This window comes from Pirellulales bacterium, from assembly GCA_019636335.1.
In the GTDB taxonomy this organism is placed as follows: domain Bacteria; phylum Planctomycetota; class Planctomycetia; order Pirellulales; family JAEUIK01; genus JAHBXR01.
In genome coordinates this window covers 56621-114291 of the sequence record JAHBXR010000018.1, presented here as the reverse complement: position 1 = coordinate 114291, position 57671 = coordinate 56621, and the positions used below count along the sequence as shown (strand labels likewise).

Genomic DNA, 57671 nt, shown 5'->3' with positions numbered 1-57671 from the left:
GAGGATCTGTTTCAGCTCGAGGAATCGCCGGCCACGCCCACCTGGGCCTGGCAGCCGACGGACGCCCCCTGCCGCTACTGGGAGGCCGAGATCGCCGGACGCCGCCTGCTCTATCCTGGCGATGCGGTCAGCGATTCGCTGCTGGCCCACGACGGTTATTTCGAGGGAAATCTCCCCGCGCCCGGCCCGCGAGAGCTGGCCGAGCGCACGCTGGTGCTGGCCTGCTGCGACCCGGCCGTGAGCCTGCTGGCGGCCGAGCTCGCCCAGAAACAGATTCGCCTGCTCGTCCTTTCCCGTTCTAGCCGCCTGGCACTGCAACTGCTGCAACAGGGGCTCGTTCACGTGGCTGGCGTCCATCTTTCTCGCTCGGGCGAAGAGGGGAATGCCGCCGCCGTGCAGGAAACGCTCGGCTCGGGCTACCGCCTGCTGCGCCTTGCCCGTTGGCAAGAGGGGCTCGCCGTGGCCCCCGGCCAGCGCGTGACGTCGATTCGCTCGGCGGTCGATTCACGACTGCGCTGGGTCGGCCGAGAAGCGGGCAGTGGAGCCCGCCAGTGCCTCGACGAGATCCTGGGAGATCGCAAGGCCCCGCGGCACGAAGCGCGCAGTCACCAGGGGGTGGCCGAGGTAATTCGCGCGGGGCTCGCCGATGCCGGAGTCTGCCTGCGCCTCACGAGCCAGCAAGCAGGGCTCGATTTTCTCGGCATTCGCGAAGAGGCCTACGATCTCTGCTATTCGTCTGGCGCGGAACAAGATCCACGCATCCGGGCCCTCGTCGAGGTCGTCGAGTCGGCACGTTTCCGCAAACTGCTCGGCGAATTGCCCGGCTACAGCACGCCCGATACAGGCACGCTGCGCACCGTACGCTAACGCCAGACACAGCCAGACTCTCTGTTGAATTCTGCCCCTGACCACTAATCACTGCCCCCTGACTACTGACCGCTAACTTTCTGCTGGAAAGCAGCAGCGTGCTGGAGTAGAAATGTGTCGTGGCGCACGCCCCCCCAAAGTAGTCGGCGGGGAGCGCGATGTGCTATCGAATTGATGACAACGATGCGAAATCGCGACAACAGCGAGTCGCTTGCTCGGCCGAGCGTCTCGCCCCAAGAAACGCAAATCACTGTTTTCTAGCGATTTAGCACGGTGTCGTCCGTTGCCGCGAATTCGCGGCGCGCGGTTTGCCAGTACGCAGGCGTCTCGTTGGGACCGGGTGTGGAAGTCGCACTCCGGGGAGATACCGGACGGAGAGCAGTGGCGCGATGCGAAAGCTAAGTCTCGGGGGCAGCCGTGAGCGTGATCGGCCCTCCGCGAGGCGCTGACCAAGGAGTACCACGATGCGTACCTCACGAATCCCCTTCGGCTTGGCAATCGTCGCCCTGCTGACGCTCCCCAGCCTGGACCAGGAGGTCTTCGGGCAGGGGCTTTTCAATCAGAATCGCCAGCAGCAGTCTCGTGGTGGGCAGCGCACTCGCGATTACTACAACGACGGGTACGAATCGGAAGACATCGGCAGCACGATCATCAAGACGCTGCCCGGCCTCCTCGACGGCTTGAGCAAGCTGCCGAAGCCATCGAACAATAACAATAACAACAATAACAATTTCGACGACGATTACCGACCGCCGCGCAATCGTCGCAACTACGACTACTACGAACCGTCGCGCCCCGTGCAGGTGCGTCCCGCGGCCCCTCCGCCACCGGCCACGCCGCAACCGAACAAGCTCCCCCCCAAGGTGGTCGAGCCTGAAAAGAATCAGAACATCGCCGAAGGACGCTCTCTGACGAAAAAGGAGCTCGAGGCGGCCAAGGATCAGATCGAAGAGGTAATGGACGAGCAGTTCGACCAGTTGGAAGACAAGCTCGCCTCCGAAGCGCAACTCTCGGATAAGCTGCAGAAAGCGGGAGTTACGCCGGCCGAAGCCGATCGCATCGCGCGCGAAATTACCGACGGCAGGCTGAGCAACGCCTCGGAAGCGACGCTGGCTGGGCTCACGCCACCGCTCGACGCCGGCGCCCGCGACGCGGCCGATGCCTGGAAAGAACTGAACGACGCCCGCGACGCGGCACGCGATGGCAAGCTGACCGCCACGCAGTTGGCCGATCTCGACGCGGCGTTCGACCGGCTCGGCTTCTCGAAGGCCGACAGCGACGCGATCAACAATACGATCGCCGATCTCGGCACCTCGTCGACCATTCAACAAATGCTCATCGCGGCGACACCCGACAATCCCACCTTGCCCACCGGCAACGACAACCTGATTGCCCTCTTGCCCACGCTCCCCCCGGGCACCATCATCTCGCTGGGAGGGGGCATGGTGCTCATCTCGGGCAGCACCGAGGAAGACGGCCCCACGATTACGACGGGCTGTATTGCCGAAATGTCAGGGCTACCGATCGAAGGCACCCCGGCCCCCGACTCCACCTCGAAGGTCGTCACCAGCGGCACGTTGCTGCTGAACAATGCCGACGTCGAAGTGAACTACGTGGTCAACGGCAGCTCGTACACGATGAAGCCGGGCTTCTCGCAGCCCCTCGCCGCGGGCACGACCTGGGTCGTCGAGTTCGACAAGGGAGATAGCAAAGGGCAGGCCAGGTACACCCTCTCGCCTGGCACCTACGCCTTTGAAGCGAGCGATAAGGCCTGGGAACTCTACCGCCAGTCGTACGACGTCACCATCGACAACTCGGCCAGCTCGATCGACTTCCACTACGTGCTCAACGAAGAGCCGCAAAAACTGGCCGCCGGCGAAAAACAGCAACACAAGGGAGACTATCCCCTCATGGTTCGCTTCGACGACGGCAACGGCGCCGTCAAGCAAAAGAAGCTGACCAAGGGTGAACTGCAGGTGGGAGTCGATATCGCCAGCAACACGCTCGACCTGCTCGACGCCACCACGCCCCGTACGGAAATCGCCTCGGTCGGAAAGGACGCCAAGCGTGGCCTGTTCGGCCCGACCAAGGGAGACGCCCCCACCGAACTCTTCGGCAAGCGTGCCTCACGCTTGAACCGCGACGATGCCCCCTGGCGAATCGCCGAGCGCCTGTCCGATGCCAAGCGCGCTGGCCAGGATCGTGCCGCCGCGCGACTCCGCGAAGACCGCGGCAACATCGAGCCGGGCATCAACGTGTTCGGCGTGGCAGGGCAGCCCGAACTATAGCCCCTCGTCAAAAAACGACCGACCCACACAAGCCCGGCTTCGCTCGGGCTTGTTTTTTGCGCGCAGGCTTGCCGTTTACCAGCCACGCCCGAGAAGGCTTAAGTATCGCCGCGGCCCAGGCCCCACTGTTGCCCCACCTGATCGAGCAGGGCGAGCTTGCCACCGTAGGCCTTACGTAGGTTCTCTTCCGTGAATACCTCGCGCGTGGGACCGGCGGCCACCACGCGCATGTTGAGCAGCACGACGTGATCGAAGTACTCTGTCACCGTCGGCAAATCGTGATGCACGACCAGCACCGTCTTGCCGGCCGCGCGCAGCTCGCCGAGAATCGCCACGATCGCCTGCTCCGTCGTGGCATCGACCGCGGCGAACGGCTCGTCCATGAAATAAAGATCCGCATCCTGCGCAAGCGCCCGCGCCAGAAACACGCGTTGCTGCTGCCCCCCCGAGAGTTGGCTGATCTGCCGCCGCGCGAAGTCGGCCATGCCCACTCGGGACAGGGCGTGCAAGGCACGTTCGCGATATTTCTTCGTCACGGGACGAAACCAGCCGATCTGACGGTAGAGCCCCATGGCCACCACATCCAGCGCGTGGACGGGAAAATCCCAGTCCACCGTTTCGCGCTGCGGAACGTAGCCCACGCGCTGGCGCACGTGGCGGTAGGCCTCGCCGAAAAAAAGCACTTCGCCCGACACGCGGGGAACCAGCTCGAGCACGGCCTTCAACAGCGTCGTCTTGCCCGAACCGTTGGGCCCCACCACCGCCACGAGGCTCCCCTCGGGAGACGTGTAGTCCACCTCCCACAAGACGGGCTTGCGGTGGTACGCCACCGTGAGATCTCGAATCGAAAGGGGCGCCGACATACGGCCCTCGGGCTGTCGAATCCGGCGTTCCACGTCCACGGTCTTCCACGAAGAAGCCGGCCGAGCGACGGGATTCGAACGGTCGGGCGCCATCATAGAGTCGTCGGCGAGCGATGGGTTAGTGAACAACGGGGAGAGCGAGCTTTCCGTGGAGGCCTCGCTCGGGGGCCTCGCCGCCCAGGGCGCGGGCAATCGTCGTGGCATTGTGGTCGATCATGCCGAGATAGGTCCCTTCGTACGAGCCGGCCGGCCCCATGGCATCGGAGTAGAGCTGACCGCCGATCTTGACGTCGTGCCCCTTGCTCCTGGCCCCTTCTCGCACCGCCTCGACGCTCTTTTGCGAGACGCTCGACTCGACGAAGATGGCCGGCACCTGATTGCCCACGAGAAAATCGACCAGCTCGTTGATGTCGTCGACGCCGGCCTCACTCTCGGTGCTGATCCCCTGCACGGAGCGCACCGGGATATCGTAGGCTCGCGAGAAGTAGCCGAAAGCGTCGTGCGCCGTGATCAGGTAGCGCTGCGCTGCCGGCACGCTGGCGATCACCTGGCGCGTGTAGTCGTCGAGCTGTTTCAACTCGGCCTGATAAGCGGCCGCTCGCTGGCGATACTCGTCGGCATGGGCCGGATCGTATTGGGCTAGCATCTCGGCGATGTACTCCACGGCCTTGCTCCAGGCCGCCACGTCCATCCAGACGTGCGGATCCCAGTGCCCGGCAAACTCCGGTGGCTCGCGCAGGTAGGTCTCGTCGATCCCCTCGGTAACGGCGAACACCGGCTTGCCCGAGCGTGCCACCTTGGCGAACGTGTCTCCCATCCGCCCTTCGAGCATCAGCCCGGAGTAGAAAACGACGTCGGCATCCATGAGCTTTTTCACGTCGCCGCGCGTCGGCTTGTAAAGGTGCGGATCGACCCCCTCGCCCATGATCCCCACGACCTGCGCACGATCTCCGGCCACGTTACGAACGATGTCGGTCACCATGCCACAGGTGGTGACGATCGAGTAAGCCCCCTCCTTGGCCACCCGAGTTTTAGAAGTGGAATCGGTCGAGGCTTCACAACCGGTGAAGAAAGAGAGGACCGCGACGCAGAGGAGCAATACGATTTGAAATGAGATTCGGCTACCCATAGAAGTCCGTTCGCAAGCGGGGAAACGCCAATTATTTTTGATATCCAAAAATTATTTTTTGAACCTCAGTGCGATTTGTCAACCCTAACCCGAGTTTCAGTACCCTCTAAGCCTTTTTCCATCATGGCTTACGTGTTGACAGCCTCTTTAAAAATAGTATCATAAACGATACTAAAAAGTTTTAAATCTGTATCTTTATTGATCTATTATTCTATGGATGGCACTGACTTCGAAGCACGCCGCCGGCAGCTCGGGCTGAGCTTCGCTACGCTTGCCCAACGGAGCGGCGTCTCCCAGCCGACCCTCAAGCGTATGCTCCACGGAGAGCTGACTCACCACAGTTTCGGCAACGTGATTGCCGTGGCTGATGCGCTGGGCATGGCGGCTCAGTTCTCGACGACAGCCGCATCCGAGATGCGCGAGCAGCAGGCCCTGTCGAAAGCCAGGCGACTGGTAGGACTGGCACAGGGTACGTCTGCGCTCGAGGCGCAGGCCGTGGATCAAGCGACCTTTGACGGCATGGTGCAACAGACGATGCACGAACTTCTAGCCGGCTCACCACGACGTCTCTGGGCGTGATCTCGATGTCCGACTTCGCGCCGATACCGGGCGAGACGCCGATCGACGTTAGCCACCTGCGCGACCGATCGATCCGCACGCGTGCGGAGCTCGCGCGGCGAGAATTCGCCAACATACGGCGGCCGATCGTGCGTTACCTTTCGAGCCGCCCGAATCGTCGGCTGGCTCCGTTCACCTTCGAGTGGATGCTCGGATTGCACGGCGAGATGTTCGGCGAAGTGTGGCAGTGGGCCGGACAGACACGCACAGAAAACCTGAATCTAGGCAGCGTCTGGCAGCAAGTCGGTCCAAGCCTGCTCGACCTGGCGAGCGATCTTGCCTACTGGCGGAAGCAACCGCCCTTCGAGGTCGTAGTGCAGTCCGCCACGCTGCACTATCGCGCCGTGGCCATTCATCCTTTCGCGAATGGCAACGGGCGCTGGGCGCGCCTGCTGGCCAATATCTGGCTAGCACAGCATCGGCACGCGATCGTCATCTGGCCCGAGACCGGCTTCTCGACCGGCACGAGCCCGATTCGCGACGAATACCTCGCTGCCTGCCGCGCTGCCGACGCTGGTGATCTCGCTCCCCTCATCGCGCTCCATCGAGCGCATCTCGAGCCCGAGTAAAGCGAGCGACGCTGGCCCGTCGCCGCGATTGAACAATCATGCCGCGCGTGGTCTACTCTCCCTTTTCGCGTTGGCGGTGTCCTATCTGATTGAGCGCCCACGCACTGCTCTGCCACCTGCACCCAGACTTCGTGCCACCACGAACTATTGCCGCCCATGCCAGCCGAACGCCCTGTTTTTCCCGAACCCAAAGGCAGTCCGAACTTTCCGGAAATGGAGTTGGGCCTGATTCGGCTCTGGAACGAGCGGAAAATCTACGACAAGTCGCTCGCCGCGCGCAAGAGCGAGAACGCTCCCCGCTTCGTTTTTTATGAGGGCCCTCCGACCGCCAACGGCCTGCCCCACCCGGGACATTGCCTGACGCGGGCCATCAAGGATCTCTTCCCGCGCTACCGCACCATGCGGGGCTACCTTTGCGAACGCAAAGCGGGCTGGGACACGCACGGCCTGCCGGTCGAGGTCGAAGTCAGCAAAGAGCTCGGCATCCACTCGAAAGAAGAGATCGAGGCCTACGGCATCGAGCCCTTCATCCATCGCTGCATCGAGAGCGTCTTTCGCTACACGCAGCAGTGGGAACGGCTCACCGAACGCATCGGCTTCTGGATCCGCCTCGACGAGGCCTACGTCACCTACCACCAGAGCTTCATCGAAAGCGTCTGGTGGGCGCTGGCCAACCTGTTCAACCGCGGACTGCTCTACCAGGGACACAAGATCGTCTGGTGGTGGGCCCAAGGGGGCACCGCCCTCTCGTCGGGCGAAGTCGGACAAGGCTACCGCGAAGTGGCCGATCCGAGCGTCTACGTGCGATTCCCGCTCGTCGACGCGCCGCGGGAACTCGCCGATACCGACCTGCTCGTCTGGACGACCACTCCCTGGACGCTCCCCAGCAATCAATTCGCCGCGGTCCATCCCGAACTGGACTACGCCGTGGTTCGTGTGGCCGAAGAGCAGCGGCGTTTGATCCTCGCCGCCGCGCTGGTCGAGACCATCGCCGCCAAGGTGGGGAAGGAATTCACCGTCGAACGCACGCTGCGCGGCGCCGATCTCATCGGCCTGCGTTACCAGCCCCCCTTCGATTACTACTACCAGACGCTTGGCGCGCGCCGCGGCGGACTGATGGCCGGGGGATCGCAGCAGGTGGCTTGGCGCGTCGTCGCGGCCGACTTCGTCACCGTCGACAGTGGCACGGGCGTGGTGCATCAAGCGCCCGCCTTCGGCGAGGTCGACTTCGAGCTGCTCACGAGCGAGCAAGCCCGGTTCGCTCCCGGCGAAGGCCCCGAACTGATCTGCGCCGTCGGTCCCGATGGTCGCTTCACGGACGAAGCGCCCGACTGGAAAGGCCGCTGGGTGAAAGAGGCCGACAAGGACATCTCGCGCGAGTTGCGACGCCGCGAGTTGCTGTTCCATCTGGAGCAATACCTCCACGACTATCCCTTTTGCTGGCGGAGCGATGAAGATCCGCTCATCCAATATCCGCGCAAAAGCTGGTTCATCCGCACGACCGAATTCAAGGACCGGATGCTGGCCAACAACAGCCGCATCAACTGGCTGCCCGAGCACATCCGCGACGGCCGCTTCGGCAATTTCCTCGAGACGAACGTCGATTGGGCCATCTCGCGCGAACGCTACTGGGGCACGCCGCTGCCGATCTGGGTCTGCGAAGCGACAGGGCACATGGAGGCCATCGCCAGCTACGACGAGCTGCTCGCCAAGCCAGGCATCGCCGGCACGGATGTCTGGGAAGCGGCGAAGAAGGCGAATCCGCAGCTCTCCGATCACCTGCGCGTTCACAAGCCCTACATCGACGCCGTAACGTACGATTCGCCGCGCGCGCCGGGCAAACGGATGCGCCGCGTGACCGAGGTCATCGACTGCTGGTTCGACAGCGGCGCGATGCCCTTCGCCCAGTGGGGTTATCCCCATCAAGGCGCGGAGAGATTCGCGGAACAGTTTCCCGCCGATTTCATCAGCGAGGCGATCGACCAGACACGTGGCTGGTTCTACAGCCAGTTGGCCATCAGCACGCTCTTATTCGGCGATGAAGCGAAGAAGAACGTGCCGGCTTGTAAGCCAGTCGATTATCCGCACCCCTTCCGCAATTGCATCGTTCTCGGGCTCATGCTGGGCGAAGACGGGCAGAAGATGTCCAAAAGCAAGCGGAACTATCGCGAGCCGAACGAGATCTTCGATCGCTACGGCGCCGACGCCTTGCGCTGGTACTTCTTCGCCAATCAGCCCCCCTGGACGTCGATCCGCTACAGCGAGCAGGCGATCAAGGAAAGCATCCCGGAATTTCTACTGCGACTGTGGAACGTCTACAGCTTCTTTGTCATCTACGCCAACATCGACGGCTTCGACCCCGCCGCGCGGCTGCGCGGCGAGGCGGGCCAGCTCGACGATGCCGTGCTCGCGCGGGCAGACGGATATCGCCCCATCGCCGAACGAGGCGAGCTCGATCGCTGGCTGCTGGGCGAGTTGCATCGCACGACGCAATTCGTTACCGAGCGGATGGACGCCTACGACAACTACGCCGCCTGCGGACAGATCACCGAGTTCGTCGATGCCCTGTCGAACTGGTACGTCCGCCGCAGCCGCGACCGCTTTTGGAGCAATGATGCCGGGCCCGACAAGACTGACGCCTACTGGACGCTGTACGAGTGTCTCGTCACGACGTCGAAGCTGATCGCGTCCTTCGTCCCGTTCCTGGCCGAGTCGCTATGGCAAAACCTGGTGGTGGCGCCGTTCCACCAGCGTGCGGTCGAAAGCGTACACCTCTGCAACTTTCCCGCGGCGCGCGAAGAGGCGATCGACGCCAAGCTCTCGGCCGAGATGCACCTGGTGCGCGAAATCGTTTCGCTCGGACGCAGTGCCCGCATGGGAGCGAAGCTCAAGGTGCGACAACCCCTCTCGAAAGTGGAGATCATCCTGGCCGAACCGTCGCATCAGGCCTGGCTCGAGCAGCACGCCCCACTGATTCGCGAGGAGTTGAACGTCCACCAAGTGGAATTCACCCGCGCGGCCGATGAGTATATCGAATACACGGTGCTGCCCGACCTGAAGAAGCTCGGCCCCAAGTTGGGCAAGCGATTGCCGGCGCTCAAGTCGACGCTCGCCCAGGCCGACGCGGCGGCGTTGCTGCGCGAGCTGGAATCGAGCGGTGTGGTGAAGCTTGCCCTGCCCGACGGCGAGCTTGCGCTCGATCGCGACGACCTGCAGATCCGCCTACAGGCCAAGCCCGGCTGGGCCGCGGCGCATGGCCCCGAGGCGGTCGTCGTGCTGGCTGCCGAGCTGACCGATGAACTATTGGCCGAAGGTCGTGCCCGCGAGCTCGTCCACCTGATCCAAGGCCGCCGCAAGGATCTCAGTTGTGCCTACACCGACCGCATCGCCGTGGGCGTCGTGACCGACAGCACCGAAGTTCACGCCGCAATGAGCGCGCATGGCGACTATATTCGAACCGAGACGCTAGCCCTCGAACTGACGCACGAGGCCCTACCGGGCGTCGATCCGGTCGAAGCAAAGCTCGACGGCGCGACGTTGCACCTGTATGTGAAGGTGGCCGCGAATGGCTAGCCATTGGATACATTTACCATCAAGCAAGTGGCACAGGCTGCTAGCCTGTGCAATCCCAGCACAGACTAGCAGCCTGTGCCACTTTGCACTGGACTGTGCCAGGAGCGCGCAGCCATGAGCGGCACGGCGAACACCTATTCACCACTGCGCTTGGCCGTCCTCATCTCGGGCGGCGGCACGACGCTGGCCAATCTGCTCGCCAAGATCGACGAATGCGCGCTCGACGCCGAGGTGCGCCTCGTCATCACCAGCAACCCCGCCGCGCGTGGGATCGACATCGCCCTGCGAGCCGGCATTCCGGTCGAGATCATCGAGCGCAGCGAATACCGCGATCTGGCCGACTTCAGTCGCGCGAACTTCGACCCAATCCGCAAGGCGGGCGTCGATCTGGTGGCGATGGGTGGCTACTTGAAGCTCGTGCCGATTCCCGACGATTTCGCCGGCCGCGTCATGAACATTCACCCTTCGCTCATCCCCGCGTTTTGCGGCAAGGGTTTTTACGGACATCACGTCCACGAAGCGGTGCTCGAGTACGGCGCCAAGGTGAGCGGCTGCACCGTTCACTTCGTCGACAACCAATACGACCACGGGCCGATCGTTCTACAGCGTACCGTGCCGGTCGAAGCGGGAGACACGCCCGACGACCTTGCTGCCCGCGTCTTCGCCGCCGAGTGCGAGGCGTATCCCGCGGCACTGCAGCTCTTTGCCGCTGGCCGTTTACGCATCGACGGCCGCGTCGTGCATGTCGCGCCCGAGTAGCGGAGCTTAAAGGGCTCAAACCTCGACATATCCCAGCGAGCGATAGAGCGCGACCGCTTCGGACCAGGCCTGGTGCGTCTCGAGACGCACTTCGCGATAGCCGGCGTCCCATGCGGCCTGTTCCAGCAGCGACATCAAATGCTGCGCGATTCCACGTCGTCGCCAGATCGGTCGCACGGCCAGCCAATGCACGACCGGCACTTCGCTCGCCTGGCCGGTGCGTAGGGCCATCGTCACCGTGCCGATTGCCTGACGGACGCCGGGCAATTGTTCCACCTCGGCGATCCACATTCGCTCGGGCCGCCACCACGGCTTCGCGAGAATCTCGACCTCAAAATCTCGCGACGTCCAGCGACGTACCCCTACTTGCTGCCGCGCAAAGGCCGCATGACGCACGTCGAGCCACGCCTCGACGTCGGCCGGCCCGGCGTAGTGGCGGATCGTCACTCCGGGGAGAGGCTGCAGCTCCGGCCGCCCTTCGAGCCGGTGAATAAGCTGCAGCACGTCCGACATTCCCGTCATCCTCATCCAAAATCCGTCGCCGCCTGCTAGAGGCCTCGGCGAACCAACACGAGCCCATCCATCAACCCACAACACAATACAAAACAACAACTTAGAACTCAATCGCTGGTTCGCCAGGTGAGGCGATTCGATCAATTATCGTCCAAATTAAAGCGCGAACTTGATTGAATTCATTCACTAAACTGATTGATTTCAAATCAAAACTCCTGGATAATCGATCGCAAGGAGCCAAGTTCGGTTCTCCAGGATACGAAGCATGGTCCTAGCCGAGGAACGTCGCCATCGTCTGCTCGAGCTGGTCCGCACGCGCGGCTTTGCCTCGCTGCCGGAGCTGGTCGAGGAGCTGGCCGTCTCCGAATCGACGATCCGCCGCGATCTCGACTACCTCGAAGAGGCCGGCGCCGCGCGGCGCACGCACGGCGGCGTCTTCTATGCCGGTCATGCCCCGAAGTTTCCTCACTTCGAGGAACGCCAGCCGGCGCAGTGGGACAAAAAACGGGCCATCGCCGAGCGGGCGGTAGCCCTCATCGAAAGTGGCGACACCGTGCTGCTCGACGGCGGATCGACCACCTACGAGGTGGCCCGACTGCTCGTCGGACGCTCGCTACAGGTGGTGACCAACTCGCTGCCCGTGGCGAACCTGTTTGCCGCCGATCCGAGCGCCGATCTCGTGTTGCTGGGGGGCTACGTCTATCCCCGCACGGGCGTGTCGCTGGGACCGTATGCCAACCAGATGCTCGCCGAGATCCGCGTGCGGCGCACCGTGCTCAGCGTGGGAGGCATCACCGAGCGGGGTTACTTCAACAGCAACCTGCTGCTGGTCGAGACCGAACGCGCCATGATGAACGCCGCGGATGAAGTCATCGTCGTGACCGACAGTTCGAAATTCGGGAAGCAAAGCCTGGCCCATCTCGCCGAGCTCGGCGCCGTCGATCGACTCGTCGTCGACACCGAGATCACCGAAGACTGGCGCAGCCGCCTCATCGCGGCCGGAGTGAAACTCTCCCTCGCCGGCCAGACAGACAACGGATAAACGGGAAATCCAACGGGTGCCATGCCCTCACGGCGCTAGCTGCGTCGGCATGTTCCATACACGCGAACAACACGCATGATTGCCAACACATCATCGCTCGATCGAGCCACCGTCGAACGGATCGTCCGCGAAATCGTCTCGCGCCAATTTGGCGGCCGCGCCAGCGGCATGCCAGAACTGGTCGTCAGCATCTCGGCGCGGCACGTGCATCTGACCGATGAGCACGTCGAGACCCTCTTCGGCCCCGGGCGCAAGCTCACGCCCGCTAAGCCCCTCTATCAAGATGGCTTCTACGCGGCGGAAGAGACGGTCATGATCGTCGGCCCGCGCAAGCGCATGCTCCCCTCGGTGCGCGTGCTCGGTCCCACGCGGCCGAAGAGCCAGGTCGAGCTCGCCTTCACCGATGCCATCTCGCTCGGCATCGATGTGCCGGTGCGTGCCAGTGGCAATATCGCGGACACGCCCGGTTGCGTCCTCGTCGGACCGCACGGCGTCGTCGAATTGAAAGCAGGCGTGATCCGCGCCGAGCGGCACGTCCACATGCACCACGATCACGCCGCCTTTTACGGCGTGAAGAATGGCGACCGCATCAACCTGCGGATCGAGTCGAGCTGCTCGACCGTGCTCGAGGACCTGCTCGTGCGGGCCGACGCGACGAGCAAGCTCGAAGTCCACATCGACACCGACGAAGGGAACGCGGTCGATCTCGACCACGCCACCCGCGTCGAGCTGGTGAAGAAACCGAAACCGTGCGCCTGTGCGCACTAGACCGTACGTTTTTGTTCCTTGATTCCTGGAGACGACTTACATGGCTAAGGCAATGGAAGCGCTCGGCATGATCGAGACCAAGGGTTTCGTGACCCTGATCGAGGCGAGCGACGCAATGATGAAGGCGGCCAACGTCCAGTTCCTGGGCTGGCAGAAGATCGGCAGCGGCCTGGTGACGGCGTTCGTCACGGGGGATGTGGCCGCCGTGAAGGCTGCTACCGACGCGGGCGCCGCCGCCGCGGGTCGTATCGGCGAAGTGGTCAGCGTGCAGGTCATTCCCCGTCCGCACGACGACCTGAAGACCGTCCTCCCCGAGATCGGCCACTAGTATTCGTATTAGGCGCGATGAATAGAGCGCCTCGCGAACAACCCACTGCCAAAACAACCCAGCAGTGTCACACAGACGCATCGAACAGATCACCAACGGAAAGGCATAGTGCTCAACATGCAAGACGCCATCGGATTGATTGAAACACGCGGCCTCGTGGCCTTGATCGAGGCGACCGACGCCATGGCCAAGGCGGCCAACGTGCAGATCGTAAAGCAAGTGCAGATCGGCGGCGCCTACGGCACGACCATCGTCCGCGGCGACGTCGGCAGCGTGCGTGCGGCGGTCGAGGCCGGCGCGAATGCGGCGACGCAAGTCGGCGAGCTCGTGGCCAGCCACATTATCCCCCGTCCGGCCGAAGGTCTCGTCACCGCCTTCCTGTCGTAAGCAGGCCATCACGGGGAGAACTCCAAGCGTGCGTGGCACTGCTGGCTCGCCCAGCAGTGTCGGAAAGGCTGAAGCAAATCGAAGAACCACTGCTGGGCAAGCCAGCAGTGCCACGCTTCGAGCAATGGATTCCCTTCATTGCTTCTGAGGAAATCTGTCCGAAGGATCGCAGGAGTCGCAACCACATGTACGTCCTGGTAGCCAATCTCGGCTCAACCAGCTTCAAGTACCGCTTGTTCGACATGCGCGACGAGCGGCAACTGGCGCGGGGGGGCGTCGAGCGCATCGGTGCGCCAGAAAGCCGCACGTTCGTCGAAATCGGCGGCGTGCGTCGCGAAGAGACCATGCACGTGCCCGACCATGCCGTCGCGGTGCGTCAGTGCCTCGCGCAGCTCACCGACCCGCAGCAAGGATGCCTCGCGCGGGCCGAGGATGTCGCCGCCATCGGCTTCAAGGCCGTACACGGCGGCGATATCAGTGGCGTGCAGTTGGTGGACGAGCGCGTGCTCGCGGCGCTCGATCGCATGGCCCGGGTCGCACCGGCACACAATCCCCCCTATGCCAAGGCCATGCGAGTCCTGCGCGAACGCCTGCCCGAGATGCCACTCATCGCGGCGTTCGAGACGGGCTTTCACCAAACGATGCCCGAGCACAACAAGTACTACGCGGTCCCTTACGAGTGGGCCACGAAGTATCACGTGCGTCGCTGGGGCTTCCATGGCGCCAGCCATCGCTACATCGCCACGCGCACGGCCGAGTTGTTGGGGCGCAACGATCTGCGAATCATCTCCTGCCATCTCGGTGGCTCGAGCTCGCTCTGTGCGATACGAAACGGGCAGAGCGTGGCCACCTCGATGGGCATGAGCCCGCAGTCGGGTGTGCCCCACAACAATCGTGTGGGAGACTTCGACGCGTTCTCCCTGCCGGTATTGATGGAAGCCACGGGCAAGTCGCTCGACGAACTGCTCGACGAGCTGGCCGAGCGGAGCGGCTTGCTCGGCCTCAGCGGCACGAGCGGCGACGTGCGCGATCTGGAAGAGGCCGCCGCGCAGGGCAATCAGCAGGCACAACTCGCACTGGATGTCTTCATCGGTGCGACGCGACGTGAATTGGGGGCCTTGCTCGTCGAACTCGGCGGAGCCGACGTGCTCGTCTTCACCGGGGGCATCGGCGAGAACGGCGCGCGTGTACGCGAAGCGGTCTGCCGCGACTTGCGTGAATTGGGCCTCGAACTCGACCTGGCGGCCAATCAAGCGGCGCGGGGAGAAGCGAAGATCAGCGCGGCCGAAAGCCGTACGGCGATCTGGACGATTCCCACGAACGAAGAGCTGATCGTCGCGCGGCAGACAAGGCAACTACTCAACGAAAGCTAACCAATGTTCCTGGCCAAAGTAACCGGCAGCGTCGTTTCGACGCAGAAGGTCGCCTCGATGGTGGGCTACAAGCTGCTCGTCGTCGAACCCTATCGCGTCGATGAGCAAGATCGCTCGCGTCTGAAGGGGACGGGCCGCACGTTTGTCGCCGTCGATACGCTCGGCGCCGGCATCGACGAGTTCGTGCTCATCGTACAAGGCTCGAGCGCCCGACTCACGCCCGAGACGAAGCAGCTACCGGTCGATTGCGCCGTGATCGGCATCGTCGACACGGTCCACGTCGATCAAGCAAGAGTCTTCCACCGCGAAGGGGATTCGCCGGGGCGGTAGTGACTGCACCAGCTCTCCCCCTGCCCTCTCTCGCCAGAGCGGCGGGGAGATAACGAACAAGACAACCTAATCCGCTAGAGATCAATTCGAGATGCAAGCTACTGAAGCCTTGATTCGCAATGTGGTCGAAGAGGTGCTCGCGCAGCTCAAAGGCGCGCCGGCCGCCGTTGCTGCCCCGCGCAGCAAGGGGCGTTTCGGCATCTTCGATTCGGTCGACGACGCCGTCGACGCCGCCACCGACGCCTTCGAGCAACTCTCGACCCGCACGGTCGCCGATCGCAAGCGGGTCATCGATCACATCCGCCGTATCTCGATCGAGCAGTCGGTCGAGCTCGGCACGATGGAAATGGAAGAGACGAAAATCGGCCGGCTCGTCCACAAGATCGAAAAGCTCAAAACGCTCGGCGAGCGCACGCCCGGCGTCGAGTTTCTCCGCAGCGAGGTCTTCAGCGGCGATCGCGGCCTGGCCGTCATCGAACATGCCCCGTTCGGCGTCATCGGCTGCATCACGCCCGTCACCCACTCGCTTCCCACGATCACCGGCAACGCGGTGAGCATGATCGCCGGCGGTAATACGCTGGTGGTGAATCCCCACCCGAGCGGTCGCCGCGTGGCCGCTGAAGGCGTGCGCCGCTTCAACGAGGCCATCTATCGCGATCTCGGCATCGACAACCTGATCTGCGTCATCGCCGAGCCGACGCTCGAATCGGCCGACGCCATCTTCCGCCATCGCGGCGTGAAGCTGATCTGCGTGACGGGCGGTCCGGCCGTGGCCCGCGCCGCCATGAACAGCGGCAAGCGCGCCATCGTGGCCGGCCCCGGCAATCCGCCCGTGGTGGTGGACGAAACGGCCGACCTCGACCGTGCGGCCCGGGCGATCATCCAGGGCGCCTCGTACGACAACAACCTGCTCTGCATCGCGGAGAAAGAGGTCTTCGTCGTCGATGCGGTCTTCGATCGCATGCTCGCGGCGATGGAAAAAGCGGGCGCCGTCAAGCTCTGTGCCCGTGAAGTCGACGCGCTGACGAAGGTCGCCATCACCCAGGTGGGCGAAGGCAATCATCGCCACGACGTGCCCGCCAAGGAGTTCCTCGGCCAGGACGCGGCCGTCCTCGCACGAGGCATCGGCAAGAGCGTATCGGCGGAAACCGAGGTGCTCTTCGGCGAGACCGACGAGTCGAACCCCTTCGTGCCGGTCGAACAGATGATGCCTTTCCTCCCCTTCGTGCGCTGCCGCGACGTCGACGAGGCGATCGCCAAGGCCAAGCACTTCGAACATGGCTTCCGCCACACGGCCATCATTCACTCGAACGACGTCCGCAACATGACCAAGATGGGGCGCGCGCTCGACACCACGCTCTTCGTCAAGAACGGGCCATGCATGTCGTCGCTCGGCTTGGGGGGCGAAGGCTACATCAGCTTCTCGATCGCCACGCCGACGGGCGAAGGCGTGACCACACCACTGACTTTTACCCGCGAGCGGCGCTGCTCGCTGATCGACGACCTGTGCATCCTGGGCAAGTAAAACACGGTCAACGCAAAGCCAAAGTAGGTCAGGTACGCCGTACCTGACAATGTTCGATGTTGCTAACTCGATAGGTTGTCAGGTACGGCGTACCTGACCTACAAGAATCCCAACCCGAAGCGTAAGCGAGGGAGAGCGAAGGATTCGACCCAAAGTCGCCAAGCAACACAGACGGCAAGAGAACAAGCCATGAACCTCGGGCGAGTCGTCGGAACGGCAACCTCCACGGTGAAGCACGCGTCGATGAACGGCGCGAAGCTGCTCATCGTGCAGCGTTACCAGACCGACGGCGTCACGCCCGACGAAGATCCGGTGCTCGTGATCGACACGCTCGGCGCCGGCCGCGGCGCGATGGTCATGCTCACCAGCGACGGTCCCGAAGCGGCCAAGATCCTAGGGGACGACCGAACGCCGGTCCGCTGGAGCGTGCAGGGAATCGTCGATCCATGAGCCACGTGCAAGGACTGCCAAACGAAAGCGAAATCGAACGAATCGTGCGCGACGTGCTCGCCCGCCTACAGGGGAATGGTGCCGCGGAGAAACAGGCCCCGGCGGTGAAAGCAGAGGAACCAAACGACAACGGCGAGCGACTTGTGCTGCACGAACGTGTGGTGAGCGTAGCCACGATCGTCGATCGTCTGACGAACAAACGCGCGGTGGTCGTGCCGGCCACGGCGATCGTCACGCCCGCCACACGCGATCTGTTGTGGGATCGCGGCATTTCGCTCGTACGGCAGGCGCCGCGAAAGCCCCCGGCGCAGCTAGGCTTGCGTAGGGTCGTCGGCGTGGCAGAAACGAACGATGAGCCAACCGGTCTGCTGGCAGGGCTGAAGGAAGAAGTACAGCAAGTGTCTCGAGTCGGTCTGGTAGGTGTGGTGGACGAAATCGTCGATCAAGTCGCGCGTGGCGGCGCGATCGGCGTGCTCTTCACCGATGCCGCCGATGCGGCCCTCTGCCTGGCGAACCGAACCTCGGGCGTGCGGGCCGTGCTGGCACGGTCGGCGAACCTGGCGCGACAAGCTCGAGCCTCGCTCGCCGCGAACTTGTTCGTCATCGAGCCAAAAGGAAAAAGCCTGTTCGAGCTGAGACAGATCGTCGTCGCCACGACGGCGCCAGCAGGTCACTCGCTCGGAGAAGGAGTCAAGCAACGCTTGGTCTGAAATGCGAATTGGCGAAGTCATCGGCACCGTCACGCTCAATCGTGCCCACCCGCTCCTCGTGGGTGGAAGCTTGCGTCTGGCAGTGCCCCTCACGCTCGACAATCTCCGGGGCGAGCCCGGCCAGCGGGCCGAGCCGATCGTCGTGTACGACGACCTCGGCGCCGGCAACGGCAGCTTGATCGCCATCAGCGAAGGACGCGAGGCTGCCCAACCCTTCGACCCCGCAGGCAAACCGATCGACGCTTACAACGCGGCCATCCTCGACACCATCGATCTCGAGCCGCCGACCAGGAAAGGAAATCGAAAGTCACGCGCATGAACGTTTATCAAATCAAGAAAGACATCTGCGAGATCGGCCGCCGGCTGTATCAGAAGGGCTTTGCCGCCGCCAACGACGGCAACATCAGCTATCGCATCGGCGAGAACGAAGTCGTCTGCTCGCCGACGATGATCTGCAAGGGGTTCATGACCCCCGAGGATCTCTGCACGGTCGATCTCGATGGCAAGCAACTCTCGGGCCGCCGCAAGCGCACGAGCGAGATCCTGCTCCACCTGGCGATCATGCGCGAACGGCCCGACGTGAAGAGCGTCGTCCACTGCCATCCGCCCCATGCCACGGCCTTCGCCATTGCCCGCGAGCCGATCCCGCAGTGCGTGCTGCCCGAGGTCGAGGTGTTCCTCGGCGACATCCCCATCGCGAAGTACGAAACCCCCGGCACGCAGAAGTTCGCCGACACGGTCTTGCCCTTCGCCAAGAAGACGAACGTGATGATCCTGGCCAACCACGGCACGATCAGCTACGGCACGTCGGTCGAGCAGGCCTACTGGTGGACCGAGATCCTCGACGCCTACTGCCGCATGCTGCTCTTGGCGAAACAATTGGGCCGCGTGAACTACTTCACCGAAGGCGAAACTCGCGAACTGCTGGATCTGAAGTCGCGTCTCGGTTTCGCCGACGCCCGCTTCAACGAAGATATGCAGAACTGCGACATCTGTGCGAACGACGTCTTCCGCGAGAGCTGGAAGGAAGCCGGCATCGAGCAGCGTGCCTTCGACGCTCCCCCAGTGATGCGGAAGGCGACCGCCGCGGCGACCAGTGCCGCCGTAGCATCGCTACCCGCCGGCATCGATCAAGAAGCGCTCGTGCAGGCAATCACCACCCGCGTGCTCGAAGCGCTCGCGCAAAAGTAGGTCAGGTACCCCCGTACCTGACAGAGATCAGAAAAGACTCACGCCAAGTCGCGTAGTCGCAAAGAGAAAGATTCCCGCATGAAAGTCAGTATCATCGGCGGCGGCGGTCTCGTCGGCTCTTCGACCGCCTTCGCCCTGCAAATGGGCGCCGTCGTACGACATTTGGCGCTGCTCGACGTGAATGCGGAGTTGGCCGCGGGACAGGCCCTCGACCTGTTGCACGGCGCGACGCTCGTCGCTGATCAAACCATCACGGCCGACGGCTACGACGAGATCCCCGACAGCGACGTGATCTGCATCACCGCCGGCCTGCGGCGCAAGCCCGACGAAAGCCGCTTGGATCTCATCAATCGCAACGTCGATCTCTTCCTCGGCATCCTGGGCGAGATCCAAAAGGTCGGTCATAGGCAAGATGCCATCGTCGTCGTTGTTTCGAACCCCGTCGACGTGCTGACCTACCTGGCCGCCGATCGATTGAACCTGCCTTCGTCGCAAGTGATCGGCCTGGGCACGCAGCTCGACACGATCCGCTTTCGCAGCCTGATTGCCGAAAAGCTGACGCTGCCGCCGACGCAGGTCTCGGCCCTGATCCTGGGTGAGCACGGCGACAGCATGGTGCCGATCTGGTCGAGCGCCACGGCCGCCAGTCTACCCCTCGACAAGTACCCCGGCTGGACGCCCCACCTGGCCACCGAACTCTTCACGCGCACCAAGGGCTCCGGCGCCGAGGTCATCAAGCGCAAGGGGGGCGCGGGCTTCGCCGTCGGCATCGCCATTCGCGAGGTCATCGAATCGATCGCCCTCGATCGCCGCCGCGTGCTGCCCGTCTCGAGCGTGCAGCGCGGCGCGTACGGCATTCGCAACGTCGCCCTCTCGGTGCCGACGATCGTGGGACGCCAGGGGGTACTCGGTACGGTCGAGCCGGAGCTGTGGCCCAAGGAACTCCAGGCCCTGCGCACCAGCGCGGGCGTACTCCGTCAAACGACCGACACCGTCCTCTCGCGCGTGGGTGCGACCCATAAGTAGCAGGAAGTGATAGAGATGCCGGTAGAAAAAGCCGGACAGTGTGCCATGCCTTCACAGCGCTAGCTGGGTAGGCATGCGGGGAGCTTCGAGACTGACGGAAAACGATGACACGGACGAAACGAATATCATGCCGGTAGAAAAATCGCTCGATCGCAAGCTTGCCGCCATTCACGCCGATCCTTCCGGCTGCCGCGAGTTCATTCTGGCCGATGCCAAGGATGCCGACATGGCCTTCGGTATCGGCGCGCCGGGGCATTCGCCCGAAATGCATGCCGGCGAGGTACGACTCCGCACGTTGGCCGAGTATCGCGAGCAGATTCGTCAGATCGTGCGACAAGGTTATGTCGACATCATGCTCATGTCGGCCAGCACGAACGACGTCCTCTCGATCGGCGAGCGCCTGTTCGACGACAGCGCGGTCACACCAGCCGCCCGGGCCAACGACACGAGCGACATCTTCGTCTTGCGCGGTGCGAAGTACCTCGAGCAACCCTCGCAGCCCTTCCGCACCGCTACCATCGACCACATCCAGTGCGGCAAGGTCGATTGCGCCCCGCACGAACGCCAGCGTGGAGCGAACCTGGGCCTCTACAGCATGACGTTCAACAACCGGTTGGACGAAGATCTCCGCTCGCTCGAAGAATACCGCCGCTTCCGAATCGAGGCAGAACAAAAAGGCTTTCGGCATTTCCTCGAAGTCTTTGATCCGAACTCTCCCGAAGGGCTATCTGCCGAGCAGATCCCCTCTTTCGTCAACGACTGTATCGCCCGAGCGCTGGCCGGCGTCTCGCAGACGGGGCGTCCGCAGTTCTTGAAGATCGTCTACCACGGTCCGAAAGCACTCGAAGAGCTTTGTGCCTACGATCCGCATCTGGTCGTGGGCATCCTCGGCGGTGGATCGGGCACGACCTACGACGCCTTCAAGCTGCTGGCCGAAGCACGCCGCTATGGCGCCCGCGTGGCCCTCTTCGGACGCAAGATCAACAACGCCGAGTGCCAGCTCGCCTTCGTGCAGTTCCTGCGTCTGCTCGCCGACGGCGAGATCGAACCGGAAGAAGCGGTTCGCGCCTACCACGGCGTGCTTGAAAAGCTGAGCATCAAGCCGCAGCGCTCGCTCGCAGACGACCTCACGCTGCAAACCAATGTCATGAGCTACGGCGGCTCGTCGTCGGTCTCGCTGCCGACGGGAATTCCGACCTCGAAGCAGCCGGCAAAGACGGTTGCCTCGCGCCCGACCACTGCTGGCGTGGCCCCTTCGACGCCGGACAAGCCAAACTTCGCCCAGATGACGCAGGCCGAGAAGCTGGCCTACAACAAAGCCCGCCGCGATCGCATCTTTGGGTAGTGTCGAAGATCGAACCGGTCCTCGCTGACGCGTCGGATTGTGATGTTGCTAGCGGGTAGCACCGATCATCTTGCGCTAGAAGCGTTCCTTTCGAAACAAGCACAAGTCGCAAGATGGTCGGTGTCGCGCAGCGACAAGAGGACCTGGGACCGCGTGGTCTCGCGCAACGGTGGTTCACCTTCGTTTGCATGACCACGACGACACGACGTGCCGCTCACTCACCGCAGATCTCGGCCAGCTCGCGCAGATAGTCGATCGCCTCGTCGAGTTCCGGCACTTCGACCTTCCGCCGGCGTCCTTCGCGGTCACAGCGCGCCAGCAGCATCAGCTCTTCAAACGATTCGTCCGCCTCGAGTCGCCGACGCGAACGAGCACCGAGCTTCCCTTCACGCAGGGCGGTTGCGTCCGCGTGATGCTCGATGAGCCAGGCCGTGCGTGGCGTGATCGCATCCCCCAGGGCGGCGAGCGCCGCGCGGATGTGATCGTGGCGATCGATTCCCTTGCCCACGTCGTGCAACAACGCCGCGAGCAGGAATTCTTCGTCATAGGGCAAGTGACCACGTGCCAGGTCGAAAACCTGCAAGCTATGGCAAAGGGCGTCCCCTTCCGGATGTCGCTTCGGGCTTTGCTTCACGTGCTCGAGTGGTGCGAGCAGCATGCGATAGACCTCGAAGCGATCCTCAGGCACCGGCTCGAGCAGCTCCGCCCCCAACGTGATGTCGGCATATCGCTCGACAAGCAGATGCTCGAACTCCACCAGATCGGCCCAACCGTGCAACGTCAGGCCATCGCCACTGGCAAAGACCGACGTCTCGTCGCCGTGTACCAGCACCTCGAAGCCGGCCGGCGCGTCGAGCGATAAACGCATCGCATCTCGTTCCGGCTCATCGACGGCGCGAAAGCGCACACCGTCGTCCGCAAGCATCGCCAGCACTTCGCGGGCAGACTCGGCAAAGACATGAATCCAGCCGACGACTACCCCCGTCATAGAAAAATCGATTTCGAGAGCGGACAAGAGCCGTCCCACCAGCACGGGCCGAAAGGCCTTCAACCGGCGCATCAACCTCAAGGCGTCGAGACTCAACAAACGCCGATCGTCGTCCGCGCCATCGGCATGCTGCCGCTCGGCCATCAGCTCGAGCTCGTCCCGGATCTCGCGATCGGTGGGCAGATCGTCGGGATGTTGCCAGCCGCGCGTAATGCTCTGCGCGGCCCGCGTCTTGGCACGGGTCAACTCCGACTCGTGCCGGCGGAGCATGAGCCGGGCAGCTTCGTAGGCAACCTGCCTGCGGATGCGTTCGTGCGACATGGGCCTCGTGCGCCGAGAGAAAGCCATCAATGCGGCGCGGTGGCGTGGGGCGGCGAGATTATAGGCCGGTCGTCTCGCTCCCTTCAATCCTAATCCGTTCACCTGCCAGGTACAGGGCCACGCACGAAATGCCTGTTTTCAGCCCCCCACGGCGCGCACCACCGAAAGCTACACTTGCGACGAGGAAAACTTCGCGAAACTTCACGGTTTCTTCCCATGGACTACCGCCCCCCGTTGTCGCGCCCTGCGCGTCGTACGCTGCTGGCGAAGCTCTTCGCCAGCGTCCCCTTCTGGCTCGGGGCGAATCTGTTCGTCGGCTGCATCTGGCTCAATAGCGGTTACCACGGCCACATCTGGCACGATGACATTCGCCCGCGACTCGTCGAGGGGAAACTCGGCGCCGAGGTGAATCGCTGGCTCCTGCCACTGCGAACCTTCTACCATCAGGGCTACGACGAGGTGCTGTACTACGAGTACGCCAACCTCGTACTGGGGCAGCCGGTCGACTATGAATACCTGCAAGTGAAGCATGGCGAGGTGCCTGGCTTCGAATCGATGTTCGCCCCGCGCGACGAGGCCGCTTACCGCCTCCCCTACCGAGACATGCAGGTCGAATATCCGCCGGTGGCGCTGGCGGTCATGCTCCTGCCCCGTCCTTGGGTCGATTCACTCGCCGAGTATGGCGTGCTGTTCGCCATCGAGATGTCTCTCTGTCTCGTCGGCGCACTCTACCTGGCGGCGTGGCTCGCCGCTCGCCACGAAACCGACCCTGAGTCGAAGCGCCGCCGAATGGTCCTCGCGCTGCTGTATGGCGTGTGTTTTCAACTTGCGTTCGGCATTCTGCTACTGACGCAGTTCGACGCGCTAGTGTCACTGCTCGTCATGGCGGCTATCGCAGCGCAATTGACCGGGCGGCCACGCACGGCGGCGGTTGCTCTCGCCGCGGCCACGAGCGCCAAGATCTTTCCGATCCTGCTGCTGCCACTGTTCCTGCTCTCATACCTGTTGCCGGCACGCGCCACCGGGCAATCGGCAGACAAGTCGGCCGCGAATCGTCAACTCGCAGGCTCACTTCTCGCGTTCTGCGTGACACTGGCGGTAATCAATGTTCCCTTCTTATGGCTGGGGGGACAGACGTTCCTCGACACGTTCCGCTTTCACGCGGAGCGAGGATTGCAAGCCGATTCGACCTGGGGCATCGCCCTCACGCTGCTCGAGAAGCTGGGATTCGCCCACTATGACGCTGGCATGCGTTTCGGCGCCCGTGAAATCACCGGGCCGTTCGTCGCTGGCGCGCTACTGCTCTCCACGTTTGCCTCGGTTGTTCTGCCACTGATCGTGATCGCCACCTACGCCTCGCGCGTGAAGGATGCGGTGCGTCACGGCATGCCCGAGTACGCCGCCGCTCTCTTGCCCACCTACGTGCTCGCGTTGACGGCGGGCTTCATGCTGACGGGCAAAGTTCTGAGTCCGCAGTTCTTCATCTGGTTGTTTCCCCTGGTGCTGCTGGTGCCGGGCGAAGCGGGCCTGCGCGTGCGGCACACTTTCCTGGTCGCGGCCTTGTTGGTGCAGGCAGGTCACCCCTGGTTGATCGGCCTGACGGGCATCAACTACCCTCCTACGTGGCTCGGCTGGACGATCCAGGCCGCGCGCGTCGTCTGCCTGGCACGCATCTTCTGGCTCTCGCTGAGCGTCTCGGTCGAACACTTCAACCCCCCTCCGCGACGTGTTGCCTCTTCGTCGATCACGTTCCAAGAAGAGGCGTGCGATCTCGCGCACTGATGCGAGCCTGCGACGAAAGAATCTCCGCTTGCGACACGCGGCGCGACAGTCGATACTTGCCCCTGTCCGATCGCTTCGTGCGCTCTACCTCTTATCGTTTTATCGCTCTTCAAGTCGTCGCACGACGGAGTCGTTTCCATGTCCACGCGTTTCTCGCGCCGCGATTTTCTACGCCTATCGGCCATGGCAGGCTGCCTCGTCACGACGGGCGAAGGCCTGCCCTACTGCTTCGGCGAGCCGCTACCCGCCGAACCCGCGTGGCCCGAGAGTCCTTTCCTGCAGGGCAACTTCGCGCCGGTGCAAGAAGAGATCACGGCCCTGGATCTGCCCGTCATCGGCAAGCTGCCGAAGGATCTCTTGGGCATGTACGTCCGCACCGGTCCGAATCCGCAATTCGCGCCGCCGGGCAACTACCACTGGTTCGACGGCGACGGCATGCTGCACGGCGTGCGCCTCGCCGACGACAAGGCCAGCTACCGCAATCGTTGGGTGCGTACGGCGGGCTTCGAAGCAGAACGCGCCGCCGGCCGCGCGCTGTGGGGCGGACTGGCCGATCCCCCCGATATCAAGAAGCTCGCCTCCGGGCAGCCCCTCTTCAAGAATGCCGCGAACACGGCGCTCGTCTGGCACGACGGCCGACTCCTCGCCCTGTGGGAAGGGGGCGAACCGTACGCCGTCCGCGTCCCCGATCTCGACACCATCGGCGCGTACAAGTACAGCGGCAAGTTGAAGCATCCCTTCACCGCGCACCCGAAGGTGGACGCCGCGACGGGCGAGATGATGTTCTTCGGCTACTCCGCCCTCGCGCCGCTGCTGCAATACAACGTGGTGAACGCGGCGGGCGAGCTGTCGAACACGGTCGGCGTGCGGTTGACCAAGCCGGTGATGATGCACGACTTCGCCGTCACCGAGAACTATTCGATCTTCATGGACCTGCCCGTGACGTTCGATCTGCGGCGCCAGGCGCGGGGCGAACCGCTGCTGGCGTACGAGCCCGAGCGAGGAAGCCGTTTCGGCGTGCTCCCCCGTCATGGCCGCGCCAAGGAAATCCGCTGGTTCGATTCGCCCGGCTGTTTCGTCTTCCACACGCTCAACGCCTACGAAGAAGGGGACGACGTCGTCCTGCTGGCCTGCCGGCTGAGCGATTATCCCGACGTCGTGAAGATGCCCCCTCCGAAAACGATCGAGGGGGATCCGCTCAACATCCCCACGGCGCTCTACCGCTGGCGCTTCAATCTGAAGTCGGGCGAGACACGCGAAGAAGCGCTCGACGACCTGGCCGTCGATTTCCCACGTCTCAACGACAAGCTGCTGGGGCGGCCGGCACAATTCGGCTATGCCATGGATCTACCCACCGGCGGACTCGTGAAGTACGACCACACCAGCGGCGCCTCGGTGCGTCATCCGCACGGACCGGGTCGCAAGGGAGGTGAACCGGTCTTCGTGGCACGTCCCGAGGCAAACGGCGAGGACGACGGCTGGCTCGTCACCTTCGTCTACGACGAGGCAGAACAAAAGAGCGAGCTGGTGGTCGTCGACGCCCAAGACTTCACCGCCGAGCCGCTGGCCCGCGTCAAGCTGCCGACGCGCGTCCCCTACGGCTTCCACGGCACGTGGGTCGGCGCCGACAAGTTCGACCAGCAACGCGGTACGGTGTAGCCAATCAGGCGGACACGCGAAAACATCCCCTCGGTCCCTACGCGGGAGAGACGCCGGGGCTAACGGGTAGTACGGTAAAGTCGATGCCCAAGCGCTCGAACACCTTCCAAAACGACCGCTCGAACTCCGGTCGCGGCATATAGTGCTTAATGATCGGGATAGGACGAGGACGTCGTCGGGGCATTGGCATGTCGATGGCGATGAAAGGCGACTGCGTGGCACCCAATCGGTCCGCCACGTCACGTTCGCGATGGCGATCGACGATCACCAAGACGAAATGATCGAGGATGTCACGGAATTGCGGATCGTTGAAGTTCTCGCTGGCCAGGCGTTTGCTCCAACCGCAGGGCGACTCGGTGACAAACAGCAGGGCAGGTTTGTTCAACCCTCGCGCTTTCGCCATCCCGGCGTGGTAGCCGACGACGAAGTTGAGCCCCTGCGTGTGCTCGCCCCAGTCCGTCAGCGTGCGCGCAGGCGACTTCGTCTCGAGTTCTGCGGCGCCAGGCTCCTGTCTCGAGCAGCCGATGCCAGCAGAGAGCAGACCAAGCAGCAGCAACGACGACGGACGCCACGATACGACCACATGTGGCGACACTGTTAGCTCCTTCTAATTATTGCAGCGCGGCGTCCGTACTCGCGTTAAACACAGTTCAGCCGTCGAGCCGGTCGAGCGCGTGCTGGACCACTGCCTTGAACTCCGGCGCCGGCATATAGCCTTCGGCCACCGCCAGCTTCTTGCCCTCTGGCGATTCGAAGATGATGCGCGGCACGCCCGTCTCCTCGGCTCCCAGCGCCTTCACCGCGGCATGCTCCGTATCGTAGTTGACGATGACGAGCACGAACTTGTCGAGCATCTCGCGGATCTCGGGATCGCTGAAGCTTTCGTTCGCCAGTTGCTTGCAGGGCCCGCACCACGTCGCCGTCACAAAGAACATGACCGGCTTGTGTTCGGCCTTCGCCTTTTCCAGGCCATGCTCGTAGCCGAACGAGAACGTCAATCCTTGGGTGTGATGATTCCAGGCGGCGGGGTCTGCCACGGCGGCCCCTACCTCGACCTCGGCCTCTCGCGCGCACTCGCCGCACCCGACGATGCCCAGGCTGCACAGGGCCAACAGACTCAGGGGCGCGAAACGACCGATTCGGGTCCGAAGCATGTTCATGGGTCCTTGCTCAGAGGAAAACATGGAAAAGTTGGTTGGACCGGGAATCGCGGTCCCCCACCTGCCCCAAGGATGGCTTACCGCCGCCGCGCAAGCGCCGGCGAGCGAAGCCCTCGGCGGTGATTCTCCATCGATCCTCGAACTACGGTCAAGCGAGGCCACACAACCGCTTCGACCCCGCCAGGTCGGCAGCGCCGAGTTTGACTCCCCCGGCCGGCGAACTAGGTTTTCGATGGAGCGCTCGACGAGCCGCCCCGATCTGGTCCCAGTCACCGAGAGCCGCGAGGTACGAACCGATGCCAGGACTATTCGTCGCCGTCCAGATCGCCTGGGAACCGATCGCGCTGGGACTACTGGCCTTCGCCGGGGCGCTCGGGCTGCTCGCCGTCGTCAGTCCGCGGCTGTTCCAGAAGCTGGCCGGACAAACCGACCGCTGGGTCGACTCGAGTCGCGCGTTGGAATGTCTCGATCGCCGCGTCGACATCGACGCCTACATCCTCCCCCGCAGCCGGCTGCTCGGGGTGGCGGTCCTCGCTTCGGTGGCTGTCTTGTCCTACTTGGTGGTGACCCTCTAGTCCATCACCACCTGAAGCCTGGCTGCTTGACGCGACCCGCAAGATTCATCCCCGGCAAGAATTTCTTCCCCGGGTCATATCTCAAGTGCCCAACTTGACGCGCGAGCCCCCTTGCCGGACAGGACACTTTGGCCAATGGGAAAAACGCCTCTGCCCACTTCTTAGGCACAGCCACCCATGCCCGTTTTTGGGCAGCCATGCCTGCACTTCATGCAGCCTGCATGCAGTGACGTAAGTGCTAGCTAGACAATCAGATCCAGCGCGCTCTTGACTTGAAGGCACAATCGGAGCGAAAGTCTGGCCGCCGTGGCCGGACAGCCACTCTACTTTTTTCTGACCAGTAGTGAGAAAGGATTCGATCATGTCCGACCTGATGTCCGACAAGCGACAGGAAGTCTTCAACGTAGCTCAGGAACTCTTCTATCAGGCGCCCGATTGGGTGACCTTCTTCCGCGAGGTGTTGGGACTCCAGGGCGTCGTCCGCCAGGCCTTCCCGGGGGCCGAGGAAATGGCCGCGTTCGAACAGACCGACGAGTACGCGCAGATCCAGGCCATGCTGGCCCGGCTCCGCGATCGCAGCAGCGTGAAGGCCGGCGCCAACGAGCCGACCAAGGTCATCACGGTCCGCCTGCCGAAGAGCCTGCACGATTCGCTTCGCGCCGAGGCGCACGAGCGTCGCACGAGCATGAACCGCCTGTGCATCGCCAAGCTGCTGCAAGTGATCGACGCCGAGTTGATCATGATCGAGGCCTGAGTCGCCGCGCGAGACGGACTCCACCCGCGAGGAGTCTCGCCGCGTTCGATTCGGTCGCAGCCACAAGCGAGGTGCGTCCCCGGGTGCGGGGTCGGCCAGGGAGAGAAACAAGAGGGATTCGGAGTGGACCTGTAAGCCGGGTTCTGGTCTTGCCTCGGCAGAGCCGAGCAAGCGGTGGCCATTTCTCTAGGACGCCGATTGCTCGACGCCTCCAGCGGCCTACCCGGGAGTCCACGGACCGGACAACCCCGTGGGGTCACCCCGAACACGGAAGTTCGGGGTGACCCACTGCTCCCTGTTTGGCCTTGCTCCGGGTGGGGTTTGCCTAGCCAGACCGGTCACCCGGCCTGCTGGTGAGCTCTTACCTCACCGTTTCACCCTTACCGCGCGCGGATCGCTCCGCGCGAGGCGGTCTGCTTTCTGCTGCACTTTCCCTGGCCTCGCGGCCGGTGGGCGTTACCCACCACCCTGTCCTGCGGAGCCCGGACTTTGCCTCTCGTCGACACGCCGATGCGCGAAGCGCATCGCCGCGCCGGCCAGCGGCCACCCGGTCCACTCCGAATCCCTATTCAACAATATAGACGCTAGCCGCCGAGGGCGAGAGGCTGGAGGCGAGAGTTCAACCACGGCCCTCCACAGGCCGGAGGCCTGTGCCACTTTCCTTCCTCTACCCCAGTCCCACCTCGACCACGCTTCGGCTGCCTCGCGTCTCGGCCTGGCCTATCCGGGCGCGTTACAATGGCGCCGCCGGATCGGCCTTTAGCAGTCCGTTGAAAAACTCAACGGACTGCGACATCGCAGGGATGCGATGACAAAATAGCGACGTAAGTCGTTATTTTGCGAGCCGTGCGGAGCTTTGCTCCGCACTTGGCGAGGTTGAAAAATGCCACGAGGGCATCTTTCAACGGGCTGTTAGGGGAAACACTGTTCGGGAGCGCGCCGTGAACTTCTTTCAAGACCCGCCCCAGTTGGGCAATCAGTTCGAAGAGGACCGCCTGCTGCGCGCGATCTTGCAACGCAGCGTTCCGGCGGCCGATCGCTCGGAGATCGAAGCAGACTTGCGGCGTTTCGGCGCCCGCGTGCTGAAAGACATCGCCGAGCTCGCCGACGACGCGAACACGCATCCGCCGCAACTGGTCCCCTACGATCCCTGGGGACATCGTATCGACCGGATCGACGTCTCGCATGGCTGGAAACAACTAGAACGCATCTCGGCCGAAGAAGGTTTGGTCGCGATCGGCTACGAGCGGCGTCACGGCGCCGCGTCGCGACTGCACCAGTTCGCCAAGCTCTACTTGTTCAGCCCCTCGTCGGCGGTCTACACCTGCCCCTTGGCCATGACCGACGGCGCCGCGCGGCTGATCGAGGTCCACGGCGACGCCGAACTGAAGTCCGGCCCCTATTCGCGACTCACCAGCCGCGATCCAGAGAAATTCTGGACCTCGGGTCAGTGGATGACCGAACGCACCGGCGGCTCCGACGTCTCGCAGAGCGAAACGCTCGCCCGGCACGCAGGCCACCACTACACGCTGCACGGCGTGAAATGGTTTACCTCGGCCACGACGTCGCAGATGGCGATGACGCTGGCCCGCGTTGTTTCCCCCGATGGCAGCCAGGTGGATGGTAGCCGCGGGCTGTCCCTCTTCTATCTCGAGACGCGCGACGCGGCCGGCCGGCTCAACAAGATTGCCCTGCACCGCTTGAAGGACAAGCTCGGCACCAAGGCGGTGCCCACCGCCGAGCTGACCCTCGACGGCACTCCGGCGCGGCTCGTCGGCGCGCAAGGACGCGGCGTGCCCAACATCGCCGTGTTGATGAACGTGACGCGCGTCTACAACGCCGTCAGCTCAGTCTCGACCATGCGGCGCGGGATTGCCCTGGCGCGAGACTATGCCCAACGCCGCATCGCGTTCGGCAAGCCACTCGCCAAACAACCCCTCCACCTCGAGACCCTGGCGGGGCTCGAAGTCGAGTTCGCCGCGGGATTGCACCTGGTCTTCAAAGCGGTCGAGCTGCTGGGACGCGAAGAGTGTGGCGAAGCCACGGCGCACGAAACCGCCGTGCTGCGGCTGCTCACGCCGTTGGCCAAGCTCTACACGGCCAAGCAAAGCGTCGCCGTCACCAGCGAGATTCTCGAACTCTTCGGCGGCGCGGGCTATATCGAAGACACCGGCCTGCCGCGACTCTTGCGCGATACGCAGGTCACGCCGATCTGGGAAGGAACGACGAACGTCTTGAGCCTCGACGTGCTGCGGGCCATCGAGCGCGACGACGCCCTGGGGCCCTTCCTCGAAGACATCGTGCGCCGCGTTGAACGCAGCGCCGCGCCAGAGCTGAACGAGGAAGTCGCCACCGTGCGCCGCGCGCTCGACGACATTCGCGGCCATCTGCCGCGGGCACTGTCCGAGGGGCTCGACTGCGTGCAGGCGAGTGCCCGCGGCTTTGCCTATAGCCTGGCGCGGACCTATATGGCGTCGCTCTTGATTGAACATGCGGCCTGGTCGCTGGCCGAGAAGAACGAACGCCGCGACCTGCTGGCCGCACGCTGGTGGTGCCGCCAGTCGCTGGCGCCGATCCTCGACGCCGACGATGCCCACCGCGCCGCGGCCCGGGCCTTGGCGCTCGACGAACCGCTTGAAACGTCTGCCACTGAATCTGTTTCCGCTCGTCCGAAAGGTGCGCTCGCTCGATGATGCCGGTTTCGAAACGTCATGGTGTCGCTCAATACACGCTGGAACATTACGAACAGGATTTCGCCGATCGGCACCTGCTGCACGGCGTCATCGCCAAGTGGGCCCGCGAAACGCCCGACAAAATCGCCCTCGTCGAGCACGACACCGGCCGCGAGTGCAGCTACGCGCAGTTTCATCAGCTCACCGGGGCGCTCGCGCTCAAGCTGCTCGAGCTCGGCTTTCGCAAGGGGGACTTTCTCGCCACCTCGCTGCCGTTGTTGGCCGAGCATATTTTTCTCGAGTATGCCTGCTTCCGCATCGGGGTGATCCACGCGCCACTCGACCTGCGCCTGAAGGCGCCCGAGGTCGCGCGTTCGCTCGATTTGATCAAGCCGCGCGGCTTCGTCTTTCTCGGCAAGACGCCCGTCGCCGACTTCTCGCAGCTCGGGCGCGCCATTCAAGAGGCGTGCCCCTACATCGAGCACTTCATCCAGTTCGTCCCATCCGGCAAGCAAATCGAAGGAGCCATCTCGGCGCTGCAGCTTGGCGCCGATGCGCTGGAGCTCGCACGCCAGGTAACGGCCAACCCCAGCCATTCGCCCCTCTGGCAACTCTACCAGGAAGTGAACGGATCGATTCAAGAGACCGACGGCGCGCAGGTGATCTACACCACCGGCTCGACCGGCATGCCTAAGCCGGCCCTCCTCTCGCACCGCAACATCACTTGCCAGAACATGTGTCTCGCGGGCGGGTTCGACATGACCGACAACCCGCGCATGCTGGTCAACCTGCCCCCTTCGCACGTGGGCTGCCAGGCCGAGCAGTTGATGACGACGTTGTTCTCCGGCGGAACGGCGGTGATCCTGCACATGTTCGACGCCGAAAAATCGCTCCGCGCCATCGAGAAGCATCGTGTCGATTGCTTCGGCCAGATCCCCGCCATGTTCGCCATGCAGTGGCGTTTGCCGAACTATCGCGAGTTCGATCTCTCGTCGTTGCGTTTCGCCCTGTTCGGTGGACAGCAGGTGACGCGGCAATTTCTCGAGCAGTTGCAACAGATGGCCCCTCGTTGTGGCGGCGGGCTCGGCTTGACCGAGATGGCCGGCTTCGTCACCTATACGCCGCTCGACGGTTCGATCGACGATCTCCTCGCCGGCGTCGGCTACGACATGCCGGTGACGCCCCTCTCAATCCGCGCCCCCATGAATCCCGATGGCAGCGCGGGACCGGAACTGCCCGACGGCGAAGTGGGAGAAATCTGCTTCACGGGCCCGCAGGTCTTCATCTCGTACGTGAACGACGACGAGGCCTACCGCCGCACCGTCAGCACCGACGGCGTCTGCTACACGGGCGACCTGGGGGCCAAGACCGAACGTGGACTGATTTTCTCCGGCCGCTCGAAGCTGGTCATCAAGCCCAAGGGCTACCAGGTACACCCGGCGCAGGTCGAGAACCACTTCGCCATGCTCACGTCGCACGTTTCGGCCTGCGGAGCGGTGGGCGTGCCGCACGAGATCTACAGCGAGGCGATCGTGCTCTTCGTCGAGATGAAGCCCGGCGCAAGCCTCTCTCAAGACCTGCTCGATCAGCACGCCAAGGAAATCGCCGGCTACATGCGCCCTTCGCACTACGTTATGCTGGGCCCCGGCGAGTTGCCCCTGAATCGTTCGGCCAAGACAGACTACGTCGGCCTGAAAGAACGAGCCCTGGCCGAAGTCGAACAACTTCGCGCCGCCGGCCAGTGGGATAAGTAGGTCAGGTACTCCGTACCTGACAAAGGATTTAACGCCAAGACGCCAAGAAGCAAAGGCGCAAGGAATAAAGTGGCACAGGTTGCCAGCCTGTGCTGGAAATCAATCAAGCTTTAAGCACAGACTAGACAGCTTGTGCCACTTCTCATTGGGAGCAGCCGATGAATTCGCTCTCGCATCGTGACGCGTTGAATCGCCGTCGTTTCTTACAAGGCGCCCTCGCCGCCGGCGCGGCGGGCGCCATCGCTCCCTCATTCATGCGTCCCGCATTCGCTGCAGCGTCAGCCCGCCCCAAGGTGGGCGTCGTGCTCACCGAGTTCAGCTACCGCAGCCACGCGCATGTGATCCTCGAGAATTGCGTGCAGCCTTATCTGTTCAACGGCCAGCCAACCGATCCGGGCGTCGAGATCGTCAGCATGTACGTCGATCAATTCCCCGACGGTGAAATGTCCCGCGACGTGTCGAAGCAATACAACATCCCGATCTTCGAAACGATCGGCGAAGCGATCACCCTGGGGAGCGACAAGCTGGCGGTCGACGCCGTGCTGTCGATCGGCGAGCACGGCAGCTATCCGCACAACGAAAAAGGCCAGCACATGTATCCGCGCAAGCGGTTCTTCGACGAGATCGTGGCCGTGTTTCGCAACAGCGACCGCGCCGTGCCGGTCTTCAGCGACAAGCATCTCAGTTATCGCTTCGATTGGGCGCGCGAGATGTACGACACCTCGCGCGAGCTGGGCTTTCCGCTCATGGCTGGCAGCTCCGTCCCCCTGGCCGAACGAAAGCCGCCGCTCGAGATGCCTGCCGACGCCCAGTACGAAGCGGCAGTCTCGATTCACGGCGGCGGCGTCGAATCGTACGACTTCCATGCGCTCGAGGTCTTGCAGTCGATGATCGAGTCGCGCCGCGGCGGCGAGTCGGGCGTGAAGCAGGTGCAGTTCCTCACCGGCGACGCCCTCTGGAAGGCGGCCGACGCAGGACTCTGGTCGCGCGACCTGGCCGATCGCGCCATGGCCGCCGAACTGGGGCCCGACCTGCCGCCGGTCAAGGAACTGTGCGATTCGCAAAAGCTCGGCAGCGGCGCGCCCCACGGCGTGCTCGTCACCTATCGCGACGGGCTTCGCGCCATCGCCCTCAAGGTGGGCGACAGCAGCACGCGCTGGAATTTCGCCGCCAAGCTGAAGGGAAAAGCAAAACCGGTCGCCACGGCGTTCTATGTCGGCCCGTGGCAGAACCGCAACCTGTTCAAGGCCCTTTCCCACGCCATTCAAACCTTCTTTCGCGAAGGCCAAACGCCCTACCCTGTCGAGCGTACGCTGCTGGTCACCGGCATTCTCGACGCCGAGATGGACTCGCGCTACCAGGGGGGCGTGCCGATCGACACGCCGCAGCTCGACATCGCCTACCAGCCGCGCGACTACCGCGCCATGCGCGAGATGGGAGCCAGTTGGAAGCTCATCACCGAAGACATGCCGGAACCGCGCGGCATGGCGCCACCAGCGAAGGCCTGATAAAAGGCTCGAACGGAGACGAGAAGATTAAAATTCTTCGTGCCGTTGTGGTTCATCAATCCGTAACCATCCGAATATGAACCACGACGGCGACCACACCACGCCTGCCCGCCCACTTATGGTGGTGCAGGCACGACACCCTGTATCTCGGCGAGCACGTCTGCATCCGTTTCGATTGCCTGACGTGCTATCAGCGCCGCGATTGCTTCCTCGCCTGTGTATTGCCTTAATGCCCAGGCACTGGCCGCGCGCACGAGCGGCTCTTCATCATTCAACCCGCGCACGAGAACTGGGATCGCGCCGTCATTCTTGGAATTCCCCAGCACGATCGCGGCGTTGCGCAGCAGTCCGCGTCGCTTCGCACGCCACAACGGCGAGTGGCGAAAACGCTCTCGAAATGTCCCCTCGTCCAGTTCAAACAGCTTCGCCGCATCAACCGGATTCAGATACGGTAGTGGTGCAAACTCTACTTCTTCCGCCAGCGGCGCCTCGCGATTCCAGGGGCAAACCTCCTGGCAGATGTCGCAGCCGAAGAGCCAATCGCCGATTCCCTCGCGCAGTTCCACCGGAATAGGCGAACGCAGCTCGATCGTCAGATAACTGATGCAGCGCCGCGCATCGAGCTGGTACGCATCGACGAACGCATCGGTCGGACAGGCATCGAGGCACGCCCGGCACGTACCGCAATGATCCTTCTCGTGGGCGTCGTCATAAGTCAACTCGAGATCGGTCAGCAAGGCCGCCAGAAAGAACCAACTTCCCAACCGCTTGTTGAGCAAGAGCGTGTTCTTGCCGATCCAGCCGAGCCCCGCCAACTGGGCGAACTCGCGCTCCATGAGGGGCGCCGAATCGACCACGCCCCGCACCCGCGCCCCCGGCCGCCGCGCCACCAGCCAGGCGGCCAGTCGCTTCAAGCGCTCGTGAATCACATCGTGATAGTCACGCCCTCGAGCGTAACGGGCCACGCGTCCCGCGCCGCGTTCGATGGCGGCCGGCTCGGGCGGGCGATAGTTCATCGCCAACACGACGATGCTCCGCGCGCCGTCGAGGACGTGCCGCGGATGTTCGTAGGCCGCACGGCGCTCGGCAATGTAGTGCATCTCGCCGGCGAAGCCCGCCGTCAGCCATTCGCCCAACCGCGAAATGCCCACGGGCGTGACCGCCGGGCAGGCGCCCGCCATCTGAAACCCCAGCCGCGCGGCTTCGGCTTTCAATTCCTCGGTAAGCGTCTCGGGGGCATCGTCCGGCATGAGACCTATTGTCCGCGCGAGGTCGAACGAGTTCAATCAGGCTAGAATCCGCGGCACTGCCGCCCACGCTCAAAGAGAGACTCGCGCATGAAAACGTCTGGTCGCGTTTGGGGAATGTTGTCCGTGCTGCTCGCGGTCGTGGTGGGTTGCGGTCCGCGCATCGCCCCCGCGGAGTTGGGCGAAATCTCGCAAACGCTCCCCGCCTTGCCTGGGACAAGCGAGCCCTATCCTCTGCCCGAGCTCGAGGATTCGGAAGATGCCGAAACGGCCCCCCGCGATTCCCCAGCGGAAAATGAGCCGAAAACCCCCGTTTCGTCGGCAGAATCCCCTAGGTCTTGTACCCGGCAGATGCGCAATTACGCTGGATCACTGGCCCGAGAACTTCGACCCCGCCGGGCCTGAAATCACGAGCCACCGACGGCCCTCCTGCACTTGTTAGAGGTCACTGCGATGAGATCGCTCCCCCTGCGTGTTCTATTCTGCCTGACGCTGGCCGTGGCGGCCCTGTCTTTCGTCCCGCGCGAATCGCAAGCCGGCTGGCCCTGTGGCGGCTTTGGCTTCTATCCCGGCCTGCAATACAGCATCTACGGCCAGGACTACATCCCGTACTTTTCTCGGCACCCGCCCGTCTACTACAGCTACCCCGTGGCGCGGACCTACGGCTGGAGCCCTTACGCCTATCCGCCCGGTGTGCTGACGCCAGAGTATTCCGCCCCCGAGCCCCTCACGGTCGTCAATCCGCACGTCCAACGAAACAAACCGTCGGTAGCCAAGACCGAAAACACGGCCCGCGTCGAACCGCTGCGGATCCGCAACCCGTACGTCGACCAGGCACTCGTGCAGTCGGAAGAGACCGAATCGAGCACGCCAGTCGCGGTCGAAGTCCGCAAGCCGAAGGTGATCTACCCCTCGGCCACGAACTGACGCTGCCGAGTTCGTCACAGAATAGAGTTCCGCGAATGCCCACTTGGTTCCGACCGAGTGGGCATTTTTTTTTTGCTATCGAACAAAAGAAGCTCACACGAAGAGTCTTTTAACGCAGAGACGCAAAGGCGCAAGGATCAGCGAGAGAGAGACTCTTTGCACCCTACGTCGTGTCGTCGTGCCGTTGTGGTAAACAAATCGACTGCTCCTGTGAGATCGGTCTCAAACTCTTACTCCGCTCCGCGCAGCCAATGATCCTAGGGCGCCCAACGGAAGCCCGGAAAACGTGGTAGCATCATTCCTGAACGAGGCTCTTTAGCCGCGCGGACAGCAATAATTCTCTGCGTCTTCGCGTCTTTGCGTTAAAAAAAGCAGGGACTAAGAACGCGGGATCTCCTCGAAGGGCTGGTTCAAGATCGGATAACGCTGCCAGTCGCCAAAGTCGAAGTGCCACCACTCGAATTCGTAGACGTTGAAGCCCTGTGCTTCGATCGCGCGGCGCAATAGCTCGCGCTGCCAGCGCTGCCGCGAGGTGCCGCCGGGATAGCTCGGGTACGAGCGCATCGAGAACTCGTCGTAACCCCCGACCATCTCCACCGGTTGACCATCGGCCAAAGTGTAAAGCGTCAGGTCGACCGCGCAACCACGGTTGTGGCGCGAGCCCTTCGCCGGATTGGCGACGAAATGCCGCATCGCTTCCGGCGTCGCATCCCAGAACATGCGCGTCACTGCCCAGGGGCGATACGCGTCGTGAATCAGCAGTCCATAACCGAGCGGCGCGAGCGATTGGTTCGCTCGCACAAGCGCCTCGGCCGCGGGACGCTGCATCATCGCCCGGGCCTGCTGGTAAAACACCGACCCCAGAAAATTGTTCGTCGTCGCGTAGCGGATGTCGTACTTGATCGTCGGATCCAGGCCGGCGAGCTCCACCAGGTCGGCGGCGAGAAAGTCTCCCTCTTCGCGTGGCGGTGATGCAGCCGCTGCTTGGGGGCGGAGCGATTCGACCGAAACCACCGGCTCGACCTTGAAGGTCTCGCCCGGCGGCGGCCCCGTCTCGCGCCGCTCGAACGCGACCCCCGCGGCCACGGCTCTCGTCGTGCGCCCCTCGTCATCGCGCGTGAAGACGATCCTTTCGCCGTGGTACAAACCCTCGTTCGGAAAGGCGAACGTGTTCTCGTCGAGCTCCTCGAGCTCGTAGCAGAAGATCCACTCGATCAGCGCGTGCAGCTTGCCGTTGCGCTCGAGAACGTAAAGCGTGTTGTGATCGGGGCCGTATTCGCCGATCAGCCCCTTCCAGCGCTCGGGCGGCGCCGATGGCGGAGCGTCGGTCTGCACGCGTGCAAGCGTTTCGTCGCCGATCTTCAGTCGATCTTCGCCCAACGGTTCGAGCACGGTCCCCTGCTCGTGGCGGTCGTCGACCACCAGCTTGCCGTCGCCGCGTTGTCGCAACTCGCCGCGTGAACTGCCGTGCCACAGGTAAAGCTTGCCGGCGAGCTCGAACAGCTCGACCGCTTGCTTCGATCCGCGGAAAGAGCCGGCCAGGCGTTTCGCGCGTTCCGGCGGGATCGGACCGGTTGCCTCCCACGTGGGAAGCGGCTTACCCTCGCGCACGGCCAGCATCAGCCGCAGGGCATGGTCGGCAATGCGATTCACGATGGCATTCGACACGTCCATCGAGGCCATCGCCGCGACACCAAGCTTCACGTCAGTGAGCGCGGTCAGCTCGGTCGAAAAACCGTACACGGCGCCGCCATGCCGCACGCGCTCGTGCCCCTCGAACCGCGCCAGCGCGAAGCCCAGTCCGAAATCGCCACGCCCCTCGGCGTCGGGGAACTGCGGCTGCCACATCTGTCGCAGCGTCTCGGCTTGCAGCACCTGGCGGTCCCCTCCCCTGCCGCCGGCGAAAAACAGCTCGAGAAACCTCGCCTGATCGATCGCCGTCGAATAGAGATTGCCTGCCGCCGTGGTCGCCAGTTCGAACGTCGGCGCAGGAAACACGCGCCCGTCGTAGGTCCACATCGCCGCTTCGGCGATGCGCGGGCGCAACGCCTCGCCGGGAGCAAATGTCGTATCGCGCGCCGCCAGCGGCGCCAGGATCTCCTCGCGCACGTACTCGTCGAGCGGGCGGCCACAGACGACCTCGACCACGCGACCCACGACCGTCACCCCCGCGTTCGAGTACTTGGTACGTTTCGTCGGTTCGTAGACGAGCTCGGTGTCGTTCAGACTGGCGATCGCCTCCTCGACCGAGGGTTCGCTGGCATCGAAGTAGCTGCCGACCGGTGGCTCGCGGACCAGCCCGCTGCGATGCGACATGAGTTGCCGCAACGTGATCGGCTGGTCGAAGGGATTCTGTGGATGAAAGTCGGGCAGGTACTTCGTGACGGGCGCGTCGAGGTCGAGCTTGCCCGCCTCGACCAGTTGCATCACGGCCATCGCGGTGAACACCTTTGAAACGGAGCCCACGCGGAAGAGCGTGTCGGCGCCGGCCGGACGCGATCGGGCGAGATCGGCATGGCCGAACCCTTCGGCCCAGACGGTGTGCTCGCCATCGACCAGCGCAATGGCAAAGCCGGGAATCTGATGCGCGGCAATCTCGCTCCGAATGACTTTACGAAGCGACTCGGCCACGGCGGCATAGCGCGAGTCGGGACCGATTTTCATCGCATCTGCCCTCGCCAGCGGGAGAACAAAGCATGACATCGCGAGCACAGAGAGGGTCGGAAACGCGCGCAGCACAGGCATGGCGTCTCGCTCGAAGGGGAGGCGCGCGACGCGGGAAACGCCGACAGGCCTACTGCCGCCGTTCGCCAGCGGCGCGGCGGTCGCGAAAACATCCTGCGTGCGAGGGGCCTACCGCAAGGACAGACGTTGGTCGCTGGCAACGCCTTACGTAACAAGCTCCCAGGCAAGGATTTGAACCTCGACTAACTGGTTCAGAGCCAGTCGTGCTACCATTACACTACCCGGGAAAGGGCACGCCCGCCGCTCGGGATAACCCCGTACCGGCGGGACGTTTACGTAAGTTAAGGCGGCCCCCGCCAGCCGTCAAGGTGAGGAGCCTCGCGTTCCCCCGTGCGATTCCGGGGCCCTGCGGACCGATTGCGACCGCGAACACTCCATAAGTACGACGCAGAACTCGCGTCACCGGTTCGCGGGCGCGAGCAGCTGGCCCCGGTTGTCCGCCCGAGCTTTTGGTTGTCTCAGCAGCTTTGACGAACTGCCTGGTGAGGCCGAGTTGCTCTCGCACCAGCGCAGGCCGACAGGCGGTGCCACCTTGAATACGATGCGCGTTGCTCCACGCGCATAAAAGAACCTCGAGGCGACGGCTCCCAGCGCCGAACAAGTTTCCCACGAGGAAACCTTACAGCCGTCGACCCCGAGGTCTCCGTCGATCGCAATGCAAGCATTGCCATCCACGCGATTCAATCTATCGAGCGAAAAAAATTCTTGCAAGAGATTCTGGCGCGTGAGGGCAAGCAGCGCGCACGTCAGCGCGTGGCCGTGGCCGTGTGACATTCCGCGAACGCGCGCACCAACCGTTGGAAGCATGCGGCCCGATCGGCGTAATCGCGAAACTGATCGAAGCTCGCGCAGGCCGGCGAAAGGACGATCGCCTCTCCCGGCTGTGCTCGCTCGACACACCAGGCAAATCCCTCGGCGAGCGTCTCGCGCGAAGTAAACTCGCCTTGGGGCCGCTCCTCCACGATCAGCGCATGAAGTTTGCTTCGCACGGCGCCATACAGCGCTGCGCCCCGCGCGCGCCGGGCGATTTCCTGTGCCAGGGGCGCCAGCTCGCACCCCTTGTCGTAACCGCCGGCAAGCAGCCAGACGGGCGCCTCGAACGCGCGCAGCGCCGCGATGGCCGACTCGGGCGTCGTCGCCTGGCTATCGTTGTAGAAGCGCAGCCCCGCGACTTCGGCCACCAACTCGAGCCGGTGCGGCAAGCCACGATATTCGCGCAAGCCGCGCTCGATCGCGTCGCGGCCACAACCGATCCCTAGCGCGGCGGTGGCCGCGAGCCGCGCGTTCTGCCGGTTGTGCCTGCCGGGCACCGCCAGGGTCGGCAACTCGGCCTCACCAACGAGATCGAGTTGCCGACCACGAACGTGCATATGCCAGGTGGCGACCTGCGGACAAGTGTCGTTGAGCACCGCCAGCGAGCCGCGCCCCTGACCGTGCAGCAAGCGCTGCTTCGCTCGGACGTAGTCCGCCAAGCTCTCATGCCAGTCGAGGTGGTTCGGCGTGCAGTTCGTAACGACTGCCACCTCCGGAAAACGCGCCTCGTCGGGCCAGCGTGCGAGCTGAAAGCTCGACAATTCGAGCACGACCCAGTCGTCCGTGGTGATGGCAGGCAATTCGCCCAACAGGCTGCCCCCGATGTTGCCCCCCAGCCACGTGCGGCGACTGTCGGCCTGCAAGATCGCCGCCGTCATCGCCGCGGTGGTCGACTTGCCATTCGAGCCGGTCACACCGACGATCTTGCCCGGGCAGGCGTCGGCAAACAGCACGATCTCGCTCGTCAACACGGCGCCTGAATCGGCCGCCAACAGCACGAGCGGATGATCGGGCCGCACGGCCGGGTTGACGACGACGATCTCGGCCGATCGAAAATCTCGCTCTCGATGCCCGCCGACAAAAACATCGGCGAGCGGCACTCCCGAGAGTGCCTCGAACGATTCTCGCAGCGCAGCGGCAGCGGCCCGATCGGTGACGGTGACGATCGCCCCCCGCTCGGCCAGGTAGCGCGCCACGGCCACACCACCGCCGTGGCGCCCCAGTCCCATCACCGTGACTCGTTTGCCGCGAACTTCCATCTCGTCTTGCGATTGGTCCATCGTCCGTGATCTACCGCCGTCGGGTCGATTTTACGATGAGCCGGGATTCCCGGGACAGCTCAATTCGATACCGACGAGAAACGCCGACCACCGCCATGCTGGACCGGCCCTTTCGCGACTGCTAGTTTGTCGCACTTCGCCGGGTTGCCAATGCTGGCGCCGGATTTTCGATTCGCCCAGCTCAGGGAGAGTGCTGCCGTGCCTACGATTCCCGCTCAGCAATTGATCGACTTCTCGCAGCGGCTCCTCGAGTCCGGCGGCGTGGGTCCGGACGAGGCTCTACTTGTGGCCGAGAGTCTCGTCGAGGCCAACCTCCGCGGACACGATTCGCATGGCGTGATGCGCGTGCCCTTCTATCTCGACGGCGTGCGCAAGGGAGAAGTCACGCCGGGGGCCGAATTGCGCGTCATTCATGAAACTCCCTCGATCCTGGCCGCCGACGGCAACTGGGGCTTTGGCCAGACGCAGGCGCGCCGGCTCACCGAGCGATTGATCACCAAGGCGAAAACGTGCGGCGTGGCTATCGGCACGTTGATCCAGTGTGCCCACGTGGGGCGACTCGGTGAATACTGCGAACAGGCCGCCGAGGCAGAGCTCGTCTCGCTGATGATGGTCAATACCCACGGCACCGCGCGGCGCGTGGCGCCGGTCGGCGGCACGGCGCCACGCTTGGGCACCAATCCACTCGCCATCGGTGTCCCGCACGCCGATGGTCCCCTGGTACTCGATATCGGCACCAGCGCTACGGCCGAAGGCAAGGTCCGCGTGCGGCGTATCGGCGGGCAACTTTGTCCCGATGGCTGGCTGCTCGACTCGACGGGTCGGCCGACGAACGATCCCCACTCGCTCTATGCCGATCCCCCCGGCACGATCCGACCGATGGGAGGCGACCAGGCCTACAAGGGCTTCGGCCTGGCGCTGATGATCGAGATCTTTGCCGGGGCACTCTCGGGCGGTGTCTGCGCGCGTGAGAAGCCGATCAATCAACTCGGCAACTGCGTCTATCTGCAGTTGATCGACCCGGCCCAGATCAGCGGCGTCGATCACTTTCGACGCGAGGTCGCCGAACTGACGACCTTCGTGCGCAGTTGCCCCACGGTCGATGGAGTGAACGAGATCCAACTCCCCGGCGATCCCGAGCGCCGCCTGCGTCAAGAACGCCTCGCCGCCGGCATCACGCTCGACGACGGCAACTGGGGGCAACTTGCCAAACTGGCCGAGCAACTGGGCGTCGTGGCGCCAAAGTAGATCAGGTACGCCGTACCTCACAAAGGGATCGAGTTCGCCACATCGAACAGTTGTCAGGTACGCGCCTACCCGACCTGCAACGCCAGGCACGGCCGAGCCTCACTTCGACGGCCGCTTTTCCCTTGCGTAGGGTGTGAGTCAGCGACCATCATACGGGCTGAATCGGCCCGCTCCGGGCTGCATGTTTCTCAGGAGTCTATTGATGCGCGCGCGTTCCCGTGTTGCCGCTGGATTGCTCTCTCTGTACGTCGCCGTTGGCGCCTCGCTGGCGTGGGGCGAGCCCTTGCCCGTGGTCCGACAGGTCGAGGCGCAGCCTTTTACCGCGCAGGCGAAACGCATCGTGCAGGCGCTCGAGATGCTCGGCGCGCCGCTGACCACCGAGCAACAGCAGGCCTTCGACGCCGCGCTCGCCGAGGCGGATGATGCCAGACGTGTCGTCGCGATTCAGGCCGTGCTCGACCCGCTCTGCCTGGTCGGCGTGAACATCAATCCCGAAAGCCGCGTGAAGGTCGCACAAGGCACAGCGGCGCCCAAGCTCGTGCAACAGGGTTGGACCGTCTTTCTCGTCAAGGTGCAGAACGAGGCGGGCGTGACCGCCGAGCTGGCCGTGAAGAGCCCGAACGCCGAACCGCTGCAAAAGCGGTCGAGCGGCAAGCCCGATCCAGAGGTCTCGATCAAACCGACCGACGTGGGGGACCGCTGGCTCGACGTCAGTCTCTTCACCGGTCAGCCACTGAATAAGCCTCTTTCAGGGTTGGGCGTCGAGTACCGCCTGCTCGAACTCTATAGCCGCGACGTGGGCAAGCGCGAGGCGAAGCTCATGTTCGACGTGGGACAAGGCACGCAGGATCTGGGGTTTCGCAACGAGGTGAACATTCTCTTCGACGGCGAGCCCGCGGTCGAAGTGGTCCTCGAGATCTACGACGACGACGGCCAGCCCACCACCGGGCAGTTCGTGATCCGCGATAAACGTGGACGAATCTATCCGGCCATGTCGCGGCGGCTGGCTCCCGATCTCTTCTTTCACGAGCAGGTCTATCGCCACCACGGCGAATCGATCATGTTGCCGCCGGGTGACTACGAGTTCACCTGCACGCGCGGACCAGAGTACCTCATCGAGAAACGCAACGTCGCCGTTCCGCACTCGGTCTCGCACAAGGAAATCGTCCACCTCAAGCGCTGGATCAAGCTGGCCGATCGCGGTTGGTACTCGGGCGATCATCACGTCCACGCGGCGGGCTGCGCCCATTACGAGTCGCCCGCCGAAGGCGTGCAGCCCGTCGACATGATGCGCCATATCCTGGGCGAGGATCTCAACGTCGGCTGTGTCCTGTCCTGGGGCCCCTGCTGGTATTTCCAGAAGCAATACTTCGACGGCAAGGTCAGCCAGCTCTCGACGCCACAAAATCTGATGCGCTACGACGTCGAGGTCTCCGGCTTTCCCAGCTCGCACGCGGGTCACCTCTGCCTGCTGCGGCTGACCGAAGACGATTATCCCGGTACGACCAGGATCGAAGAGTGGCCCAGTTGGGACCTGCCCGTGCTGCAGTGGGGCAAGCGACAGGGGGGCGTGGTCGGATTCTCGCACAGTGGCTGGGGACTCAAGGTCGACGGCGCGAAGCTCCCCACCTACGAGATGCCACCGTTCGACGGTATCGGCGCGAACGAATACGTCGTCGACGTCGTACATGACGCGTGCGACTTCATCTCGGCAGTCGATACGCCGGCGGTGTGGGAATTGAACATCTGGTACCACACGCTGAATTGCGGCTACACGTGCCGTATCAGCGGCGAGACCGATTTCCCCTGCATCTACGGAGAACGGGTCGGCCTGGGACGTGCCTACGTGAAGTTGGACGCCGCCGACGGTCCGCTCGACTACGACCAGTGGGTGCTCGGCATTCGCGACGGTCGCAGCTACTGCTGCGACGGGCTGAGCCACTTGATCGACTTCGAGGCCAACGGCTTGGGCGTGGGCGAACCTGGCGCCGATGGCCGGCCCAGCGTACTGGCCCTCAAGTCGGGCAAACCGCTTAAGTTGAAAGTGCAGGCCGCGGCCCTGCTGGCCGCAGAACCGGGAGAAAAAGAACGTGAGATCCGCGAGCGACCGCTCGACGAGAAGCCGTACTGGCACGTCGAACGGGCCCGAGTGGGGGACTCCCGCAAAGTGCCCGTCGAGTTGATCGTCAACGGCAAGTCGGTCGAACGCCAGGAGATCGAAGCGGACGGTTCCGTCTCTGAATTGACTTTCGACTACACCCCGCGATACTCAAGTTGGATCGCGCTACGGATCTTTCCCAGTTCGCACACGAATCCGATCTTCGTCGAGGTGGACGGCCAGCCCATTCGGGCCAGTCAGAAGAGCGCCCAGTGGTGTGCCGACGCAGTCGACGTGTGTTGGAAACAGAAAAGCCTGCAGATCCGGCCGTCGGAGCGGGACACCGCTCAGGCCGCGTACGAGGCGGCGCGCGTTGCATACCGAAAAATCCTTGCCGAGGCACAGGAAGACTGATCCACGGCCCGATGGAAAATGAGGATGTGGCGCATGCCCCGCGCCCTGGCGCGGGGTGCGTCGGCCTGCGCCTGGCACGAAGCTAACGGTCGTGGTGGTCGCGAAATCTTTGACGACGGGTGAAGTTCCGCATACCCGGCGGCGCCCGTCGCCCGAAAGGATGGAGTCGTCATGAGAGCTGCCACCTTTGCCCTGGTGTTAACCACCGCCCCTTTTGTGGTGTTGTTCACCTGGGGCGGGCCAACCCGTGCTCAAGATTCCCCCCCCGCGACGGCCACGCAACCGGCGGCCAAACCGACGACGATCGATCCCTTTCAGACGCAACAACAGGCGATCGATAACCTACAGCGTGGCCAGCGCCGCGCTGAGAGCAACGCCTTCGAGGCGCAACGCCGCGCCGCGAGCAACATGAGCGCCAGCCAGACACAGGCGATCGGCCAGTTGCAGCGTGGCGAACGCTCGGCGGAACTCGATGCCAGCGAGCCGATTCCGATGCCGCAGTACGGGGTGCGCTCGACCGGGGGCCAGCCGCGCCGCGCTCAGAAGCCCCCTTCGCGTGGCTCGCTGCCGCAGCCGAACCTCGATCGATTCAACCCTGCGCTCACGGCTCAAGATTATCTGGGCGGAGCGGGGGCCTTCAGTTACATGGGGCCCCGCTATCCGACCTTCGCCGGCGGCGGCCAGAACTGGATGCCGATTCCACCGACGAGCATCGGCTTCGTCCCCGACGGCATGGGGGGCGTCACGCCCGCTTTCGGCGGCATGATGATGCAGAACGGCATGATCCAGCAGGGCGTGGGCTTCGTGCCCGACGGTCTCGGTGGCTTGCAAGTCGCTCCCTACATCATTCCCCCCGTCACACCAGGACCGATAGGTCCGAACGGGATGCCGATGAGCAATTACCCGTTCAGCAACCTGCCCGGTGGCCCGGCCATGCTCGCCCCCCCGCCGACGGTGGCAAATAACGGCGTCATTCCCCCCGATCCCTACACGGAACAAGCCGCGCTGCAAGAAACCGGCCTGCTCCCGTCGGTCGACAAGCCGCAGGCCCTCGATCAGCCCGAGAACAACGCCGAATTGACCCGGGCAATCCGCGCCTTCCGCGATCGCCGCTATCGCGAAGCGCTGCGACAACTCGATACGGCCGCCGCCCAGGCGCCGCTCGACGGTTCGATCGAATTGCTGCGCGCTCAGACCCTGTTCGCGCAGGGTGAGTTCGACGAATCGGCCGCGGCGCTCGATCGTGCCCTCTCCACGCTCCCCTCGGCGAAATGGGGGAGCGTGCTGGCCGACGGCTCGAGCTATTACTTCGACGAAGAGCTCTACAGCCGGCAACTCGATACCCTGACCGGCTGGGTCGGCAAGAATCCGAAGGATCCCTCCGGACATTACCTGCTGGCCTACCATCTAGGGTACCAGGGTCGCGCGGCCGAGGCCGTGCGCGAATTGCAGGCGGCCATGTCGCTCGGCCGTCGCGATCCGCAGACGATTGGCCTCTACACGCTCTTCGATCAGGAAGCCAAACGCCAGGAAGCCGAAGCCGCCGCCGCGAAAGCAGCCGAGCAGCCTGACGCCACGAAAGAAAAAGAGCCCATGCGGATGCAGAGTGGCCATCAAGAGTTCTAAGACTCTCGCGATGCCCCAAGCGCGACTCGCCGTGCGACGAGCGCTACGCCTGCCGAGGCGCACAGCGATTACGGCGCCGCGCTCATGAACTCGCGGTACTGCTGATCGAGCTCCGAATAGCTCTTGCCGGTCAGTTCGGGCAGGCTGCCTGGGCGGTCCTGCCCCGCATAGAGGAGCGACAATAGCGCCACGAGCGCGTCGCGGTAGCGTCCCTCGTCGTAGTGCATCAGAAAATGCGACAGACCGGCCGCCTGGCTGTAGAGCAGGGGCAGGTTCGGATCTTGCTGGAAATCGCGCATGCCGGCGCCGCTGAGTTGCGCCAAGGGGACGTAGAACTTCGATTCGAGCAGGCGAAAGCGTGCATCGCCATAGCGCACGGCATCGGCGCCCCCCACCGTGTCGTAGCCCTCTTCGCGCGCCAGCGATTCCATATAACAGGCGATGCCTTCGATCAGCCAGAAGTTCGCCCGCGAGCCGACGTCGCGCGAGGTTGGTCGCGTCTCGCTGAAGAGCTGATGCGTCGCTTCGTGGTAGAGCGTGCCGCGATCGTCATCCTCGGTGGCATAGAAAAACGCCGTACGGCGATCTCCCCAGTAGAAGCCGGTCGTTTCGACGTCGGGCGGAAGAATGCTACTCAGCGCCGCGCGATAGTCGTCGCTATCGCGGAAGAAGACCACACGGTGCCGTGGCCCGCTGGAACGCTGCGTCGCGCGACCTTCGAACAAGCTGGCCAATTGGCCGGCGTTGGCGTTGTAGCTGGCGAAGAGCTGCCGCCAGACGAGGTGCAGCCGTTCTAACTCGACGCCCAACGCCACGCCCGCTTCGAGACTGTGATTCGTCGTAATGTCGTAGTGTTCGGTCTCGATCCGCCAGCCGTCGGCGATCTGGCTGCGCGCGCGGGCCTCGTCGGCGGCGCTCATCCAACGGCCGCCGGTGAAGCGTTGCCCTTGCTCGTAACGCTCGACGTAGCTCGCCGGTAGCCAGCCGAACTTCTCGTGCCACACCTGGCCGGCCCGTAACTTGCGAATCTCGAACGGCGTGTGCCACGCGCCGCGAAAACGCTGATAGCCCAGCAAGCGCCGGCTCGGCTCGTGATCGGGATTATCGTGCAGTGCCGACAACACCAGTTCGAAGGCGAGCGAGGGCCTCCCCTGTCGAATGGCCTTCTGCGCCAGATCGAACCGGGCGCTGGCCTGAGCGTGTCGCAGCTTCGTGAAACGCGCGCGCCACTCGGCCGAGTGGCGCAGGGCTTCGCCCTCGGCGGTGTCTTCGATTTTGGACCGCAGCACCGACAAGTAGACTTTGCGAGGATCGAGCTCGTGCCATTGCGCGCGGGTCTCGGCCGCTTCATCGGCCAACTTGCGCTCATCGCACCAGGCGGCCAGCGATTCGAGCTCCGCGGTGTATTTGGCCTCGAGCTCGTGCCGGGCCGCGGTGAGATCGTCGCTCGCGCGCGCCCAGGCCCCGCGAGCCGTTCCGCTCACGACGAGACCTGCGCACGCCGTCGCCAGCAGGGCGAACCACCAGCCCACGCCGCCGGACGCGGCGACAGCCCGTGGGCATATTCGCAAACTTGCAGGGGGTGGCGGACTCAGGGGGCAACTCTACTTGCGGAGTGACGACGGCGCACGAGCGAAACGGCACGCCCTTACGGCGCAAGTTCCACTCTAACGTAGGGCCGCCGGCACCGCGAACACACGGTGGGGGCGCGGCACTCCAGCGGTATCGATGGCGCCGTTTGTAACGCCTCGACACGATTATGCCGCGCCACGGCGTCATTCGGCCGCGGCTTGCATCTCGGCCCGCATCACGTCCATTGGAGCGATCACGTCATCGACCTTGTCTTCGAACAGATCGCCGATGAGCAGATCGGTCAGATGGCCCTTAAGGTCGGGGTGCCGCTTCACGAACCGCCCAAAGCTGAACCCGTCGTAGTACTCGCAAACCAACCGCCGCATGCGGTCCATGCCCTGGGTGAAATTGTCCTGCCATTTGCCGAGCTGCGCGGCCGAAAGATCCTGCTTCTGGAATCCTTCCACAACCGCATCCGCCGCCAGTTGCCCCGACTTGAGCGCCAGCAGCACGCCCGACGAATAAAGCGGATCGAGAAAGCCGAACGCATCTCCCACCAGCACCCAACCATCGCCCGCTACCCGCGAGGACCGATAGGTGTAGTCCTTCGTGGCGTAGAACTCGGCCACGCGGCGTCCCTGCGAGATGCGTTCCTTCACGGCAGGACAAAGATCGACCTCCTCCTGGTAGATCTTCTCGTGATCCGTTCCCCGTTCCTTGCTGAAGAGGTATTCGAACGACGAGACAACCCCCACGCTGACGATGTTGCGGTGGAGCGGGATATACCAGAACCACCCCTTCTTGCCCTGCGTCTGGAGCACCATCGTGGCCCCCTCATCGCGTCCCTCGTCGCGATAGGCGCCTTCCCAATAGGTCCATAACGCTCCTTTCTTCAACTTGGCGTCGGGCACCCGCAGCTTGAGCCGGCTGGCGATCAGGGAGCTCTGCCCCGAAGCATCGACGACCACGTCGGCCGTGATCTCGTGCTGGCGGCCATCTTCCTCTTGCAGCCGCAGCCCCGTCTGGCGGTCGCCGTCGAACATCACATCGAGCACGCGCACCCCGTGCCGCACGTCGACCCCATGCTCGCTGGCATTCTCGAGCATCATCTGATCGAACTCGCTCCGCAGCACCTGCCACGTCTGCGAGCACTCGTGCGGCTTGTGCTCCATGAAGTAGAACGGCTCCGACAGCCGTCCCGAGGCGCTGACGAATTGCACGCTGTACTTCTTGATGAAAGGGCTCTTGTGCAACTTCTCGAGCATATTGAGCCGCTTGAGCACCCAGTACGTTTCCGGAATCAGCGATTCGCCGATGTGAAAACGGGGAAAATGCTCCCGCTCGTACAACCGTACCTGATAGCCCTGCTGGGCAATCAACGTCGCGGCGGTAGCCCCCCCGGGCCCTCCCCCGATCACGGCCACCTGAACGTGTTCCTGCGGTGCTTGCGTCGATTGAATCATCGGTATCTTCGGCCTCATTCGTTTCGCCTGATGCCCCATCCAGGGGGAAAATCGCCCCGCTGTAAGGTTTTCGCGGCTCCATTGTAGAAGTCTTCGTAGGGCCGGGCAAACCGGCTTCGAACGGCCGGCCATGCGGCGCTTGCCGCGCCGGGCGGACCGCGATAGAAGGCATCGAGCGGCGAGCTCTCGCGGTACTCGTGCCCTCCGAGCAAAAGGAGCATTCCGATGAAGGCCATTCGCGAAATTACCCGCAACGTTCCGCGGCATTGGGTGGGCGACGGATTTCCCGTGCGGAGCCTGTTCTCCTATCACAACCATCCCGAGGTGGTCAGCCCGTTCTTGCTGCTCGACTACGCGGGCCCGTACGACTTCGCGCCGGCCCAACAGCCGCGCGGCGTGGGAGAACATCCGCATCGTGGATTCGAGACCGTGACGATCGTCTACCAGGGCGAGCTCGAGCACCGCGATTCGGCCGGCAACCACGGGCGCATCGGTCCCGGTGACGTGCAGTGGATGACGGCGGCCTCCGGCGTCGTCCACGAGGAGTTCCACCAACGCGATTTCACGCAACGGGGTGGCACGCTCGAGATGGTGCAGTTGTGGGTCAACCTGCCGGCGCGGTGGAAGATGTCGGCGCCGCGCTACCAGGAGATCGTCGAACAACAGATTCCCACGGTGGAGTTGCCGGGCGATGCTGGTTCGGCACGCGTCATCGCTGGCGAGCTACTGGGAACGCCAGGCCCCGCGCAGACGTTTACGCCGGTCCACTTGTGGGATCTGCGTCTACGAGCGGGCAAGACCCTCACGCTGCCGGTGACCGATGGCTATACGGCCTTGCTGGTCGTGCAGCGCGGTTCGCTGGTCGTGAATGGCGAAAAGCCTGCCCAGGGGGTCGATCTGGTGGGGTTCGATCGACGCGGCGACTCGATCGAGTTGGCGAGCGAGGAAGACACCATGGCGCTCCTGCTCAGCGGCCAGCCGATTGACGAACCGGTCGTGGGGCACGGCCCCTTCGTCATGAATAGCGAGCGCGAGATCCGGCAGGCCTTTGCCGACTATCAGCAAGGTCGCATGGGCTCGCTCGCCTGAAACGACAAACGACCCGACGGTCGAGCGTTCGACCGCCGGGTCGCGTTGTTGACGGGGCTCTCGCGCGCGAGTTTGGTCAGCTCAGTACCAGCCCACCCCGACCGAGACGCCCGGGCCGTAGTAGTAGCCGTAGGCGGGGGGGCCGTAGTAAACCGGTGGAGCATAATACGCCCGATAGGGGTAGGCGTACGGCCGATAGACATAGGGTCGATACGCGTAGGGCCGGTAAGCACGGTAGGGACGATAAGCCCACGGACCGGCGTCGGCCTTGCCAGCGGTCGCGGTCAACGTGCCGGCGAACACGGCCAGCGACAAGCAAATCCACAGGGCGAAGCGTTTCATGGTGTGACTCCCTTACTGGGTGGCGCATTCCGGGCGAGGTCGCCGCGACGAGCAAGGTGTGTGGTTTCGTACTCGTCGCCATCGCGAAGCATCGCGGGTAGGCGGGGGCATCCGAGCGGTCGACTGTCTGTATTGTTCGAGTTCGGATCGAACCTGACAAGCAGTTCCAGCGCGGGAAAACGACCTCCTTCCCCCTGCTGTCGTCAAATCGATTTGCGCCTGGCAACGGTCCACGGGCACTGAATAACGCCCGCTTTGCGCCCGAAATATTGCATAAATTTTGGCCAAAAAACTAGCGTGCTTTCCGCTGCGATTTGCGCCTCGCGGGGGCTGGCTTCCTCTCGAGTGATGTGCTGGCCATGGCGCGGCGTTGTGCCCGCGCCTGCACGGCGCGCAGGTGGACATGGGCCGTGGCCTGCTGGCTCCACTGCTCGAGCTTGGCCAGCCACTCCGAGGCCTTCTTGTCGTGCAGAACCGGTCCTGCCAGGTCATTTTCACGGCATTGATTGGCCATATGGCGCAGGTTTGCCGCCACATCGAGCACGCGCAGCGCCCACTGATCGAGCTTCTCGGGGTCGTAAACTTCGAGGGTCATGAATTCGCCTTCGCCGCCGCCAGCATGACAGGCGTCCCCGCTGTCTAGGTTAAAGAGACCAGGTGCTGCCCGGCTCCAGTCTAGCTTTGACCGAAACGGACGGTCAATCGCCCGGCAATTTAAGCGCTAAATTTTGAACAAAATTATGCTCTTAAATTAGGCCACAAGCCGCTAGGATGCCCTCGGCCGGCCACGGACCGCCACGCCCCCTTCCAACCCGCGAAGCGGGACGGCCCCTCGACCGGCCCCACCCCAACGCCCCCCCCGAGGTGCCCCGTGCCACACGACCTACACGCAGGCGATCGCGACAAGTCCCCCGAGGACCGCTGGGAGGAAACGCACGACTCCGACCTCGAACTCGAGGCCGAGGACTGGGACACGCTCGATCCGGCCGACGACGAGCTCGCGAGCGATCGGGCGTTCGACGTTCTCTTCGACGAAGAGGACGAACCCGAGGACTGGCGCGACGAGCCCTCGATCGAGCCGGACGAATGGGACTGATGACGTCGGCAAGGCCGCTCGTGACGGAGTGGCCGCACCGTTTTTGACTTCGTTGATTCGCGTGGAGGCAGGGCCATGATCTCGCAAGGAATGGTGGATGAAATCCGACGGCTGCTGGCGGACCAAACCCTTTCGCAACGACGCATCGCACGGATGACGGGCATCAGCCGGGCCACGGTCGGGGCGATCGCCAACGGCACGCGCCTCGACTATCCCGTGCGTTCGACGGCGGACGACCTCCTGACCACCGTCGAAAGCGGCCCGCCCACACGTTGCCCCGGCTGCGGCGGTCGCGTCTATCTGCCGTGTCGACTTTGCCACATCCGGAGACTGAAACGCAGGGATGCGGAGCGGCGCCGCCGGCGGCGCTGGCTGGCCGAGTACCTCGCCCGACCGATCGTTTCGCCAGCGATTGTCCGCGCAGCCGATGCTCACTTGCGTGCGGTCGAAACCGCGGCCGCCGGGCAGGACTCTACCGACGCGCCCGAAGCGTAATTCGCTTTCCCGGTTGGCGGCGGCAGGGCGATCGAGCAAAATGGGCGGCACCTGTTCCGCCCCTTGCCGTGCCCGTCTCGGGAGCCTGCCATGCCGATCCACCTGCCGCCACTGACTCGTCGACGATTCCTTGCCGGGACCCTGGCCGCTGGGGCCGCGGCCCTCACGCCCCGTCTGTCGTGGGGACGCACGCTGGAGGTCGATCCGCACCGCTTCGCCCTCTTCTCCGACACGCACATCAGCGAGGTGCGTGACACGGTCCATTTGGGGGCGAATATGGCCGAGAACCTGGCGCGCGCGGGCAGTGAGGCGCTGGCCGGACTCCGCAGGCCGGCGGCCGTCCTCATCAACGGTGATTGCGCGTTCCTCCAAGGCAAGCCGGGGGACTACGAAGTCCTCGTACGTTTGCTCGAGCCGATCCGCACGGCAGGCGTACCGGTCCACCTGGCGCTCGGCAATCACGACCAGCGCGATCACTTCTGGAACTCGGCCCAACTTGCCGCCGCCGACGACGCGGCAGCGCGGCCGGTCGAGAACAAACAGGTCTCGATCATCGAGTCAGCACGGGCCAATCTATTCCAGCTCGATTCGCTCGATCAAACCAACGTCACCCCCGGTCGTCTGGGCGAACAGCAACTCCAGTGGCTGGCCGAGGCACTCGACGCGCACGCCGACAAGCCGGCGATCATTTTCGGCCACCATCAGCCGGTAAAGGGGGGCGCCGGCATGGGGCTCAAGGATACCGATGCCCTGTTCGAGGTGCTCGTGCCGCGCCGGCAGGTGAAGGCCTACATCTTCGGCCACACGCACCACTGGCAGGTGAAGAAGTGGGACGATATCCATCTGGTGAATCTTCCGCCGACGGCCTATCCTTTCGTCAAGTCCGATCCCAATGGCTGGGTAGAACTTGCGCTGCTGGAGCAGGGCGCCACGCTGGAATTGCACACGCTCGACCCCACCCACAAAGCCAACGGCGAACGCGTAGAATTGCCCTGGCGCGCCTCTTAACGCGCCGAGGTAGACTTCAAGGCGGCCATGCCCGACGGGGGGGATGCGAAACTCTCGCATGCCACGTTTCGAGTCTCCTCGCTACAATTCGCGGCTTAACGCCCTTCGTGTCGCAGCCAGCAGGAATCTCACGGTGGCCAAGCGTTCCGGTCCCATCAACCCGTTCTACATCGTGCTCATCGTCGCGGGCATCGCGTTTGCCGTCACCGCCTGTGCCTATGGCGTGATGACATTTCTCGCCATGCAGTCGAACTACGCCGATACCAAGACAGGGCTGCTGGCGTTTCTCGAGGAACATGGCGGCACGCTGCTGGCCGTCGAGCTCGGGCTGCTGGCGATCGCCACCTTTGCCGCCATCGGCACCGATAGCTACTGGGAGCGTCGCGCCGCGGCCAGGGATGCCTCGAATGCCTCTCGCACGCCCACTCAGCAAACGTAAGGAGCTTTTCCGATGAAAGTACAACCCTCGTCGCAGGTGGAATCGCGCGCGGTCGAAATGGAAGGCTCGCGCGGCTGCACGATCCGCATCCTGGTCGGCCCCACCGATGGGGCGCCGAACTTTGCCATGCGCGAGTTCGAAATTCAACCCGGCGGCTACACGCCGCATCACCACCACCCCTACGAGCACGAGGTGTTCGTAATCGCCGGCGAAGGAGTGGTGCTCGAGGGGAACCAGGAACATTCCCTCAAGACGGGCGATGTGATCTTCGTCAAACCAGACGAGGTGCATCAATTCCGCAATACTGGGACACAGCCGATGAAGTTTCTTTGCCTGGTGCCGAACTCGGCGGCGACGCTCCCCGTCGCGCAACGTCCCGAGTGCGAAGTGCCGGCGTCCAAGTAGCCCTTCTGGGCAGACTGCTCGCGCCGAGGCGTGGAGACACGGAAGAGGTTCCGGCATCGGCCCGACCGCCAAGTGGCAGAGGCTATCTTGTCCGCGCGGGTTCTAGGGCTTCCTCTCTCCGGTTGCTAAACTCTTTCCGCGGCTCCGCGCCTCCGCGTGAGCCCTGTCTCGTTCCTCGTCCGTGTTCTCCAGGGCGCTTATGTCGAAGCCGGCCGCCAAGGAAATCGAAGAGCTTCGCGAACAGATTCGGCATCACGACCGGCTGTACTATCAGGAAGCGCGCCCCGAGATCAGCGATCTCGAGTACGACCGCCTGCTCGAGCAACTCAAGTCGCTTGAAGCAGCTCATCCCGACCTGGTCACCCCCGACAGCCCCACGCAGCGCGTGGGGGGCGAACCGGTCAGCTCGCTCGTGCCGGTGCGGCATCGCGTGCCGATGATGTCGATCGAGAACACCTACGACCTGGCCGAGCTCGAGAAATACGGCCAGCGCGTCGCCAAGCTACTGCCGGACGAACAGATCGAGTGGGTCGTCGAGTTGAAGATCGACGGCGTGGCCTGCTCCGTGCTGTACGAGCACGGCAAGTTGGTGCAGGCCGCCACCCGCGGCAATGGTCTCGTCGGGGACGACATCACGCACAACGCGCGGACGATCGTCGATCTGCCGCTGCAGCTCCACGGCAAGCATGTCCCCCCCGTGCTCGAGGTACGCGGCGAGGTCTACATGACCAATTCCGATCTCGTACGGCTGAACGAGGAACAGCAACGCCGCGGCGAGGCCCCCTACATGAACACGCGGAATTGCACGGCCGGCAGCATCCGCCTGCTCGATCCGCAACTGACGGCCAAGCGCCGCCTGCGCATGTTCTGCCACGGGCTGGGCTTTGCCGAAGGAATGCATGCCAAGACGCACACGGAGTTCTTGCGAGAGATCGCCGGCTACGGCCTGCCCGCCACGCCGCACGCCGAGTCGTTTACCTCCTTCACGGCGGCCATCGAGCACTGCCAGGAGTTGATCGAACGCCTGCACGAGCTCGACTTCGAGATCGACGGTCTTGTGCTCAAGGTAAACAGCTTCGACCAGCGCGAACGCCTGGGGGCAACCTCAAAGGCGCCCCGCTGGCTGATTGCCTATAAGTTCGAAAAATACGAAGCGACGACCAGGCTGAACGACATTCGCGTGCAAATCGGCAAGACGGGCGCGATCACGCCCGTGGCCGATCTGGCGCCGGTCGAGCTCGCCGGCACCATCGTCAGCCGGGCCAGCCTGCACAACGCCGACGAAATCGAGCGCAAGGACGTGCGCATCGGCGATACCGTGGTGGTCGAAAAGGCGGGCAAGATCATCCCCCACATCGTGCGTGTCGAAAAGCACGAGCGCAAGGAAGAACTGCCCAAGTTCCATTTCCCCCAACTCTGCCCCGAGTGTCATACCGCGCTGGTCAAAGACGAAGGGGGCGTCTATATCCGCTGCCCGAACGCGACATGTCCGGCCCAGGTCAAAGAACGCCTTCGCTACTACGCCAGTCGCAATGCGATGGATATCGAGGGCTTGGGAGACAAACTGGTCGATCAACTGGTGGTCGACAATCTGGTGCGCAGCTATGGCGATCTCTACACCCTGACCGCCGAGCAGTTGATCGAGCTCGAGCGCATGGGGCAGCGTTCGTCGGAGAAGCTGATCGCTGCCATCGAGACGAGTAAGGAACGAGGCTTAGCACGACTACTGAACGCGCTGTCGATTCGCCACGTAGGGAATCGCGTGGCCAACGTGTTGGCCGAGAACTTCTCCTCGATCGATGAGTTGATGGGCGCCGAGGTCGAGGAACTCTCCGACGTGAACGAGATCGGCCCGATCATCGCCCAGAGCGTCTACGACTTTCTGCACGGCGACTTCGGGCGTCAGACCATCGACGAGCTACGCCGCGCCGGCGTATCGCTACGTTCGACGCAGACGGCCGCCCAGACGGCGACGGGCCCCCTGGCGGGCAAGACCTTCGTCGTTACCGGCACCCTCACGAAATACGGCCGCGAGGAGATCGAAGAGTTGATCACCAGCCTCGGCGGCCGGGCCGCCTCGAGCGTCTCGAAGAAAACCGACTACGTGGTCGCGGGCGAAAAAGCCGGCAGCAAGCTCGACAAGGCAAAAAAACTGGGCGTGCCGATCCTGACGGAAGCGGAGTTCGAGCAGCTCATCCAATGACGTGCCACGGCAGGCGCGATCCTGCGTTTAGCCGTCGCCCGCTCTCCCCTGCCCTGCTCCGGCGACACGACTACTTGGCCGGGACGCCGAGATCCTTCAACTTGGCGGCGACGTCGGCACCGTGCGATTCGGTCTTCACGTCCTTGTCGATGTACAGGATCTTGCCATCCTCGCCGATATAAAAAGTCCAGCGAAACGGCACCTTGCGTTCCTCGTTCACCACGCCGTAGGCCGTGGCCACGCTGCTGTCGTGATCACTGAGAATCGGATAGTCGACCGACAGTTCCTCGGCGAACTTCTGATTCAACTCGGCCGTGTCACAGCTCGCGGTGAA

At 63.7% G+C, this 57671-nt stretch carries 51 protein-coding genes, 1 tRNA gene and 1 other RNA gene (2 of these 53 running past the window's edge); 37 read left to right on the top strand and 16 right to left on the bottom strand.

Annotated features, from left to right (window positions below; genetic code table 11):
- Both KF708_17390 and KF708_17385 read left to right on the top strand, forming a co-directional pair.
- Positions 1-867, top strand: the 3' portion of a protein-coding gene (locus KF708_17390; protein MBX3414464.1) for a helix-turn-helix domain-containing protein. It extends 186 nt beyond the left edge of the window; 867 of the gene's 1053 nt are visible here — the last part of the coding sequence; its start codon lies off the left edge, out of view; the stop codon is at positions 865-867.
- Positions 868-1331: 464 nt separating this feature from the next.
- The gene (locus KF708_17385; GenBank protein ID MBX3414463.1) at positions 1332-3155 is read left to right on the top strand and encodes a hypothetical protein; all 1824 of its coding nucleotides are present in this window, start codon (positions 1332-1334) and stop codon (positions 3153-3155) included.
- Positions 3156-3253: 98 nt separating this feature from the next.
- Here KF708_17385 and KF708_17380 read toward each other — a convergent pair whose 3' ends face one another.
- Positions 3254-4018, bottom strand: a complete 765-nt coding sequence (locus KF708_17380; GenBank protein MBX3414462.1) for a metal ABC transporter ATP-binding protein — start codon at positions 4016-4018, stop codon at positions 3254-3256.
- A gap of 118 nt (positions 4019-4136) precedes the next feature.
- Complete coding sequence (locus KF708_17375; protein ID MBX3414461.1) at positions 4137-5123, bottom strand: zinc ABC transporter substrate-binding protein; 987 nt, start codon at positions 5121-5123, stop codon at positions 4137-4139.
- A 237-nt stretch (positions 5124-5360) separates the two neighbouring features.
- On the opposite strand from KF708_17375, the gene KF708_17370 reads away from it, so the two are divergent.
- From KF708_17370 to purN, 4 genes are all read left to right on the top strand, one after another.
- Positions 5361-5726 carry a helix-turn-helix domain-containing protein gene (locus KF708_17370; GenBank protein ID MBX3414460.1) on the top strand — a complete coding sequence of 122 codons (366 nt, stop codon included), beginning with the start codon at positions 5361-5363 and terminating at the stop codon, positions 5724-5726.
- A gap of 5 nt (positions 5727-5731) precedes the next feature.
- Positions 5732-6334 (top strand): mobile mystery protein B, encoded by a 603-nt coding sequence (locus KF708_17365; protein ID MBX3414459.1) that lies wholly within the window; start codon positions 5732-5734, stop codon positions 6332-6334.
- Positions 6335-6490: 156 nt separating this feature from the next.
- Positions 6491-9907, top strand: a complete 3417-nt coding sequence (gene ileS, locus KF708_17360; GenBank protein MBX3414458.1) for an isoleucine--tRNA ligase — start codon at positions 6491-6493, stop codon at positions 9905-9907.
- 114 nt (positions 9908-10021) lie between these two features.
- Positions 10022-10666 (top strand): phosphoribosylglycinamide formyltransferase, encoded by a 645-nt coding sequence (purN, locus tag KF708_17355; GenBank protein ID MBX3414457.1) that lies wholly within the window; start codon positions 10022-10024, stop codon positions 10664-10666.
- Positions 10667-10681: 15 nt separating this feature from the next.
- On the opposite strand, the gene KF708_17350 is transcribed toward purN, so the two are convergent.
- Positions 10682-11179: a GNAT family N-acetyltransferase gene (locus KF708_17350; protein ID MBX3414456.1), complete on the bottom strand. Its 498-nt coding sequence runs from the start codon at positions 11177-11179 to the stop codon at positions 10682-10684.
- A 265-nt stretch (positions 11180-11444) separates the two neighbouring features.
- Between KF708_17350 and KF708_17345 the strand changes: the two genes are divergently transcribed.
- The 13 genes from KF708_17345 to KF708_17285 all read left to right on the top strand — a co-directional run bounded on the left by KF708_17345 (position 11445) and on the right by KF708_17285 (position 21654).
- Positions 11445-12221: a DeoR/GlpR transcriptional regulator gene (locus KF708_17345; GenBank protein MBX3414455.1), complete on the top strand. Its 777-nt coding sequence runs from the start codon at positions 11445-11447 to the stop codon at positions 12219-12221.
- 75 nt (positions 12222-12296) lie between these two features.
- The gene (locus KF708_17340) at positions 12297-12989 is read left to right on the top strand and encodes a phosphate propanoyltransferase (GenBank protein ID MBX3414454.1); all 693 of its coding nucleotides are present in this window, start codon (positions 12297-12299) and stop codon (positions 12987-12989) included.
- Positions 12990-13029: 40 nt separating this feature from the next.
- Positions 13030-13317, top strand: coding sequence for an ethanolamine utilization microcompartment protein EutM (eutM, locus tag KF708_17335; protein ID MBX3414453.1), 288 nt, complete (start codon positions 13030-13032; stop codon positions 13315-13317).
- A gap of 117 nt (positions 13318-13434) precedes the next feature.
- Positions 13435-13704, top strand: a complete 270-nt coding sequence (locus KF708_17330) for a BMC domain-containing protein (GenBank protein ID MBX3414452.1) — start codon at positions 13435-13437, stop codon at positions 13702-13704.
- A 185-nt stretch (positions 13705-13889) separates the two neighbouring features.
- Positions 13890-15077 (top strand): acetate/propionate family kinase, encoded by a 1188-nt coding sequence (locus tag KF708_17325; protein MBX3414451.1) that lies wholly within the window; start codon positions 13890-13892, stop codon positions 15075-15077.
- Positions 15078-15080: 3 nt separating this feature from the next.
- Positions 15081-15407, top strand: coding sequence for a EutN/CcmL family microcompartment protein (locus tag KF708_17320; GenBank protein ID MBX3414450.1), 327 nt, complete (start codon positions 15081-15083; stop codon positions 15405-15407).
- A 91-nt stretch (positions 15408-15498) separates the two neighbouring features.
- Positions 15499-16932 carry an aldehyde dehydrogenase EutE gene (locus KF708_17315; protein MBX3414449.1) on the top strand — a complete coding sequence of 478 codons (1434 nt, stop codon included), beginning with the start codon at positions 15499-15501 and terminating at the stop codon, positions 16930-16932.
- Between the two features lie 189 nt (positions 16933-17121).
- A complete protein-coding gene (locus KF708_17310; protein ID MBX3414448.1) occupies positions 17122-17382 on the top strand; it encodes a EutN/CcmL family microcompartment protein in 261 nt (86 codons plus the stop codon).
- Positions 17379-18092 carry a hypothetical protein gene (locus KF708_17305; protein ID MBX3414447.1) on the top strand — a complete coding sequence of 238 codons (714 nt, stop codon included), beginning with the start codon at positions 17379-17381 and terminating at the stop codon, positions 18090-18092. Before KF708_17310 ends, KF708_17305 begins: the two co-directional genes overlap by 4 nt.
- A 1-nt stretch (position 18093) precedes the next feature.
- On the top strand, positions 18094-18411 hold the full coding sequence (locus KF708_17300) for a carbon dioxide concentrating mechanism protein CcmL (protein ID MBX3414446.1): 318 nt from the start codon (positions 18094-18096) through the stop codon (positions 18409-18411).
- Positions 18408-19283: a class II aldolase/adducin family protein gene (locus KF708_17295; GenBank protein ID MBX3414445.1), complete on the top strand. Its 876-nt coding sequence runs from the start codon at positions 18408-18410 to the stop codon at positions 19281-19283. The genes KF708_17300 and KF708_17295 overlap by 4 nt, the downstream gene beginning before the upstream one ends.
- Before the next feature lie 78 nt (positions 19284-19361).
- Complete coding sequence (locus KF708_17290) at positions 19362-20309, top strand: lactate/malate dehydrogenase family protein (GenBank protein ID MBX3414444.1); 948 nt, start codon at positions 19362-19364, stop codon at positions 20307-20309.
- A gap of 127 nt (positions 20310-20436) precedes the next feature.
- Positions 20437-21654, top strand: coding sequence for a hypothetical protein (locus tag KF708_17285; GenBank protein ID MBX3414443.1), 1218 nt, complete (start codon positions 20437-20439; stop codon positions 21652-21654).
- A 214-nt stretch (positions 21655-21868) separates the two neighbouring features.
- Here KF708_17285 and KF708_17280 read toward each other — a convergent pair whose 3' ends face one another.
- Positions 21869-22963 (bottom strand): HD domain-containing protein, encoded by a 1095-nt coding sequence (locus KF708_17280; protein ID MBX3414442.1) that lies wholly within the window; start codon positions 22961-22963, stop codon positions 21869-21871.
- A gap of 216 nt (positions 22964-23179) precedes the next feature.
- Between KF708_17280 and KF708_17275 the strand changes: the two genes are divergently transcribed.
- Together KF708_17275 and KF708_17270 are read left to right on the top strand one after the other, a co-directional pair.
- On the top strand, positions 23180-24745 hold the full coding sequence (locus KF708_17275) for a DUF2029 domain-containing protein (protein ID MBX3414441.1): 1566 nt from the start codon (positions 23180-23182) through the stop codon (positions 24743-24745).
- A gap of 138 nt (positions 24746-24883) precedes the next feature.
- Positions 24884-26404 carry a carotenoid oxygenase family protein gene (locus KF708_17270; GenBank protein ID MBX3414440.1) on the top strand — a complete coding sequence of 507 codons (1521 nt, stop codon included), beginning with the start codon at positions 24884-24886 and terminating at the stop codon, positions 26402-26404.
- 37 nt (positions 26405-26441) lie between these two features.
- On the opposite strand, the gene KF708_17265 is transcribed toward KF708_17270, so the two are convergent.
- Together KF708_17265 and KF708_17260 are read right to left on the bottom strand one after the other, a co-directional pair.
- Entirely contained in the window at positions 26442-26999 is a 558-nt protein-coding gene (locus KF708_17265; protein MBX3414439.1) for a DUF255 domain-containing protein, read from the bottom strand.
- Between the two features lie 55 nt (positions 27000-27054).
- A complete protein-coding gene (locus KF708_17260) occupies positions 27055-27558 on the bottom strand; it encodes a thioredoxin family protein (GenBank protein ID MBX3414438.1) in 504 nt (167 codons plus the stop codon).
- Positions 27559-27860: 302 nt separating this feature from the next.
- Here KF708_17260 and KF708_17255 point away from each other — a divergent pair, with 302 nt between their 5' ends.
- Positions 27861-28139 (top strand): hypothetical protein, encoded by a 279-nt coding sequence (locus tag KF708_17255; GenBank protein ID MBX3414437.1) that lies wholly within the window; start codon positions 27861-27863, stop codon positions 28137-28139.
- A 361-nt stretch (positions 28140-28500) separates the two neighbouring features.
- Positions 28501-28893: a toxin-antitoxin system HicB family antitoxin gene (locus KF708_17250; GenBank protein ID MBX3414436.1), complete on the top strand. Its 393-nt coding sequence runs from the start codon at positions 28501-28503 to the stop codon at positions 28891-28893.
- 116 nt (positions 28894-29009) lie between these two features.
- On the opposite strand, the gene rnpB is transcribed toward KF708_17250, so the two are convergent.
- Positions 29010-29452: RNase P RNA component class A (gene rnpB / locus KF708_17245), an RNA gene on the bottom strand.
- Positions 29453-29834: 382 nt separating this feature from the next.
- Between rnpB and KF708_17240 the strand changes: the two genes are divergently transcribed.
- The 3 genes from KF708_17240 to KF708_17230 all read left to right on the top strand — a co-directional run bounded on the left by KF708_17240 (position 29835) and on the right by KF708_17230 (position 34827).
- Entirely contained in the window at positions 29835-31586 is a 1752-nt protein-coding gene (locus KF708_17240) for an acyl-CoA dehydrogenase family protein (GenBank protein MBX3414435.1), read from the top strand.
- A complete protein-coding gene (locus KF708_17235) occupies positions 31583-33319 on the top strand; it encodes an acyl--CoA ligase (protein MBX3414434.1) in 1737 nt (578 codons plus the stop codon). Before KF708_17240 ends, KF708_17235 begins: the two co-directional genes overlap by 4 nt.
- A gap of 158 nt (positions 33320-33477) precedes the next feature.
- Entirely contained in the window at positions 33478-34827 is a 1350-nt protein-coding gene (locus KF708_17230; GenBank protein MBX3414433.1) for a twin-arginine translocation signal domain-containing protein, read from the top strand.
- A gap of 116 nt (positions 34828-34943) precedes the next feature.
- Here KF708_17230 and queG read toward each other — a convergent pair whose 3' ends face one another.
- The gene (gene queG / locus KF708_17225; protein ID MBX3414432.1) at positions 34944-36077 is read right to left on the bottom strand and encodes a tRNA epoxyqueuosine(34) reductase QueG; all 1134 of its coding nucleotides are present in this window, start codon (positions 36075-36077) and stop codon (positions 34944-34946) included.
- Between the two features lie 450 nt (positions 36078-36527).
- Between queG and KF708_17220 the strand changes: the two genes are divergently transcribed.
- Positions 36528-37001 (top strand): hypothetical protein, encoded by a 474-nt coding sequence (locus tag KF708_17220; GenBank protein ID MBX3414431.1) that lies wholly within the window; start codon positions 36528-36530, stop codon positions 36999-37001.
- A 378-nt stretch (positions 37002-37379) separates the two neighbouring features.
- Here KF708_17220 and KF708_17215 read toward each other — a convergent pair whose 3' ends face one another.
- From KF708_17215 to murD, 3 genes are all read right to left on the bottom strand, one after another.
- The gene (locus tag KF708_17215; protein ID MBX3414430.1) at positions 37380-39665 is read right to left on the bottom strand and encodes a serine hydrolase; all 2286 of its coding nucleotides are present in this window, start codon (positions 39663-39665) and stop codon (positions 37380-37382) included.
- A gap of 237 nt (positions 39666-39902) precedes the next feature.
- Positions 39903-39973: transfer RNA gene (locus tag KF708_17210), tRNA-Gln, on the bottom strand.
- A gap of 519 nt (positions 39974-40492) precedes the next feature.
- Positions 40493-41839, bottom strand: coding sequence for a UDP-N-acetylmuramoyl-L-alanine--D-glutamate ligase (gene murD, locus KF708_17205; GenBank protein ID MBX3414429.1), 1347 nt, complete (start codon positions 41837-41839; stop codon positions 40493-40495).
- Positions 41840-42037: 198 nt separating this feature from the next.
- Between murD and KF708_17200 the strand changes: the two genes are divergently transcribed.
- The 3 genes from KF708_17200 to KF708_17190 all read left to right on the top strand — a co-directional run bounded on the left by KF708_17200 (position 42038) and on the right by KF708_17190 (position 47225).
- Complete coding sequence (locus tag KF708_17200; GenBank protein MBX3414428.1) at positions 42038-43087, top strand: Ldh family oxidoreductase; 1050 nt, start codon at positions 42038-42040, stop codon at positions 43085-43087.
- Between the two features lie 202 nt (positions 43088-43289).
- Positions 43290-45599, top strand: coding sequence for a CehA/McbA family metallohydrolase (locus KF708_17195; protein MBX3414427.1), 2310 nt, complete (start codon positions 43290-43292; stop codon positions 45597-45599).
- Positions 45600-45770: 171 nt separating this feature from the next.
- The gene (locus KF708_17190; GenBank protein ID MBX3414426.1) at positions 45771-47225 is read left to right on the top strand and encodes a tetratricopeptide repeat protein; all 1455 of its coding nucleotides are present in this window, start codon (positions 45771-45773) and stop codon (positions 47223-47225) included.
- 68 nt (positions 47226-47293) lie between these two features.
- On the opposite strand, the gene KF708_17185 is transcribed toward KF708_17190, so the two are convergent.
- Entirely contained in the window at positions 47294-48709 is a 1416-nt protein-coding gene (locus tag KF708_17185) for a hypothetical protein (GenBank protein MBX3414425.1), read from the bottom strand.
- A 291-nt stretch (positions 48710-49000) separates the two neighbouring features.
- Positions 49001-50260, bottom strand: a complete 1260-nt coding sequence (locus tag KF708_17180; GenBank protein MBX3414424.1) for a tryptophan 7-halogenase — start codon at positions 50258-50260, stop codon at positions 49001-49003.
- A gap of 225 nt (positions 50261-50485) precedes the next feature.
- Here KF708_17180 and KF708_17175 point away from each other — a divergent pair, with 225 nt between their 5' ends.
- Positions 50486-51349: a pirin family protein gene (locus tag KF708_17175; GenBank protein MBX3414423.1), complete on the top strand. Its 864-nt coding sequence runs from the start codon at positions 50486-50488 to the stop codon at positions 51347-51349.
- An 81-nt stretch (positions 51350-51430) separates the two neighbouring features.
- Here the strand turns inward: KF708_17175 and KF708_17170 are convergent, their stop codons facing one another.
- Both KF708_17170 and KF708_17165 read right to left on the bottom strand, forming a co-directional pair.
- Positions 51431-51691: a hypothetical protein gene (locus KF708_17170; GenBank protein ID MBX3414422.1), complete on the bottom strand. Its 261-nt coding sequence runs from the start codon at positions 51689-51691 to the stop codon at positions 51431-51433.
- Between the two features lie 292 nt (positions 51692-51983).
- Entirely contained in the window at positions 51984-52286 is a 303-nt protein-coding gene (locus KF708_17165; protein ID MBX3414421.1) for a hypothetical protein, read from the bottom strand.
- Between the two features lie 276 nt (positions 52287-52562).
- On the opposite strand from KF708_17165, the gene KF708_17160 reads away from it, so the two are divergent.
- The 6 genes from KF708_17160 (at position 52563) to ligA (ending at position 57337) form a co-directional block, all read left to right on the top strand.
- Positions 52563-52787, top strand: a complete 225-nt coding sequence (locus KF708_17160) for a hypothetical protein (protein ID MBX3414420.1) — start codon at positions 52563-52565, stop codon at positions 52785-52787.
- Between the two features lie 75 nt (positions 52788-52862).
- Complete coding sequence (locus KF708_17155) at positions 52863-53282, top strand: helix-turn-helix transcriptional regulator (protein ID MBX3414419.1); 420 nt, start codon at positions 52863-52865, stop codon at positions 53280-53282.
- 90 nt (positions 53283-53372) lie between these two features.
- A complete protein-coding gene (locus KF708_17150) occupies positions 53373-54290 on the top strand; it encodes a metallophosphoesterase (GenBank protein ID MBX3414418.1) in 918 nt (305 codons plus the stop codon).
- A 133-nt stretch (positions 54291-54423) separates the two neighbouring features.
- Positions 54424-54729, top strand: a complete 306-nt coding sequence (locus KF708_17145) for a hypothetical protein (protein MBX3414417.1) — start codon at positions 54424-54426, stop codon at positions 54727-54729.
- Positions 54730-54741: 12 nt separating this feature from the next.
- Positions 54742-55134, top strand: coding sequence for a cupin domain-containing protein (locus tag KF708_17140; protein ID MBX3414416.1), 393 nt, complete (start codon positions 54742-54744; stop codon positions 55132-55134).
- A 199-nt stretch (positions 55135-55333) separates the two neighbouring features.
- Complete coding sequence (ligA, locus tag KF708_17135; protein ID MBX3414415.1) at positions 55334-57337, top strand: NAD-dependent DNA ligase LigA; 2004 nt, start codon at positions 55334-55336, stop codon at positions 57335-57337.
- A gap of 70 nt (positions 57338-57407) precedes the next feature.
- Here the strand turns inward: ligA and KF708_17130 are convergent, their stop codons facing one another.
- On the bottom strand, positions 57408-57671 hold the 3' end of the coding sequence (locus KF708_17130) for a peroxiredoxin (protein MBX3414414.1). The gene runs 273 nt beyond the window's last position; 264 of the gene's 537 nt are visible here — the last part of the coding sequence; the start codon falls outside the window, past its right edge; the stop codon is at positions 57408-57410.

What these genes read in the sequence shown, in the direction of transcription:
- KF708_17385 (MBX3414463.1), top strand. Translation starts at nt 1,332, where the DNA reads ATGCGTACCTCACGAATCCCCTTCGGCTTGGCAATCGTCGCCCTGCTG.
- KF708_17380 (MBX3414462.1), bottom strand. Translation starts at nt 4,018, where the DNA reads ATGTCGGCGCCCCTTTCGATTCGAGATCTCACGGTGGCGTACCACCGC.
- KF708_17370 (MBX3414460.1), top strand. Translation starts at nt 5,361, where the DNA reads ATGGATGGCACTGACTTCGAAGCACGCCGCCGGCAGCTCGGGCTGAGC.
- KF708_17365 (MBX3414459.1), top strand. Translation starts at nt 5,732, where the DNA reads ATGTCCGACTTCGCGCCGATACCGGGCGAGACGCCGATCGACGTTAGC.
- ileS (MBX3414458.1), top strand. Translation starts at nt 6,491, where the DNA reads ATGCCAGCCGAACGCCCTGTTTTTCCCGAACCCAAAGGCAGTCCGAAC.
- purN (MBX3414457.1), top strand. Translation starts at nt 10,022, where the DNA reads ATGAGCGGCACGGCGAACACCTATTCACCACTGCGCTTGGCCGTCCTC.
- KF708_17350 (MBX3414456.1), bottom strand. Translation starts at nt 11,179, where the DNA reads ATGTCGGACGTGCTGCAGCTTATTCACCGGCTCGAAGGGCGGCCGGAG.
- KF708_17345 (MBX3414455.1), top strand. Translation starts at nt 11,445, where the DNA reads ATGGTCCTAGCCGAGGAACGTCGCCATCGTCTGCTCGAGCTGGTCCGC.
- KF708_17340 (MBX3414454.1), top strand. Translation starts at nt 12,297, where the DNA reads ATGATTGCCAACACATCATCGCTCGATCGAGCCACCGTCGAACGGATC.
- eutM (MBX3414453.1), top strand. Translation starts at nt 13,030, where the DNA reads ATGGCTAAGGCAATGGAAGCGCTCGGCATGATCGAGACCAAGGGTTTC.
- KF708_17330 (MBX3414452.1), top strand. Translation starts at nt 13,435, where the DNA reads ATGCAAGACGCCATCGGATTGATTGAAACACGCGGCCTCGTGGCCTTG.
- KF708_17325 (MBX3414451.1), top strand. Translation starts at nt 13,890, where the DNA reads ATGTACGTCCTGGTAGCCAATCTCGGCTCAACCAGCTTCAAGTACCGC.
- KF708_17320 (MBX3414450.1), top strand. Translation starts at nt 15,081, where the DNA reads ATGTTCCTGGCCAAAGTAACCGGCAGCGTCGTTTCGACGCAGAAGGTC.
- KF708_17315 (MBX3414449.1), top strand. Translation starts at nt 15,499, where the DNA reads ATGCAAGCTACTGAAGCCTTGATTCGCAATGTGGTCGAAGAGGTGCTC.
- KF708_17310 (MBX3414448.1), top strand. Translation starts at nt 17,122, where the DNA reads ATGAACCTCGGGCGAGTCGTCGGAACGGCAACCTCCACGGTGAAGCAC.
- KF708_17305 (MBX3414447.1), top strand. Translation starts at nt 17,379, where the DNA reads ATGAGCCACGTGCAAGGACTGCCAAACGAAAGCGAAATCGAACGAATC.
- KF708_17300 (MBX3414446.1), top strand. Translation starts at nt 18,094, where the DNA reads ATGCGAATTGGCGAAGTCATCGGCACCGTCACGCTCAATCGTGCCCAC.
- KF708_17295 (MBX3414445.1), top strand. Translation starts at nt 18,408, where the DNA reads ATGAACGTTTATCAAATCAAGAAAGACATCTGCGAGATCGGCCGCCGG.
- KF708_17290 (MBX3414444.1), top strand. Translation starts at nt 19,362, where the DNA reads ATGAAAGTCAGTATCATCGGCGGCGGCGGTCTCGTCGGCTCTTCGACC.
- KF708_17285 (MBX3414443.1), top strand. Translation starts at nt 20,437, where the DNA reads ATGCCGGTAGAAAAATCGCTCGATCGCAAGCTTGCCGCCATTCACGCC.
- KF708_17280 (MBX3414442.1), bottom strand. Translation starts at nt 22,963, where the DNA reads ATGTCGCACGAACGCATCCGCAGGCAGGTTGCCTACGAAGCTGCCCGG.
- KF708_17275 (MBX3414441.1), top strand. Translation starts at nt 23,180, where the DNA reads ATGGACTACCGCCCCCCGTTGTCGCGCCCTGCGCGTCGTACGCTGCTG.
- KF708_17270 (MBX3414440.1), top strand. Translation starts at nt 24,884, where the DNA reads ATGTCCACGCGTTTCTCGCGCCGCGATTTTCTACGCCTATCGGCCATG.
- KF708_17260 (MBX3414438.1), bottom strand. Translation starts at nt 27,558, where the DNA reads ATGCTTCGGACCCGAATCGGTCGTTTCGCGCCCCTGAGTCTGTTGGCC.
- KF708_17255 (MBX3414437.1), top strand. Translation starts at nt 27,861, where the DNA reads ATGCCAGGACTATTCGTCGCCGTCCAGATCGCCTGGGAACCGATCGCG.
- KF708_17250 (MBX3414436.1), top strand. Translation starts at nt 28,501, where the DNA reads ATGTCCGACCTGATGTCCGACAAGCGACAGGAAGTCTTCAACGTAGCT.
- KF708_17235 (MBX3414434.1), top strand. Translation starts at nt 31,583, where the DNA reads ATGATGCCGGTTTCGAAACGTCATGGTGTCGCTCAATACACGCTGGAA.
- KF708_17230 (MBX3414433.1), top strand. Translation starts at nt 33,478, where the DNA reads ATGAATTCGCTCTCGCATCGTGACGCGTTGAATCGCCGTCGTTTCTTA.
- queG (MBX3414432.1), bottom strand. Translation starts at nt 36,077, where the DNA reads ATGCCGGACGATGCCCCCGAGACGCTTACCGAGGAATTGAAAGCCGAA.
- KF708_17220 (MBX3414431.1), top strand. Translation starts at nt 36,528, where the DNA reads ATGAGATCGCTCCCCCTGCGTGTTCTATTCTGCCTGACGCTGGCCGTG.
- KF708_17215 (MBX3414430.1), bottom strand. Translation starts at nt 39,665, where the DNA reads ATGAAAATCGGTCCCGACTCGCGCTATGCCGCCGTGGCCGAGTCGCTT.
- murD (MBX3414429.1), bottom strand. Translation starts at nt 41,839, where the DNA reads ATGGACCAATCGCAAGACGAGATGGAAGTTCGCGGCAAACGAGTCACG.
- KF708_17195 (MBX3414427.1), top strand. Translation starts at nt 43,290, where the DNA reads ATGCGCGCGCGTTCCCGTGTTGCCGCTGGATTGCTCTCTCTGTACGTC.
- KF708_17190 (MBX3414426.1), top strand. Translation starts at nt 45,771, where the DNA reads ATGAGAGCTGCCACCTTTGCCCTGGTGTTAACCACCGCCCCTTTTGTG.
- KF708_17180 (MBX3414424.1), bottom strand. Translation starts at nt 50,260, where the DNA reads ATGATTCAATCGACGCAAGCACCGCAGGAACACGTTCAGGTGGCCGTG.
- KF708_17175 (MBX3414423.1), top strand. Translation starts at nt 50,486, where the DNA reads ATGAAGGCCATTCGCGAAATTACCCGCAACGTTCCGCGGCATTGGGTG.
- KF708_17170 (MBX3414422.1), bottom strand. Translation starts at nt 51,691, where the DNA reads ATGAAACGCTTCGCCCTGTGGATTTGCTTGTCGCTGGCCGTGTTCGCC.
- KF708_17165 (MBX3414421.1), bottom strand. Translation starts at nt 52,286, where the DNA reads ATGACCCTCGAAGTTTACGACCCCGAGAAGCTCGATCAGTGGGCGCTG.
- KF708_17155 (MBX3414419.1), top strand. Translation starts at nt 52,863, where the DNA reads ATGATCTCGCAAGGAATGGTGGATGAAATCCGACGGCTGCTGGCGGAC.
- KF708_17150 (MBX3414418.1), top strand. Translation starts at nt 53,373, where the DNA reads ATGCCGATCCACCTGCCGCCACTGACTCGTCGACGATTCCTTGCCGGG.
- KF708_17140 (MBX3414416.1), top strand. Translation starts at nt 54,742, where the DNA reads ATGAAAGTACAACCCTCGTCGCAGGTGGAATCGCGCGCGGTCGAAATG.
- ligA (MBX3414415.1), top strand. Translation starts at nt 55,334, where the DNA reads ATGTCGAAGCCGGCCGCCAAGGAAATCGAAGAGCTTCGCGAACAGATT.